We start from the raw sequence: 56,924 nt of genomic DNA on the forward strand, positions 1-56,924 counted from the left end.
CCATTTGCTGCGGCGTGGCATCGTAGAAGCCCAGCAGTTTCAGGCCCATCCACGGTGCGGCGCTGATCGAGCGCGCCAGGCTGGCGCCGACCGGGCCGGTGCCGACGATGGCCACCCGGCGGGTGTTGAAGCCACGCCGCCGCAAGGCATGCAGGGCCAGGCGGATCAGCACCCGGTAGCCGCACAGCAACGCCAGCACCAGGGCGAACCAGCCCATCTGGCACGGTGTCGGCAGATCGCGGCGGCCCAGCAGCAGGTAGTCGGCCGAGAGCAGGAGGACGAAGGTCAGGGCCCACCAGGTGAAGACTTTGACCAGCTCACCGCGAATGCGCTGACCGCGCCAGGAACCATACAGCTGATGAAACTCGCTCAGCCAGTGAAAGACCAGCACCGCGAAGAGAATCTGCAGCCAGATTTCCGTGGTGCTGAGCAGGCCTTGCTGCTGATGCTGCCAGTAGCCGACCAGCACGATGACCAGCAGGTCGAGCAGGCGATGGGCGACCGACAGGGCCGACTGATGGGCCTGGAGGATGCCGCGAACCGGAATGTCCATGGCTGGCCCTCCTAAAGCGACTCGGTGGACACGGCGCGTGGCACAGGCTCATCGCCAGGCAGCGCAGTCTGCCATTGCAGGGCGCTGCGTCGAGCCTGGCGAGCAGCGGCCAGCCGCGCTTCGACGAAGGCGCTGATCTGCTGCTCGAAGCGCTCGGCAGAGAACCGTTCGGCATTCAAGCGACAGGCGCAGGCGCTGATGCGCGAGCGTGCGGCTTCGAAGTCTTGCACGCCGGCGATCAGCGCGGCGACGTCCTGGCGCGGGTAGTGCACACCGGTGGGTGTTGGGTGTTCCAGGCCCAGCACGGTCTCCAGCGCGCCGCCCTTGCCGTAGGCAATCACCGGGGTGCCGCAGGCCTGGGCTTCCACCGGGCTGATGCCGAAGTCTTCCTCGGCGGCGAACACAAAGGCCCTGGCCGCGCGCAGGTGTTCGAGCAGTACCTCGGGCGGTTGGTAGCCGAGCAGGCTCACGTTGGGCGTGGCGAGCGCCTTGACCCTGGGCATCTCCGGGCCGTCGCCGATCACTACCAGGCGTTTGTCGGGCATTTTCGCGAAGGCTTCGACGATCAGCGGCAGACGCTTGTAGGGCACCATGCGCGAGGCGGTGAGGTAATAGTCCTGGCGCAGCCCCAGGGGCGTGAAATGCCGGGTGTCCACCGGTGGATGGATCACCGTGGCGCTGCGGCGATAGGCCTTTTCGATACGCGCGCCGATGAACGCCGAGTTGGCGACGAACTCGTCGACCCCGGCGGCGGTGCGCTGGTCCCACAGGCGCATGTAGTGCAGCAGCAGACGCGCCAGATGGCCCTTGAGGCCCTTTTGCAGCCCCGATTCGCGCAGGTACTGGTGCTGCATGTCCCAGGCATAGCGGATCGGCGAGTGCACGTAGCTTACGTGGAGTTGGCCCGGGCCGGTCAGCACGCCCTTGGCCACCGCGTGGCTGCTACTGATCACCAGGTCGTAGTCGGACAGGTCCAGTTGTTCGATCGCCAGGGGCATCAACGGCAGGTAGCGCTGGTAATGCCGACGCGCGCCGGGCAACTTCTGGATGAAGCTGGTGGTGGCGACCTTGCCGCCGAGGTGAGCGCGGTCGTGGTCGCTGAGAAAGTCGATGACGGCGAATAGATCGGCCTGTGGCCAGACCTTGAGCAGCGAGGCGAGCACGCGTTCGGCGCCGGCATAGGTCACCAGCCAGTCGTGGACGATGGCGATTTTCATGGGGTTTCCTTGATGTAAAAGGTGCGCTACATCAGGCACGGACGGCAGATGGCCAGGCGCGTGGCAGTGGGTTTCAGGGGTTCTGCACGGTGGCCTGCCCGGCGCCAACGGCGGGCAGGTGCTGCAGGTGACGGGCCAGGCGCTGGGCCGAATGGCGCCAGTCGAAGCGCGCCACGTTGGCCAGGCCTTTCTGCCGCAGGTAGTGCCGCAGTTCGGGTTCGGCCAGCATGCGCTGCATGGCGGCAGTCATCTGCGCGACGTCCAAAGGGTCGAAGTACAGCGCGCTGTCTTGCAGCACCTCGGGAATCGATGCGCTGCCCGAGGCGAGTACCGGGCAGCCGCAGGCCTGGGCTTCCAGTGGTGGAATGCCGAAGCCTTCGTACAGCGACGGAAACACGAAGGCCGTGGCGCCCTGGTACTGGGCAATCAGTTCGCTGTCGTCGAGGCGCCCGAGAAAGCGGATGCGCGGGTCGCGGCAGGCCAGGCGCTGCAGGTCGGGGTCGGCGAACAGGCTGCTGGCGGCGCCGACGATGTGCAATTGCAGCTGCGGATGCCCGCGCAGGGCCAGGAAGGCCTGGATCATGCGCTGGAAGTTCTTGTGCAGGTTCGGCGACGACACCGCCAGCAGGTAGGGTGTCGCGCTGTTCACGGCGGCCGGACGAAAGCTCTCGTTGACCGCTGCCGGCAGCACCAGGATGCGCTCGCGGGGCAGGCCGTAGAAGCCGGCGATCTCGGCCCGGGAGAACTCGCTGCTGGTGATCAGCGTCCTGACCCGCGCCAGCAGCACCGGCATGATGCTGCGGTAGGCGGCGCGAAAGCGCCAGGTGTAGCTTTGCGGGTAGTGCACATAGGTGATGTCGTGGTGGGTGGCGATCTGGTTGGCGTAGAACATCGGCCCGGTACTGCCCACCGAGAGCAGCAGCGGGTTGCCCTGGCGGCGCAGGAACAACGGCAGGTCCAGCTGTTCCCACAGATGGCCCTTGCTGCGACCGATGCACTGTACCTGCAGTGCGCGGGCGGCAGCCTGGTTGCGGATGCCGTGAGGGGCGACGAACAGCAGGTCGTCGCGCAACGGGCGCAAGGCCAGGCAGAGCTGTTCGGCATAGCGTTGCACGCCGCTGGTGTCCTGGGTCAGGAAGCGGGCATTGATCACGATCATGACGGTGTCCATAGGTCGGAGTGAGCGTGCCGTCCGAGGCACGCGATGAAGGGGTTCACGCCGGGTTGGGCCGGGGCGCTGCCGAGCGTGTCTGCAGGGTGTGGGTGAATACCCGTTCGTAGCTGTCGAGCATCAGTTCCAGGTCCAGCAGGCCCGCCACGCTGCGCCGCGCCTGGGCGGCGAGGCGCGCCAGCAGGTCGGGTTGCTGGTGCAGCCGTAGCATGGCCAGGCCCAGGGAGTCCGGGTCGTCGGGGCTGCACAGCAGACCGTTGAGCGAGTCCTGAATGATCTCGGTAAGGCCGCCCATGCGGCTGGCGATCACCGGCCGCGAATGCGCACAGGCTTCCACGGCGACCATGCCGAAGGGCTCGTTCCACATCGACGGCACCAGCGCCACATCGATGCCGGCATAAAAGTCCCGTGGCTGCTGGTAGCCCACGAAGCGGATGCGCGGATCGTCGGCGGCCATTGCGCGAAAGCCTCGCTCGTCGTCTTCCTGGCCGCGCCCGGCGATGGCCAGGCTGGCATCGAATGGCAGGCGCTTGAACTGCTCGATCATCCAGCCGACCCCCTTGGGCTCGGACAGCGTGCCCAGGTAGCCGAAGCGCAACGGCGCTGGCGGACTTGCCGGGCCGACCGGCTCCGGCATCGGCGCATAGGGGCTGGCGTTATAGATCACCTGGCTGTGCGCACCTTGGAAGTAGCCTTGGCCGAGCAGGCGTTCGAGCATGAAGCGGCTGACCCCCACCACCGCATCGACCTGCATGGAACGCTCTGCATGGCCCTGGCGAAAGCGGCTGCACAGCCCGCAAGGCTGCCGACAGTCGCGGCCCTTCTTGAACATGGTGCTGCTCGGGCACAGCAGGTAAAGGTCGTGCAGCACCTGGACGATGGGCAAGTCGCAACGGCTGATTTCGTCCCAGGCCGACACCGACCAGCCGGTCAGGTTGTGGCACACCACCAGGTCGGGTTGTTCCAGTTCGATGACCCGACGCAGCGGGCGGCGCATGCCGGGGTTGTCGCGGTCGCGCAGGTGCCAGGCCAGGCGCGCCAGACGGCTGCGTCGCCGTGGGCTGAAATGCCAGTAGAAGTTGTGCAGCCCGGCGCGGTAGACGCGCACCTGATTGACCTCTTCACGGTGCAGGCCGGCCCTGGCGCCGGTGGCCAGCACCACTACCTGATGGCCGCGGGCGCGCAGGCCCTCGACGGTACGCTGCAGGATGATTTCCGCACCGCCACCGATGTCCGGCGCGTACAGGCTGCTCAGGAACAGAAGCTTCATAGCGGGTAGGACCTGTGCAGGCCCAGTTGGCCCGACTCGCCGTCGGCGATGGCCTGCTCAAGCAGTTTCAGGCGCGCGGCGGCCTTGCAGCGCCGGGCGAACACGCGCAGCAGGCGCAGGAACAGCCAGCGGTTGAACTGGTACACCAACGGTGACTCGGCCCAGATGTGCTTGTCGAACCAGGCCTGGTTGCGGGCCCCGTAGTAGGCGCGCAGGTCCGAGTCACCGAGCAGGTAGTTCTCGTAGACGTTGCCGCTGCGTGCCTTGATGTTCCAGGAGTGCTCCAGGTCGTCGAGCAGGGCGTCGGGCACCAGGAACAGGCGCCCGCCCGTGGCGGTGATGCGCCAGGTGTATTCGTTGTCGTCGGCATACAGCTTCAGGGCTTCCAGCGGCAGGCCGATCTTGCGGTACAGGCTGTGATGGGCGAGCAGGCCACCGTAGGTGGCGAAGGGCAGCTGCACCAGTGCCGGCAGGCTGCCGTTCACCTGCGGGCGGCCCCAGGGCAGGCGGCGCCACAACTTGTAGGGCAGGTGCGCGACATGAAAGCCGAGAAAGCTCGAGCGGCGCTGCACGGCATAGCGCTGCGGCACACCGGCGGCAATGTCGGCCTGGTGAGTTGGACGAAAGCCCAGCACGGCGGTCTTGTCCAGGCCATGGACCTGGGCCAGGCGTTGCAGGCGCTCGTGCAGCGTGGCCACGGCATGCACGGTCGGGGCGTTGTCGTCGTCCATCAGCCACAGGAATTGCGCACCGCTTTCCAGCGCGGCCTGGATGCCCACCGCGTAGCCGTTGGCAGAGCCGGTATTGCGATCGAGCCTGATGACCCTGACCTGTTCGGGCCATTGCTCGGTCAGCTTGCCCAACGGGGCGGTCGAGGCGTTGCTGACCACCAGCACCTGGCCGATCAGCGGGCTTTGCAGCGAGCGGCTGATCAGCGTGTGCAGGTAGTCGTAGCGGTTACCGTAGGTGAGGGTCACCAGCGTCGTCTGCTTGGACATGGAAGGTTCCGTCGTTGGTCGAGAATGGCTCAGGCCCGCGCCGACGCCCGGCTCAGGTGGGCGAGGGGCAGGACCACCCGGTGCTGGCGTTGCAGCAGGTTGAGCAGGATCACTGCGCGTTCGGTGCCGTCCAGGGCCAGGAAGATGGCCTCCACCTCCGGCAGCCCGCCGTTGCGTACCAGCACCGGCTCGCCCTGGGCGAATACCTCACGCGCGGCCGGCGTGGCCAGGCGCTGGCGGATCTGTTCGATCAACAGGTCCTGCACGGGCGCGGGTGTACCACCGAAGGTCACGATCCGCGCCACGCCACGGGTCGAGCGGATCGGGTACCAGTTGTCCTGCAACTGGTCCATGCGAATGAACAGGTAGCCGGGAAACAGCGCTTCGCGCACGCCGGCCCGGGTGGTGATCGGCTGGTAGCATTCGAAGTGCTGGCGCTGCAGGTGTTCCAGGGCGCGGGCGTCCTGGCGGGGGCGGGTCTGGATCAGATACCAGCGTGCCGGTGCGTTGCTCGCAGTCATGGCTTCACTCCACCGCCAGGTGGTTCGGAACCGAGGCACGCTCGACGTCCATGCAGGGGTCGTTGGCGGCGCCGCCTTCGCTGACCGTGAAACTGCCGAGCAGCGCCTGGACCTGGGCGACACTGTTGAACATCAGCACATCGATGATCGACAGGCTGGAGACGAACTCCGCGCCGAACTGCTGGTAGCTGACCGGGTTCATGCTGAAGAAGCGCAGCAGCAGGCCATGGCGTGCGAAGCGGTCGCGGTCGTACAGCTCGAAGCCTCCGATGGGGTTGAGGAAGGTGCGGGCCGAGAACAGCTGGGCGATGTTGATGACGCGGTCCTGTTTGTCTGTGCAGGACTCCAGGCGCAGGTCCGAGCCGCGCAGGATCGGCGTGCTGATGCCCAGGTAGGCACACACTTCGCGCAGCGCGTTTTCCGCATACAGCGCCAGGTTGTGCTGCGGGAAACGCACCAGGCGCTCCAGCAATGGCATTACCTGCGCGAAGCAGGGCGCCTTGCGGTAGCTCTGGGTGATGAGGTTGAGCAGCCGGTCGGCTTCGACCTCGAAGAAGGTGTCTGCCAGGCGCCGTTGGCGGATCGGCAGTTCGAAGCGGTCCTTCTTGACCGGGAAGGTCAGCAGGCGGGGCGCGCCATCGCACAGGATGCGATTGCGGTTGACCCAGCCGGCGCGGATGTACTGCAGGTCGTCACCGAGCACGAACACGTCGGCGGCGGCGATGAGCTGGAAGTAGCCCAGGTAGGGGAACAGATACGGCTGCATCATTGCGATGGTCCTGGCCATGGTGAAGCTCCTTTTGCGAGTCGCGGGGTATCTGATTCCGGTTCACTGGCGAACGGGGTGGTAGCTGTAGCCATAGGTGGTGCAGTCGTACTCGGCGGTCGACGCCTTGCGCACCACGGCGTTGAAGATCGCGCCCTTGATGACGATGCCGTTCTGGTTGAGGCGGCGCTTGCAGGCCTCCAGCTCGCGGCTGGTGGTCAGGCCGAAGCGCGCCACCAGCAGACAGGTGGCGGCCTGCCGCCCGACCAGGGTGCCGTCGGTGACAGCGAGGATAGGCGGGGTGTCGATGATGATCAGGTCGTACAGCGCCGACAGCTCGCCAAGCGCCTTGCCGAAGTTGTCATGCATCAGCAGTTCCGACGGGTTGGGCGCAGCGAAGCCGCAGGAGATGAAGTCCAGGTTGCGCACTTCGGTGCGGTTGATCACCTCGGTACAGGGCAGCCGCGCAGCGAGGGTGTCGGACAGCCCGTGGCGCGGTTGCAGGCCCAGCACCTTGTGCAGATAGCCACGGCGCATGTCGGCGTCGATGAGCAGCACGCGTTTGCCGGTCTGGGCGATGATCACCGCCAGGTTGGCCGAGACGAACGACTTGCCGGCGCCGGGCAGCGGGCTGGTGATCATCAGCACGTTGTTGCGCGCTTCGAGCATTGCGAAGTGCAGGCTGGTACGCAGGCTGCGCAGCGATTCCAGGGCCAGTTCCTCCGGCGCCCGGGTGCTGAGCAGCCGTGATTCACGGGGCAGACCCGGCGCGGCGGTGAGTTTGTCCAGGCGTTCCTGCTGGCGCGAGAACGGCAGCGAGGCGTACACCGGCATGCCCAGGTGCTCGATCACCTCGGGGTTCTCGATGCCGCGGTAGAAGGCCTGGCGGATGAAAATGATGATCACCGCCAGCAGCGCGCCAGCCAGGGTGGCGATCAGCACTACCAGTTTCTTCATCGGCTTGACCGGCTTCTCGACGTTGGTGTCGGCGTTGTCGATGATCCGCACGTTGCCGATGCTGCCGGCGCGCAGGATGTCCTGTTCCTGGCTCTTGTTGAGCATCAGCGTGTAGGTCTGGCTGATGACCTGCATGTCTCGGGTCAGGCGCAACAGCTCCTGCTGCGACTGCGGCAGGCTGTCGATCTTCTTCAGTAGCAGCTGCTTCTGGCTGTCCAGCTGGCCGATCTGGCTCATCAGGCTGCGGTAGGTCGGGTGTTCGTGGGTGTACAGGCGTTCGAGCTCGACGCGCTTGAGCTTGAGTTCGGACAGCCGGTTGTCCAGGTCGACCACCTGGTCGAGTACCCCCTTGGTCTCGATGGACAGGTCGACCGAGCGCGCGCTGGTCTGGAATTTCTGCAGGGCCATTTCCGCCTCTTCCAGCTGCTTGCGCACCATGGGCAGTTGCGAGCGCAGGAACTCCAGGCGCTGCGCGGCTTCTGCCGAGCTGCGTTCGACGTTCTGGCGCACGTACAGGCGGCTGACTTCGTTGAGGATGCGGTTGGCCTTTTCCGGCTCGGGGTCTTGCAGCGAGAGGTAGATGATTCCCGAGTCCTTGCCGGCTTCGGTGATTTTCAGGCGGTCCTGCCAGAGCAAAGCGCTGCTCAGTGTGCGCTGGCGTGACAAGGTGAACTCGGTGCCGGGGCGGGCGTTGAGTTCGGCCACCTGGATGGTCACTCCATGCCCCTGGCTGCTACGCCGCACCACGCCGTTGAGCAGCAGGTTGCCGTCAGCGTCCAGCAACTGGTACTGGCCGGTCTTGCCGGCCACCAGCTTCAGCGATTCGCCGAGAAGCGCCTCGGGCACGCTGAGCTGGAACACGTCGAGCTTTTCGCCGCCCCAGGCATAGCCGTCCAGGCCGAACCAGGGCTCGGCCAGTTGCCCGGGGTATTCAGGCTGGAAGCGCCGAAACAGCCAGGCGCCGATGACCGGCAGGCGATCAGGGCTGGCTTCGATGTTCAGGCGCAGGTCATCGACCACCTTGACCAGCAGTGCGCGGGACTTGATCAGCTCGATCTCGGTGGCCGCCGGCGAGGCCGACATCGGCTTGTTGTTGACTTCGGGGATGCCTTCGATGCCGATCTTGCGCGGCTCGATCTGGATCATCGCCGAGGCCTGGTAAATGGGCGTGGCAAGAATGCTGTAGAGCACGCCAATCACGAAACTCAGGCCGGTGAGCCAGAGGATCAGGCGCTTGTGGTCGAGCAACAGGTGCAGCAGGGTGGCCAGGTCGATCCGGCTGTCGTGAGGGGCGTCCAGCGAAGGACGATTCATGGCGTTCATCTATTTCGGATCTCCCGACTCAATGTAAGGAAGCCAGTCGCCGACACTGCGCCACAGCAGCTGGTAGGCCTGCTCGAAAGCCGCTCTGGGCTGGCGGTAGGGGTCGGCAACTTCGCTGGGGTGTTGCCATTGGCTGATCAGAAAGGCTTTGCCGCGTATTTCCGGGGCCAGGTGCAGCAGCCTGTCCAGGTGGGTACGTTCCATCGCCAGGACCAGTTGCGCGCGGCGCAGCATGGGCCGGTCGAGCTGTCGCGACTGGTGACCGGGCGACGGCATGCCGTGGTCGTGCAGCACCGCCTGGGCCAGCTCGTGCATGGGGGCGCCGGCCAAGGCGCGCAGGCCTGCCGAGCGAATACTGATACGGCTGCCCGCCAGGCGCTGGCGCAGGATGGCCTCGGCCATTGGGCTGCGGCAGATATTGCCCACGCAGACCACCAGGACCTCACTGAACATGGGCGCTCCTGCCGGACAGGCGCAAACGCCGCCCCAGATTGATCAGCACGTTGACGGCGGTCTGCAGCAGCGCCTGGAACTTGTGACGAGGTGACAGCGCGGCCAGTGACAGGCAGACGTTCTGCACCAGGAAATGCTCGTAGAGTGCCTGGTTGCCCAGGCGGTGGTAGTAGTTGGCCAGGCTGGAGCAGGTCTGCAGGCTCATGTGCAACTTGCGCTTGTCGCTGCGCATGGAAAAGATCCCGCCGGGGTGCAGGCGGTAGGCCGCCGGCTTGATCTGCTCCATGAACTTGCCCTTGCCGTAGGCACCCAGCAGCGACCACCAGCACAGGTCGTTGAGCGGGGCGACCTGGATCTGCAGTTCCGGCGGCATGCGTGTCAGCACGTTGCGAAAGCAGGTGGTCAGGGTCGAGATGGGGCGGGCCTTCTGCAGTTCCAGGGCGCTGGCATCGCGGCGCAGTTCGCCTTGCAACTGCACGCCGTACTGGCGCTTGTCGTCGAAGGCGATCGCGTCGTGATAGGTGATCACGTAGTCGGGGTTGCGCTCCAGAAAGTCCACCTGCAACTGCAATTTGCGCGGGTCGGTCCAGTAGTCATCGCCTTCGCAGAAGGCGATGTAGCGCCCCCGGGCTTCGAGGAACAGCGCCGGCACACAGGGTTTGCCCTGCCGAAACTGGTTCTGCTCGTGGTAGAAGGGCCGGATGATGTGCGGGTAGCGTTCGGCATAGCGCGCGATGATGCGCGCGGTGCCGTCGGTGGAGGCGTCGTCGTTGACCAGAATCTCGAAGGTGAAATCGGTCTGTTGTGCCAGGAAACCATCCAGCGTCTGGGCGATGAAGGCTTCCTGGTTGTAGGCCGGGCAGACGATGCTCAACAGTGGAGGCTGCGGCGATTCGGGGCGCGCGGGGCGGGCAAAGGCATCCATGGCTCAGGTACTCGGTTTGCTCAGGGTCAGGAGGATCTTGTGCATCAGCGGTCGGTCGCTGAGGGCGACCAGTGCCAGGGTGAGCAGGCCGCTGGCCGCCAGGGCCAGCAGCAGACCGGCGCGTCCGCCGCCGGCGATCAGCTCGAACAGCGGGGCGCTCAACGCCAGGCCCAGTGCAGTCATGGCGGTAATGCGCAGCAGGTCGCGCAGCCAGACGCCATGGATGCCCGGCGCCAGATGGCGGTGCACGATCAACGGCCACAGGGCCAGTGACACCAGGCGCAGTGCGGTCCAGGCCAGGGCAGCGCCGAGCACGCCCAGCGCAGCGACCGCCCAGATCATCACCGGCACGGTGATCAGCGCCGAGACCAGGCTGTAAACCACATGCAGGCGCATCTGCCCATGGGCGTACTGCAGATAGAACTGGAATCCGCTGATGGCCATCACCGCACTGCCGACGGCGTACCAGCCCAGCACGGGCTGGCTCCAGCGTGCTGCAGCGATATCGCCGGTCCAGGCCAGGATCAGCGCTTCGCCGTGCAGGGCAATCACCCCCGCGAGCGGGAACAGCAAGGTGCAGACAAAGCGATGGGCGGCCAGGTAAAGGCCGTGCATGTCAGCCTCCCGACCTTCGGCAAGCAGCCGGGTGAGGCGCGGCAGCAAGGTCTGCACCAGCGGGTTGGTCAGGGTCAGCAGGCCGTTGGCGACCAGGGCAATCAGCGAGAAATAGCCGTATTCCGCGAGGGGCAGGCGCTCGGACAGCAGCACCTTGTCCAGCTGGGTAAGCACCACCCAGAGCACGGCGGTCAGTGACATGCCGGCGGCAAAGGGCAGGACCTGGCGCAACTGGGGCATGTCGAAGCAGGCCAGGCGTGCGGGCAGCTGCTGCCAGGCCCTGGTGGCGAACAGCAGGGTTTCGACCAGGCTGACCGCGACCTGGAACAGAAAGAAGTCGCGCACATCCTGGGAAAAATCGCTGACCAGCAACCAGGCGCCGAAGTAGCGCAGGCTGGCAATGGCCACATTCGCAGCGTTGAGCCAGGCGTGCTGTTCCAGGCCCTGCAGGCCGCTGCGGTAGAGGGTGGCGTACAGGCGCAGAGCGATTACCACACCCATCAGCGCGATGCATTCGCTGACGGTCTGCGCTGAAAGCTGCTGTACATTCAGCCACTGGTTGGCCATCCATGGGCTGGCCAGGTCCACGGCCATGACACAACCTGCGGCCAGGGGCAGAAACAGCCACTCGAACGAGCGTAGCAGCCGACCCGTCGCCCGGTGCGCCATGGGGTCCGTGCTCTGCCGCGCCACGGCACGTACCAGGCTGGGCGACAACCCGGCATCGAGCAGCAGCAACCAGGCTTGCAGCACGGTGAAAAAGCCGATCAGGCCGTAGGCTTCGGCGCCCAGGTGTGCGAGGTAGAACGGCATGATCGCGATGCCGACGAGCATCACGTAGGCCTGCCCGACATAATTGAGCGCCGTATTGCGAATCACCGACATGCGGATTACCCGATTTCGGCCATGGCCGAGCTGGCGGTGTGCGGGCTGCAGCTGTGCAGCAGCGTTTCGATGACCTGATCCTGGTCTTCGGGGTGCAGGCCGGGGTAGATCGGCAGGCACAGCACCCGGTCGCTGAGGGCCCGGGCGAATGGCTGGCCCTGCTGCGGTTGCAGGTATTCCAGGGTGTCGAGGCAGGGATAGAAGTAGCGGCGCGGGTTGATGCCCTGGGCGTTGAGGGCGGCCCGGGCCTTGAGCAGCTGCGGCTCATCGCGCAGGGCGACCGGAAAGTAGCTGTGGTTGAGAAGGCTGTCGGCGGCGGGCTGTTGCAGGTCCAGATACTGGCCAAGGCGCGAGCGGTAGCGCCTGGCGATTTCGGCGCGTGCGTCGAGAATGTGGTCGAGGTCGTCGAGGATGCACAGGCCCATCGCTGCGCAGAACTCATTGAGCTTGGCGTTGATGCCGATGCTTTCGATGCGGTCGACGTCGGCGATGCCGAAGTTGCACAGCAGCTTGACGCGTTGCGCCAGTTCGTCGTCGTTGGTGACGATGGCGCCGCCTTCGATGGTGTGGAACAGCTTGGTGGCATGGAAGCTCAGGGTGCTGATATCGCCCCAGCGATATACGGAGCGCCCGGCATGGCGGACGGCGAAGGCGTGTGCGCCGTCATAGACCACCTTGAGGTTGCGTTGCCGGGCGATCGCCTCGATGGCTTCCACCGCGCAGGGGTTGCCGAACACATGGGTGGCGACAATGGCGCTGGTGTCGCTCTGGATGGCGCTTTCTATTTTCTGTGGCGAGAGGTTCCAGGTGTGCGGATCGATATCGGCGAACACCGGACGGATACCTTCCCATTGCAACGAACTGCTGGTGGCGACGAAGCTGAACGGTGTGGTCACTGCGCTGCCGCTCAGACCCAGGGCTCGGTAGGCGATCTGCAACGCCAGTGTGCCGTTGTTGGTAAGGATCACGTGACGGACACCCAGGAAGTCGCGCAGGCGGGCTTCCAGTTCCATGACCAGCGGGCCGTGGTTGGTCAGCCAGCCGCGGCTGTAGATGCCTTCGACGTAGCGCTTGAATTGGTCGATGTCGCCCAGGTAAGTCTTGGTCACGTTAATCATCTGAACCTCCATGTCGGTCGTGGCAATGCGCAATGACGGCAGGCTCCGCCTAGTCGGGCGGCCGTGTCGGATTGGGCGATTGTTCGGGCACGCTACCGCCAGAAGACCAGGTCTCCGGCAGCAGGCTTGAACGACCAAGGCCATGGCAGGCGCGGCGGTCGGAAAGAACTGGGCAAAGCTACCGCCAGGCCGGAGGCATCCAGCCGGGTCAGAAGACGATGCGAGTCGACAGGCATCCAGCCGTGCGAGGCCGCACGGAGGAAACAACTAACGTCCAGAGGTACTTCGGTAGGGAGTCAAGGCGAGGATTCCGATGCAGTGCTCTGTGGCGCTGGCATACAAGCTGGGAATCTTCAGACAGACCTATATATTGAGGGTGTCTGGCCATCTGTCAAACTATTTCGTCAAATTCCTGTTAAATTTTTGATAAGTATCAGGAAATAACGCTAAGTAATTGAATTAAAAAGCGTCGATATAAAGACGTCATTTATATGTCGCCGCCCCGACAACTTTATGCCTGTCAGGACCTGACGGTTTTTTTCAGGTCCCTGACAACGGCGCGCAACGGCAGGCCGACGACGGTTGCCCCGTCCTGGCGGGTGTTCCATTATCTGCGGGCGATGAAATGAAACCGAATCAGCAGGAGAGGGAATGACTACACACACCAATGCCAACGGCGTGGTCGCGCAGCGGCTGGCGCGGGCCCGCGCGATCATGCAGCGCGAGGCTATCGATGCCTGGCTGGTTCCGTCCGCAGACCCACACCTCTCCGAGTACCTGCCTGGCTACTGGCAGGGACGCCAATGGCTATCGGGCTTCAACGGTTCGGTCGGGACGCTGGTCATTACCCAGGACTTTGCAGGCCTGTGGGCCGACAGCCGTTATTGGGAGCAGGCCCTCAAGGAGCTGGCCGGCAGCGGTATCGAACTGGTCAAGCTGATGCCCGGCCAGCAGGGGCCACTGGAATGGCTGGCCGACCAGGCCGTGGCCGACACCGTGGTCGCCGTCGACGGTGCAGTGCTGGCCGTGGCGTCCTCGCGTACCTTGGCCAGCAAGCTCTACGAGCGGGGCGCCCGGCTGCGTACCGATGTGGACTTGCTTCTGGAGTTGTGGAAGGACCGGCCTGCCTTGCCGGCCAACCCGGTTTACGAGCACCTGCCACCGCAGGCATCGGTCGGGCGTTTGGAGAAGATCCGCCGAGTGCGTGAAACCATGGCCGAGCGCGGTGCGGATTGGCACTTCATCGCCACCCTCGACGACATCGCCTGGCTGTTCAACCTGCGGGGTTCGGATGTCTCCTATAACCCGGTGTTCATCGCCTTCGCGCTGATCGGTCCGCAAAGCGTCACGCTGTTCGTGGGCGGTGACAAGGTCAGCCGCTTCGTCCGCGAGAGCCTGGAGCGCGATGGTGTTTCACTGCTGGAGTACACCCAGATCGGTGCAGCCCTGCGCGAAGTGCCCGGTAGTGCACGCATGCTGGTCGACCCGGCGCGGGTGACCTGTGGCCTGCTCGATTATCTCGACAGCGAAGTCAGCCTGGTGGAAGGGTTGAATCCCAGCACCTTGTTCAAGTCGCGCAAGAGTGAGGAAGACACGCGACATATCCGTCGTGCGATGGAGCAGGATGGTGCGGCACTTTGCGAGTTTTTCGCTTGGCTCGATGGCGCTCTGGGTCGGGAGCCGGTCAGCGAGTTGACCATCGATGAGCAACTGGGCGAGGCGCGCAAGCGTCGGCCTGGCTATGTCTGCCCCAGCTTCGCGACCATCGCCGGGTTCAACGCCAATGGTGCCATGCCGCATTACCGTGCCACGGAGGCCGAGCATGCGCAGATCGAAGGTGATGGACTGTTGCTGATCGACTCGGGTGGTCAATACCTGGGGGGGACCACCGACATCACTCGCATGGTTCCGGTCGGGCAGCCTAGCCTGGAGCAGAAGCAGGATTGCAGCCGGGTGCTCAAAGGCGTGATTGCCTTGTCGCGTGCCCAGTTTCCCAAGGGCATTCTTTCGCCGCTGCTCGATGCCATTGCACGGGCGCCGATCTGGGCCGATTCGGTTAACTATGGCCATGGCACCGGTCATGGAGTCGGCTATTTCCTAAACGTCCATGAAGGACCGCAGGTGATCGCCTATCAGGCGCCGACCACACCGCAGACGGCAATGCAGGCGGGCATGATCACTTCCATCGAGCCCGGAACCTACCGGCCTGGGCGCTGGGGCGTACGGATCGAGAACCTGGTGATCAATCAGGAAGCCGGGCAGAGCGAGTTTGGTGAGTTCCTGCGTTTCGAAACCCTGACCCTGTGCCCGATCGATACTCGCTGCCTGGACCTTGGCATGCTGACGGGAGAAGAGAAGGCCTGGCTCAATGCCTATCATGCGCAGGTCAGCGAACGTCTGAGCCCGCTGTTGCAGGGGGCGGCCCTGGCCTGGTTGCAGGAAAGAACCGCCGCCGTGTGAGGCGGCGCGGGGTCAGAGGCGAGGTTTCTTGCAGATGATGATCATGCTCCGGCTGGTATAGCCTGCCGGGTTGATCCCGAAGGGGTAGTCGCCAGGGTCTTCGACGACGTCGCCAGACTTGGCGATCACCCGGTACTGGCTGGACTCACAGACGCTGACCGCCTGTTCGTAACACTTCTCCCATGAAGAGGAGAGCCCTGAGCAACTGATGTGAATGCCGCGTTTGGTCTGTTTGATCGGCGCGGATGTTGCGGTGCACCCCGCTACAGTCATCAGCGCCAGAAGCATGAAGATGTATTTCATCCCGTTCCTTAACCGGCCACGTCTTTGAATCGGCTCGAATATCTGGGTATGTGCCAGTGACCGGAACCTCGAAATGGTTCGGGTCGGGACGTTTCCCAGACATTGCCCAACCATCGCCCATAAGCATGACAATTACCAGCGCCTTTTGCGCCTGCCAGTGTCAGGTCAGTCGGCGGGCACCCATTTGGGTTGCTCCGGGGTATTGGAAAAGGTCACGCCCATGGAGGCCAGAATGATTGCCCCGATGGCCATCCATTGCAGCAGGCTCAGCTGTTCCTGCAGGAACAGCAGGCCGGAGAGTGCGGCGAAGACGGGCTCCAGGCTTGCCAGTGTGCCGAAGGTACGTGCCGACATGCGGGTCAGCGCCACCATTTCCAGGCTGTAGGGCAGGGCGGTCGACAGCACTGCGACGCCGATCGCAGCGGGTATGAGTGATACATCCAGTAATGAAGAGCCTGCATGCGCAATGCCAAAAGGTGCAGCGAAGCAGGTGGCGACGATGACGCCGAGTGCGGCGGTCTGAACGCCATTGTGCTCGCCGGCTTTCTGCCCGAACACGATATAGGCGGCCCAGCAGGCGCCGGCACCCAGTGCATAGGCTGCGCCCACTGGGTCGAGGGATGTGCCGGTCTGGCTGCTCGGGATCAGCAATAAGAGCCCTGCTGCAGCCAGGCCGATCCAGATGAAGTCGATGGCCCTGCGCGAAGACAGCAGTGCGACGGTCAGTGGTCCGGTGAGTTCGAGCGCTACCGCAATCCCCAGGGGCACGCTGCGTAGCGACATATAGAAGAGCAGGTTCATGCCTCCCAATGCCATGCCGTAGAAAACGATCATGCTCAGTGCGCGCGGGTTGAAGCGTGCTCGCCATGGGCGCAGGACCAGAATCATGATGAGGCTGGCGAATACCAGGCGCAGGGTCGTGGTGCCTTGTGCCCCTACTGCGGGGAAAAGACTCTTGGCCAGCGACGCGCCGGTCTGGATGGAGGCCATGGCGATCAACAGCAACCCCAGGGGAAAGAGAATGGGGGCTAGGCGGCGGGGTGAAGTCATGAGGGGCTCTGGATAGTACATATGAAGAATGACGGCTATGATGCGCAGCAATCACGTCTTTGCGCAATATAGTGCGCAGTAGATTAATTTCAGGTCGATTTGAAATTAACAGTTGACGGCCTTTCAGATGTCCTTATAATGCGCACCACTTCCAACGCGGAATGCACCGAAAACTCCTTGAGAATCAACGAGTTAAGGTGAAGCGAAAGAAGTGGTGCGAATCTTCGGATTCCGGCGGTGAAAAAGGCAGTTGACAGCAACTTAGGATGCTGTAAGATTCGCCTCCCGCTGACGAGATGATCGAATGATCGCTCGGCACGCAAGCGTTTCGAAGTTTGAATCGAGATTGAAACTTCTGAAAATAAACGCTTGACAGATTAAGAGGTTAGCGTAGAATGCGCGCCTCGGTTGAAGCGAAAGGCTCAACCAACCGCTCTTTAACAACTGAATCAAGCAATTCGTGTGGGTGCTTGCGCTGTCAGACTGAGAGTCACCAGATTATCAGCAACGTAAGTGACCATGCGAGAAATCACATAGTCATTTGAGATTGCTGAGCCAAGTTTAGGGTTTCTTAAAAACCCAAGCAGTATTGAACTGAAGAGTTTGATCATGGCTCAGATTGAACGCTGGCGGCAGGCCTAACACATGCAAGTCGAGCGGTAGAGAGAAGCTTGCTTCTCTTGAGAGCGGCGGACGGGTGAGTAATGCCTAGGAATCTGCCTGGTAGTGGGGGATAACGTCCGGAAACGGACGCTAATACCGCATACGTCCTACGGGAGAAAGTGGGGGCTCTTCGGACCTCACGCTATCAGATGAGCCTAGGTCGGATTAGCTAGTTGGTGAGGTAATGGCTCACCAAGGCGACGATCCGTAACTGGTCTGAGAGGATGATCAGTCACACTGGAACTGAGACACGGTCCAGACTCCTACGGGAGGCAGCAGTGGGGAATATTGGACAATGGGCGAAAGCCTGATCCAGCCATGCCGCGTGTGTGAAGAAGGTCTTCGGATTGTAAAGCACTTTAAGTTGGGAGGAAGGGTCGTTACCTAATACGTGGCGATTTTGACGTTACCGACAGAATAAGCACCGGCTAACTCTGTGCCAGCAGCCGCGGTAATACAGAGGGTGCAAGCGTTAATCGGAATTACTGGGCGTAAAGCGCGCGTAGGTGGTTTGTTAAGTTGGATGTGAAATCCCCGGGCTCAACCTGGGAACTGCATCCAAAACTGGCAAGCTAGAGTAGGGCAGAGGGTGGTGGAATTTCCTGTGTAGCGGTGAAATGCGTAGATATAGGAAGGAACACCAGTGGCGAAGGCGACCACCTGGGCTCATACTGACACTGAGGTGCGAAAGCGTGGGGAGCAAACAGGATTAGATACCCTGGTAGTCCACGCCGTAAACGATGTCAACTAGCCGTTGGAATCCTTGAGATTTTAGTGGCGCAGCTAACGCATTAAGTTGACCGCCTGGGGAGTACGGCCGCAAGGTTAAAACTCAAATGAATTGACGGGGGCCCGCACAAGCGGTGGAGCATGTGGTTTAATTCGAAGCAACGCGAAGAACCTTACCAGGCCTTGACATCCAGTGAACTTTCTAGAGATAGATTGGTGCCTTCGGGAACACTGAGACAGGTGCTGCATGGCTGTCGTCAGCTCGTGTCGTGAGATGTTGGGTTAAGTCCCGTAACGAGCGCAACCCTTGTCCTTAGTTACCAGCACGTTATGGTGGGCACTCTAAGGAGACTGCCGGTGACAAACCGGAGGAAGGTGGGGATGACGTCAAGTCATCATGGCCCTTACGGCCTGGGCTACACACGTGCTACAATGGTCGGTACAGAGGGTTGCCAAGCCGCGAGGTGGAGCTAATCTCACAAAACCGATCGTAGTCCGGATCGCAGTCTGCAACTCGACTGCGTGAAGTCGGAATCGCTAGTAATCGCGAATCAGAATGTCGCGGTGAATACGTTCCCGGGCCTTGTACACACCGCCCGTCACACCATGGGAGTGGGTTGCACCAGAAGTAGCTAGTCTAACCTTCGGGAGGACGGTTACCACGGTGTGATTCATGACTGGGGTGAAGTCGTAACAAGGTAGCCGTAGGGGAACCTGCGGCTGGATCACCTCCTTAATCGACGACCCAGCTGCGTCGTAAGTTCCCACACGAATTGCTTGATTCCTTGTCGAAGACGATAGCAGCCTGCATATAGGTCTGTAGCTCAGTTGGTTAGAGCGCACCCCTGATAAGGGTGAGGTCGGCAGTTCAAATCTGCCCAGACCTACCAGTTCCCTGGGGCCATAGCTCAGCTGGGAGAGCGCCTGCCTTGCACGCAGGAGGTCAGCGGTTCGATCCCGCTTGGCTCCACCATATTCTGGTCTGCTTGTTGTTGTCAGAGCTTAGAAATGAGCATTTGCCTGAAGTGCCAGGTGGAAATGCTGATTTCTGACCTTTGTCAGATCGTTCTTTAAAAATTCGGATGTGAAACAAGATTTAGACTGTGGACCACTTTCACTGGTGGGCCGCAGGCTAAGGCAAAGAAAGTTTGTTTTTTCAAGCTTTCGGCGAATGTCGTCTTCACAGTATAACCAGATAGCTTGGGGTTATATGGTCAAGTGAAGAAGCGCATACGGTGGATGCCTTGGCAGTCAGAGGCGATGAAAGACGTGGTAGCCTGCGATAAGCTTCGGGGAGTCGGCAAACAGACTGTGATCCGGAGATCTCTGAATGGGGGAACCCACTCAGCACAAGCTGAGTATCCTGCACTGAATACATAGGTGCAGGAGGCGAACCAGGGGAACTGAAACATCTAAGTACCCTGAGGAATAGAAATCAACCGAGATTCCCTTAGTAGTGGCGAGCGAACGGGGACCAGCCCTTAAGTGGCTTTGAGATTAGCGGAACGCTCTGGAAAGTGCGGCCATAGTGGGTGATAGCCCCGTACGCGAAAATCTCTTGGCCATGAAATCGAGTAGGACGGGGCACGAGAAACCTTGTCTGAACATGGGGGGACCATCCTCCAAGGCTAAATACTACTGACTGACCGATAGTGAACCAGTACCGTGAGGGAAAGGCGAAAAGAACCGCGGAGAGCGGAGTGAAATAGAACCTGAAACCGTATGCGTACAAGCAGTGGGAGCCTACTTTGTTAGGTGACTGCGTACCTTTTGTATAATGGGTCAGCGACTTATATTCAGTGGCAAGCTTAACCGTATAGGGGAGGCGTAGCGAAAGCGAGTCTTAATAGGGCGATCAGTCGCTGGGTATAGACCCGAAACCGGGCGATCTATCCATGGGCAGGTTGAAGGTTAGGTAACACTGACTGGAGGACCGAACCGACTACCGTTGAAAAGTTAGCGGATGACCTGTGGATCGGAGTGAAAGGCTAATCAAGCTCGGAGATAGCTGGTTCTCCTCGAAAGCTATTTAGGTAGCGCCTCACGTATCACTCCAGGGGGTAGAGCACTGTTTCGGCTAGGGGGTCATCCCGACTTACCAAACCGATGCAAACTCCGAATACCTGGAAGTGCCGAGCGTGGGAGACACACGGCGGGTGCTAACGTCCGTCGTGAAAAGGGAAACAACCCAGACCGTCAGCTAAGGTCCCAAAGTCATGGTTAAGTGGGAAACGATGTGGGAAGGCTTAGACAGCTAGGAGGTTGGCTTAGAAGCAGCCACCCTTTAAAGAAAGCGTAATAGCTCACTAGTCGAGTCGGCCTGCGCGGAAGATGTAACGGGGCTCAAACCATGCACCGAAGCTACGGGTGTCATCTTTGATGACGCGGTAGAGGAGCGTTCTGTAAGCCTGTGAAGGTGAGTTGAGAAGCTTGCTGGAGGTATCAGAAGTGCGAATGCTGACATGAGTAACGACAATGGGAGTGAAAAACTCCCACGCCGAAAGACCAAGGTTTCCTGCGCAACGTTAATCGACGCAGGGTTAGTCGGTCCCTAAGGCGAGGCTGAAAAGCGTAGTCGATGGAAAACAGGTTAATATTCCTGTACTTCCGGTTATTGCGATGGAGGGACGGAGAAGGCTAGGCCAGCCTGGCGTTGGTTGTCCAGGTTTAAGGTGGTAGGCTGGGATCTTAGGCAAATCCGGGATCCCAAGGCCGAGAGCTGATGACGAGCGTTCTTAGAACGCGAAGTGGTTGATGCCATGCTTCCAGGAAAAGCTCCTAAGCTTCAGATAATCGGGAACCGTACCCCAAACCGACACAGGTGGTTAGGTAGAGAATACCAAGGCGCTTGAGAGAACTCGGGTGAAGGAACTAGGCAAAATGGCACCGTAACTTCGGGAGAAGGTGCGCCGGTGAGGGTGAAGGACTTGCTCCGTAAGCCCATGCCGGTCGAAGATACCAGGCCGCTGCGACTGTTTATTAAAAACACAGCACTCTGCAAACACGAAAGTGGACGTATAGGGTGTGACGCCTGCCCGGTGCCGGAAGGTTAATTGATGGGGTTAGCGCAAGCGAAGCTCTTGATCGAAGCCCCGGTAAACGGCGGCCGTAACTATAACGGTCCTAAGGTAGCGAAATTCCTTGTCGGGTAAGTTCCGACCTGCACGAATGGCGTAACGATGGCGGCGCTGTCTCCACCCGAGACTCAGTGAAATTGAAATCGCTGTGAAGATGCAGTGTATCCGCGGCTAGACGGAAAGACCCCGTGAACCTTTACTATAGCTTTGCACTGGACTTTGAACTTGCTTGTGTAGGATAGGTGGGAGGCTGTGAAGCGTGGACGCCAGTCTGCGTGGAGCCATCCTTGAAATACCACCCTGGCAACTTTGAGGTTCTAACTCAGGTCCGTTATCCGGATCGAGGACAGTGTATGGTGGGTAGTTTGACTGGGGCGGTCTCCTCCCAAAGAGTAACGGAGGAGTACGAAGGTGCGCTCAGACCGGTCGGAAATCGGTCGCAGAGTATAAAGGCAAAAGCGCGCTTGACTGCGAGACCCACACGTCGAGCAGGTACGAAAGTAGGTCTTAGTGATCCGGTGGTTCTGTATGGAAGGGCCATCGCTCAACGGATAAAAGGTACTCCGGGGATAACAGGCTGATACCGCCCAAGAGTTCATATCGACGGCGGTGTTTGGCACCTCGATGTCGGCTCATCACATCCTGGGGCTGAAGCCGGTCCCAAGGGTATGGCTGTTCGCCATTTAAAGTGGTACGCGAGCTGGGTTTAGAACGTCGTGAGACAGTTCGGTCCCTATCTGCCGTGGACGTTTGAGATTTGAGAGGGGCTGCTCCTAGTACGAGAGGACCGGAGTGGACGAACCTCTGGTGTTCCGGTTGTCACGCCAGTGGCACTGCCGGGTAGCTATGTTCGGAAGAGATAACCGCTGAAAGCATCTAAGCGGGAAACTCGCCTCAAGATGAGATCTCACTGGGATCTTGAATCCCCTAAAGGGCCGTCGAAGACTACGACGTTGATAGGTGGGGTGTGTAAGCGCTGTGAGGCGTTGAGCTAACCCATACTAATTGCCCGTGAGGCTTGACCATATAACACCCAAGCCATCTGCACCGCAGTGGCGGTGTGTGAAGACGCAACAGCCGAAAGCTGGAAAACAAACTGCCGCTTGTTTCACAACCGAATTTGCTGGAACGCCGCAAGGCGCGCCGGCCACCGAATTTCTTGACGACCATAGAGTGTTGGAACCACCTGATCCCATCCCGAACTCAGCAGTGAAACGACACATCGCCGATGGTAGTGTGGGGCTTCCCCATGTGAGAGTAGGTCATCGTCAAGATTAAACACCAAAACCCCTGATCGCACTGCGGTCAGGGGTTTTGCTTTTGCGCCGGGAAAACATCAGACCCGCATTGGCTCCATCTGGGCGCCTCATCAGCCAGCGCCTGACATAAACCGCGTGCAAAAAAAGACCGCCACTTGGGCGGTCTTGGCTCAGCCATGCCTGATCAGTCGCCGCGATACTCGCAGCCGCTGGTGCATGTTTCGTGAATACGGATGGCCGACAGCTCGGGCAACAGCGGTTTGAGCTCATTCCAGATCCATTTCGCCAGGTTTTCGCTGGTCGGGTTTTCCAGGCCGGGAATGTCGTTGAGGTAGTTGTGGTCCAGTCGCTCATAGAGCGGCTTGAAGATCGCCTTGATCTCCGAAAAGTCCCTGATCCAGCCGGTATGTGGATCGACAGGGCCGGACAGGTGAATGCCGACGCGAAACGAGTGTCCATGCAGGCGGCCGCACTTGTGGCCTTCCGGCACGTGGGGCAGGCGATGGGCAGACTCGAAGGTGAATTCCTTGAAAATTTCCAAAATAGCGACTCTGTAGCGAGATTCAGCAGGGGAGTTTACCAGTTGATGGCATAAACGACATGGCTGCCGTGGCTGAAAGGGTAATGGCATCTAGCCAGAGGAATTCAGCTTGAGTTAAGTTCCTGCCGGTATCGTGATCCTATGCAGACTCATGGAGGTCATGATGAACACCCAGGTAACCTGGCTGGCCGCCGTCGTGCTCAACCTGGCGGCTCCCATCGCACTGGCGCGAGATATCGCGGCGGATGAGATGTTGCGCCTGAAAGAGGCCGGCGTCATTCTGCCGTTCGAGAAGCTCGATACCCTGGCCTTGGGCGCGCACCCAGGGGCACGGATTACCAGTACCGAGCTTGAGCGCGAATACGGAAAATACATGTATCAAGTGGAATTGCGCGATAGCCAGGGCATCGAATGGGATCTGGAACTTGATGCCGTGACAGGGCAGATCTACAAGAACCATCAGGATAACTAATGACTGCCGAACGATGCCGCGTCGTGTTGCTGGGGCTCATCATGGTGTGCACCCTTGCGCAGGCACGCGACCTGAACCAGGACGAGGCCCTTGAGCTGCGTCAACGTGGGGTGATTCTGCCGCTGGAGCAATTCATCGACCTGGCGTTGTCACGCTACCCTGGGTCGAGGCTGCTCGAGGCCGAGCTGGAAGAGAAGCACGGTGTCTACGTGTACGAGGTTGAGCTGGTGACCACCGAAGGCGTGGTGCGCGAGATCAAGTTCGATGCCCGTGACCGTCGCTTGCTGAAAGATGAGGAGGACTGATGCGTTTGTTGCTCGTGGAAGACCATGTGCCCTTGGCCGATGAGCTGATGTCGGCTCTTTCGAGACAGGGGTATGCCGTGGACTGGCTGGCAGACGGACGTGATGCGCAATATCAGGGCTTGAGCGAACCCTACGACCTCATCGTGCTGGACCTCGGCCTGCCAGGGTTGCCAGGTCTCGAAGTGCTGGCCTACTGGCGCAGCCAGGGCATGAGCACACCGGTTCTGATTCTGACTGCCCGTGGCTCGTGGTCGGAACGTATCGAAGGACTCAAGGCCGGCGCGGATGACTACCTGACCAAGCCCTTCCATCCTGAAGAACTGCAACTGCGGATCCAGGCGCTGCTGCGCCGTGCCCGCGGCCTGGCCAACCAGCCCAAGCTGGAAGCCGCAGGCCTGCATCTGGACGAGAACCGCCAGTCGGTATCCCGCGATGGGACGGAGATCCAGCTGACCTCAGCAGAATTTCGTCTGCTGCGCTACTTCATGCTTCATCCGCAGCAGATCCTCTCCAAGAGCCATCTCTCTGAACACCTCTATGATGGCGAGAATGAGCGCGACTCCAATGTCATCGAGGTGCACGTCAACCATCTGCGACGCAAGCTGGGCCGCTCGGTGATCGAGACGCGCCGTGGTCAGGGCTACCTGTACGGTGGGGCCGGCGCTTGAGGTCGATCCAGCGACGCCTCAGCCTGGGGCTGGTAGCGATCATGCTGGTGATCGGCCTGGTCATGGCTCAGACCAGTCTGTGGTTGTTCGAGCTGGGCTTGCAGCGTTACCTGGAGTCAGGCCTGCGCAACGAAAACGAGAACCTGCTGGCGGCGATCGTGCGTGGGCCTACCGGCCTGCAGCTCGATGAGCATCGTCTGTCCGGGGCCTACCACCGGCCGTTTTCCGGGCACTATTTCCGGGTGGATTTCGCGCAGGCGCACTGGCGCTCCCGGTCGCTATGGGACTTCGAATTGCCTGAGTCCAGCGCCACCGGGCTACACGCCAACCTTGAACTGGGCAAGACCGGCCAGTCGCTGCTGTTGCTGACTGCTGAATACCGCAAGTTCGGCCAGCAGATCTTCATCACCGTGGCACAGGACTACACCCCCGTGCGCCAGACCTTCCAGCGTGTCCAGCAGATCGGTTTGGCGTTTGGCCTGGCGGCCTTGCTGCTGGTCCTGGCGCTGCAACGAGTCACGGTTCGCCGTGCATTGCAGCCGCTCGACAAGGTGCGCAAGCAGATCCGCCAGCTGCAGCAGGGGCAGCGTTCGCAGCTCGACGATCAGGTGCCTCTGGAGCTGCAGCCCCTGGTGGATCAGATCAACCACCTGCTGGCGCACACCGAAGACAGCCTCAAGCGCTCGCGCAACGCACTGGGCAACCTTGGGCATGCCCTGAAGACACCGCTGGCGGTGCTGATGAGCCTGGCCTCCAGTGCCCAGCTCGACGAGCGTCCTGAATTGCGCAGAACCCTGCAGGAGCAGCTGCAACAGATCCAGCATCGCCTGGAGCGTGAACTCAATCGTGCACGGTTGTCGGGCGATGCACTGCCCGGGGCACGCTTCGATTGTGATGCAGAGTTACCGGGGCTGTTCTCCACCCTGCGCATGATCCACGGTGAGCACCTGCACCTGCATAACGATGTTCCGGCAGGGCTTTACCTGCCGTGGGATCGCGAAGACCTGCTGGAGCTGCTGGGCAATCTGCTGGACAACGCCTGCAAATGGGCAGACAGCGAGGTTCGGCTGAGCATCAGCCATGGGCCGCAGGGCACTTGTATTCTGGTCGATGATGATGGTCCCGGAATCCCTGAAGAGCGTCGCGAAGCGGTTCTGTCGCGTGGTACACGGCTTGACGAACAAACTGACGGCCACGGGCTTGGCTTGGGCATCGTTCGTGATATCGTGGAAACATGGGGTGGCACATTGACATTGCTTGACGGGCCTCGCGAAGGCCTGCGTGTCCGTATCGACCTGCCCGAGCGGACCGCCAGTTGATGTGAGAAAGAGCCCAAGTATTCTGCCATTGTGCCGATAGCCTCTGTAGAACGCTGCTTTCCATAACGACAACCATAAGGCACAGCCCATGCGTCCTAATCTGAAAGGCAAGGTCATGTCACTGGCCGTCGCGCCGGTTGTTCTCTTCGCACTGATCATCAGTGTTTCGACCATCTATATCCTCCACCAGCAAGCCGACCAGGAGGTCAACGAAACACGTGAGCGGCTGCTCGAGGAAGCCAAGGTCAACCTCAAGGATCATGTCACCATCGCCCTCAGTGCGATCAAGCCCCTATACGATGCCGCGGCCCCTGGCGACGAGGCCCCCAAGGCGGCCGCCATCAAGCAGTTCTCTGCCGTGAGCTACGGCAAGGACGGTTACCTGTTCGGCTACGACTCGAACGTCATCCGCATCTTCCGCAGCAACAGCTCCGACGGTATCGGCAAGAGCTTCAACGATGCGCGCGACCCCAACGGTGTGTACACCAACCGCGAGCTGGTCGCGGTCGGCAAGAACGGCACCCACTACGTACGCTACGCGTCGGCCCTGCCTGGCCAGACCGAGCCGGTGCCCAAGATTGGTTACACCGAATACCTGCCCAAGTGGGACCTGGTGGTGGGCAGCGCAGTTAACCTCGACGGTATCGAAGCCCAAGTGGCCCAAGTGCGTAAAAACATCGAGGCCCGCCTGCAGGAGATGCTCTACAGCATCCTCGGAATCGCCGTCGCGCTGGTGCTGATCATCAGTATCGTCGGCGTGCTGGTCACCGGCACCCTGTTACGCCCACTGCGCCTGATGAAGGCCAGCCTGGACGATATCGCTGCCGGTGAAGGCGACCTGACCCGCCGCCTGCCCGTGACTAGCCAGGATGAGCTGGGTGAATTGGCCGGTTCCTTCAACCGCTTCGTCGACAAGATCCATTCGCTGGTAAGGCAGATGACCGAGGTGACGACCCAGTTGACCGGGCTGGTGGCCGAGGTATCTGCCCAGGCCCAGCGGTCCGAGCAGGCCATGGACAGCCAGCGCTACGAGACCGACCAGGTCGCCACCGCCATCAACCAGATGTCTGCTGCTGCCCATGAGGTAGCGCACAGTGCGCAGAATGCCTCCTCGGCGGCCCAGCAGACTGACGAGCAGGGACGCGTCGCCAAAAGTGTGGTGGATGGCAGCGTGAAGCAGATCCACTTGCTGGTCGAGGATATCCGCAAGAGCGGTGCTTCACTGGACAGCCTGCAGCAAGATGTCAGTGCCATCGTCGGCGTACTGGGGGTGATTCGTTCGATTGCCGAGCAGACCAACTTGCTGGCGCTCAACGCGGCCATCGAAGCGGCGCGCGCGGGCGAGGCCGGTCGTGGCTTTGCGGTGGTGGCCGATGAGGTACGGGCACTGGCGAGCCGTACCCAGCAGAGTACTCAGGAGATCCAGGGCATGATTGATCGCCTGCAGTCCGGCACCCAAGAGGCGGTCAATGCCATGCGTCGCTCCAGCGAGGCGGGGGAGGGCACCTCGAACAAGGCAACCGAAGCCGGTCAGTCACTGGTGACCATCAGCGAGTTGATCGCCACCATCAATGCCATGAATGCGCAGATCGCCAGTGCTGCCGAAGAGCAGACCGCCGTGGCCGAAGAGATCAACCGCAGCGTGCATCAGATCGCCGTGGCCGTGGACAGCGTCGCCGAGCAGACCCGTCAAGGCGCGAGCACTTCGCGCAGCCTGGCCGACCTGGGGCAGCGGCTGGACAGCCTGGCGGGCCAGTTCCGCGTCTGATCCGCTGCGCAGGCTGGGCATAAAGTACGGCACTCGCCGGTCGCCAGGCTGACTAACGCTCTGAACGGGCATCAGTCAGCCTGACGACACGGACGAGACATGAACGAAACCTCCCTGCACTACAAGACCTTTATCCTGCTGCTGGTATTGGTCAGCATCGCCTTCATCTGGATCCTGTTGCCGTTCTACGGCGCGGTGTTCTGGGCCGTGACCCTGGCGGTGATCTTTTCGCCCATGCAGCGCCGCCTGCAGAACCGCCTGCACTGGGAGCGCAACCGCACGGCGCTGGCCACACTGGGTATCTGCCTGGTCATCGCGATCCTGCCGGTCATCGTCATCAGCGCCATGCTGGTTCAGGAAGGGGCATTGCTCTACAAGAACGTCGAGAGCGGCAAGCTGGACATCGCAGCCTACCTGGACGAGTTCAAGATGCTGCTGCCGGCCTCTGCCCAGCACCTGCTCGATCGCCTGGGCATGGGCGACTTCAACGGCCTGCGGGACAAGATCACCAAGGGTGCCATGCAGGGCAGCCAGTATCTGGCGACCCAGGCGTTCAGCTTCGGTCAGGGCACCTTCGATTTCGTGGTGGGCTTCTTCATCATGCTCTACCTGTTGTTCTTCTTTCTGCGCGACGGCCATGAGCTGGTGCGCAAGATCCGCAATGCCGTGCCATTGGCCGACCAGCATAAGCGCCGCCTGCAACTGAAGTTCACCCGTGTGGTGCGTGCGACGGTGAAAGGCAACATCGTGGTCGCGGTCACTCAAGGCGCGCTGGGTGGCCTGATCTTCTGGCTGCTGGACATCCCCAGCGCGTTGCTGTGGGCGGTGATCATGGCCTTCCTGTCGTTGCTGCCGGCGGTAGGGGCGGGGATCGTCTGGGCACCGGTGGCAGTGTACTTCCTGCTCAGCGGCATGCTCTGGCAAGGCGTGGTGCTGGGCCTGTTCGGGATCTTCGTCATCGGCCTGGTCGACAACCTGCTGCGCCCCCTGCTGGTGGGCAAGGACACCCGTATGCCGGACTATCTGATCCTGATTACCACCTTGGGCGGCATGTCGGTGTTCGGCCTCAACGGCTTCGTCATCGGCCCGCTGATCGCTGCGCTGTTCATGTCGAGCTGGGGGCTGTTCAGCACCAATCGCCGTCCCGTGCGTCTGCCAGGCTAGATCACAGAGGTTGTAGCGGTATAAAAAAACCCTGCCGAGGCAGGGTTTTTTGTGAACGACCGATTTATCAGCCTGGCAGGTGGATACCTGCGTTGACCACCAGGTCCAGCAACGGCTGCGGGTAGACACCCAGGGCGAAGGTCAGGATCGCCACGGCCAGCAGCATCACGCCGCCGGTACGTTGTGCCCAGTTGATGGCAGCGTCGTGACGCGGCAGCTTGTTGTCCACCAGGTACATGGTGACCATCACGCGCAGGTAGTAGAACACCCCGATGGCACTGCCCAGCACCAGCGCGCCGACCAGCCACCACAGTTGCGATTCCACACCGCTGGCAATGATGTAGAACTTGCCGATGAAGCCGGCGGTCAGTGGGATGCCGGCCAGCGACAGCATCATCAGGGTCATGACTGCGGTCAGGTAAGGGCGGCGCCAGAACAGGCCGCGATACTCGAACATGGCGTCGGCATCGCGACCGGCGTATGGCGACGACATCATGGTGATCACCCCGAAGCTGCCCAGCGAGGTCAGCACGTAGGTGGTCAGGTACACACCGATGGCTTCCACGGCCATGCCCTTGCTCGCCACCAGGGCGATCATCAGGTAACCGAAGTGCGCGATGGACGAGTAACCGAGCAGACGCTTGAGGTTGTTCTGCACCAGGGCCAGCAGGTTACCGACCACGATGGAAGCGACGGCGATAACCGCCAGCACGTCGTGCAGCACACCGCTGCTGGCGGCCGGGGAGATCTGGAACAGGCGCACCAGTACCGCGAACACCGCCACCTTGCTGGCAGTGGCCAGGAACGCCGCTACCGGCGCCGGAGCGCCTTCGTAGACGTCCGGGGTCCACAGGTGGAAGGGTACCAGCGACAGCTTGAACGCCAGGCCCACGACCATCATGCCCAGACCCAGACTGGCGATCGGGCTCGGCATGCCGGTGGCCGCCAGGGCCTTGCCGATGCCGTCGAAGCTCAGGCTGCCGGACTCGGCATACAGCAGTGCCATACCGAACAGCAGGAACGCGGAACCCGCAGCCGACAGCACCATGTACTTGATGCCGCCTTCCAGCGAGCGCTTGTTGAAGAAGGCGTAGGCCACCAGGCCGTAGACCGGCACCGAGAGCAGTTCCAGGCCGATGAACAGCCCGGCGAGGTTCTGTGCGCAGACCAGAACCATGCCACCGGCCGCGGCCAGCAGCACCAGCAGGTACAGCTCTTCGCGGTTGCCAGGGTAGCCGACCTTGCCGTCGCCCAGGTAGGCATGCGCCATGGTGACGCAGGCCAGGGTCGAAGCCAGGATCAGCGCCATGTAGAAGCACGCGAAGGGGTCTACGTGCAGCAGAGGGGTGACCACCAGTGGCGCGACCTTCAGGGCCGGATAGACCGACAGCAGCGCCAGGTTCAGGCCTGCCACACTGAGCAGGAAGGTTTGCGAGTGATTGCGGCGCCATGCGATGGCCAGCATCACCACCACGACGGTGATGCTGGTGATCAGCAGAGGGCCTAGCGCAATAAAGTGTTGAATCGTCAGGTCCATAGCGCTCTTACCGGGCCGAAGCGAGTTGAGTGAAGGCAGTGCCTAGCCATTGCTGCACGCCATGCATGGTCGACGCCGAAGTGTCCAGAAACGGCTGCGGATACACGCCCAGCACGATCAGCAGGACGGCCAGGCCGAGCACCATGATCATTTCCCGTGCGTCCAGGCCCTTGTACACCGCATCGGACTGCGATGGGCCGAAGTAGGCACGGTGGATCATGATCAGCGAGTACACCGAACCGAATACCAGGCCGGAGGTGGCGATCGCCGTGACCCATGGCGAGCTGACGAAGCTGCCCAGCAGGATCAGGAATTCGCCGACGAAGTTGCCGGTGCCCGGCAGGCCCAGCGATGCGGCGGCGAAGAACAGGCTGATGGCTGGCAGGTAAGGAATGCGCGACCACAGGCCGCCCATCTGGCGCATGTCACGGGTGTGCAGGCGCTCGTACAGCTGGCCACTGAGGATGAACAGGGCGGCTGCCGAGAGACCGTGGGCGATCATCTGCACCACCACGCCCTGCAGGGCCTGTTGGCTGCCGGAATAGATACCGATCAGCACGAAGCCCATGTGCGAGACGCTGGAGAAGGCGATCAGGCGCTTGATGTCGGTCTGTGCGAAGGCCAGGAAGGCGCCGTAGAAGATACCGACCAGACCCAGGGCCATAGCGATGGGCGCGAACTCTGCCGAGGCATTGGGGAACAGCGGCAGCGCGAAGCGCAGCAGGCCGTAGGCGGCGGTCTTCAGCAGGATACCTGCCAGGTCCACGGAACCGGCGGTCGGCGCCTGGGCGTGGGCGTCTGGCAGCCAGGAGTGCAGCGGCACCACCGGCAGCTTCACCGCGAAGGCGATGAAGAAGCCCAGCATCAGGATGTACTCGGTGCCAGGAGCCAGTTGGGTCTTCAGCAGCTCGGCGTAGGCGAAGGTCAGGTTGCCGGTCTGGTTGTAGTGCACCAGCACCAGGCCGAGGATCGCCACCAGCATGATCAGGCCGCTGGCCTGGGTGAAGATGAAGAACTTGGTGGCGGCGTAGATCCGGGTCTTCTTGCCGTCTGCCGAACTATGACCCCAGAGCGCGATGAGGAAGTACATCGGCACCAGCATCATTTCCCAGAAGAAGAAGAACAGGAACAGGTCGACGGCCAGGAACACGCCGACCACGCCACCGAGGATCCACATCAGGTTCAGGTGGAAGAAGCCGACCTTGCGGTCGATCTCTTTCCACGAACACAGGACCGACAGCACACCGAGCAGGCCGGTGAGCATGATCATCAGCAGCGACAGGCCGTCCAGGGCCAGGTGCAGGCTGATGCCGAAGCGGGTGATCCACTGGGCCTGGTATTCCAGGGTCCAGGTGGGAGCGGCGCCAGGAGCAGGCGCCAGGGTGTAGTTGCCGACAGCCCACAGCCACAGGCCGAGGCCCAGCAGCAGGGACATGGTCGCCAGCGCGATCCAGCGTGGCATCGTGGCGCTGACGCGCTCGAACTGCCAGCAGAGCAGGCCGCCGATAAAGGGGATCAGGATTAGCCAAGGCAGAATCATGACGGGCTCAATTCCTTTCGCAAATTCGCAAGGTTCATGTCAGACCGCAACCAGGATGCCGCCCAGGACCAGAATGGCTCCGAAGGCGATCGAGGCTGCATACCAACGAAGCTGGCCGGTCTCGGTGCGGCTCATGGAGACATGACCCCCTTTGACCAGACGTGGGATCACACCAATGATGCGGTCGAACGGATCGCTGCGCAGCAGACGGCTGATCGCCAGGTAAGGCTTGACGAACAGCATGTCGTAGATCCAGTCGAAGCCCCACGCGGCGAACCACCAGGCCGAGAGCAGGCGGCCGATGCCGCTGTTGGCGATGGCAGTGGCCAGGGTGCGTTTGCCCAGGAACAGCAGCGCTGCCAGGACGATACCAGCGATGGCGATGGCGCCCGAGGCGATTTCCAGGCTGTGCTTGGCTTCGCCACCGGCATGGCCGACGCTCTGTGGCAGGACACCGGCCAGTGGCGGAGTGATCCAGGCGCCGACGAAGGTCGACAGCACGATCAGCACCGACAGCGGCAGCCAGTGGGAAATGCCATGGCCCGCATGCGCTTCGGTCTTGGCCTCGCCATGGAAGGCGATGAAGATCAGGCGGAAGGTGTAGATCGAAGTCATGAACGCACCCACCAGACCCGCGTACAGCAGGCCGGTGTGGCCGCTGGCGAAGGCTTCCCAGAGGATCTCGTCCTTGGAGTAGAAGCCGGCGGTCAACAGCGGCAGGGCGGCCAGGGCGGCACCACCGACGATGAAGCTGGCGTAGGCCAGTGGCAGTTTCTTCCACAGGCCGCCCATCTTGAAGATGTTCTGCTCGTGGTGGCAGGCGACGATCACCGCACCCGAGGCAAGGAACAGCAGGGCCTTGAAGAACGCGTGGGTCATCAGGTGGAAGATCGCGCCTTCCCAGGCGCCGACGCCCAGAGCCAGGAACATGTAGCCGATCTGGCTCATGGTCGAGTAGGCGAGGATGCGCTTGATGTCGGTCTGCACCAGCGCGGCGAAGCCAGCCAGTACCAGGGTCACGCCGCCGACGATGCCGACCAGGTGCAGAATGTCCGGCGCCAGGGCGAACAGGCCGTGGGTACGGGCGATCAGGTAAACGCCTGCGGTCACCATGGTAGCCGCGTGGATCAGCGCCGACACCGGGGTCGGGCCGGCCATCGCGTCCGCCAGCCAGGTCTGCAGCGGCAGCTGCGCCGACTTGCCCACCGCACCGCCGAGCAGCATCAGGGTGGCCAGGACGATCCAGAAGTCGCCGGCCTTGAAGTGCTCTGGGGCACGCACCAGCAGTTCCTGGATATTCAGGGTGCCGAGCTGCTGGAACAGGATGAACAGGCCGATGGCCATGAACACGTCACCGATACGGGTGACGATGAACGCCTTGAGGGCGGCATCGCCGTTCTTGCGGTGGCTGTAGTAGAAGCCGATCAGCAGATAGCTGCACAGGCCCACGCCTTCCCAACCGAAGTAGATGAACAGCAGGTTGTCCCCGAGAATCAGGAACAGCATGCTGGCGATGAACAGGTTGGTGTAGGAGAAGAAGCGCGAATAGCCCTCTTCACCGCGCATGTACCACGAGGCGAACAGGTGGATCAGGAAGCCAACGCCGACCACCACGCCCAGCATGGTGACCGACAGGCCATCCAGGTACAGGGCGAAGTTGGGGCTGAAGCCGTCCACGTCCATCCAGCGCCACAGCACCTGGGTGTAGTGGCCGCCTTCTGGGATGGTGGTGTTGAACTGCCAGATGATCCAGGCGGTCACGAGGGCCGACAGGCCCACCGAGCCGACGCCGATCAGCGCAGAAAGGTTTTCCGAGAGGCGTCCACGAGAGAACGACAGCAGCAGGAAACCGATCAGGGGGAATACGAAAGTCAGAAAGAGAAGGTTCATCCGCGCATCTCGCTGGCTGCATCGATATCGAGAGTGTGGAAGCGGCGATACAGCTGCATCAGGATCGCCAGGCCGATACTGGCCTCGGCGGCTGCCAGGCTGATCACCAGGATGAACATCACCTGTCCATCAGGCTGGCCCCAGCGGCTGCCGGCTACCACGAACGCCAGTGCGGCGGCGTTCATCATCACTTCCAGGCTCATCAGCACGAAGAGGATGTTGCGGCGCACCATCAGGCCGACCAGGCCCAGGCAGAACAGGACACCGGCGACTGCCAGGCCATGTTCGAGAGGAATAGCATTCATGGCTTGGCTCCTTCTTCCTTGTTGTCGCTACGACCCAGGTGGAATGCGGTCACGGCAGCGGCCAGCAGGAGCATCGAGGCCAGCTCGACCACCAGCAGGTAAGGACCGAACAGGCTGACACCGACGGCCTTGGCGTCCACGGTGGTGTGGCCCAGGCTGGCGCCGGTAGGGTTGGCGAACAGCACGTAGAGCAGTTCGAACAGCAGCATGCCGCCGAGGAACACCGGGCCCGCCCAGATACCAGGCTTGAACCAGGTGCGTTCCTGCTGCACCGAGGCCGGGCCGAGGTTGAGCATCATGACCACGAAGACGAACAGGACCATGATCGCGCCAGCGTAGGCGATGATCTCCAGTACACCGGCGAACGGCGCGCCGAGGCTGAAGAAGGTCATGGCCACGGCGATCAGCGAGATGATCAGGTAGAGCAGGGCATGCACGGGATTGGTGTTCGTGATGACCCGCAGGGTCGACACGACAGCAATGCCGGATGCGAAGTAGAAAGCGAATTCCATCTGTACTTCCTTATGGCAGCAAGCTCTTCACGTTGATCGGCTCGGCTTCGTTCTGCGCGGTGCCTTTCGGCTTGCCGGAGATCGCCATGCCGGCAACGCGATAGAAGTTATAGTCGGGGTTCTTGCCGGGGCCGGAAATCAGCAGGTCTTCTTTCTCGTACACCAGGTCCTGACGTTTGAAGTCGGCCATTTCGAAATCCGGCGTGAGCTGGATCGCGGTGGTCGGGCAGGCTTCCTCGCACAGGCCGCAGAAGATGCAGCGCGAGAAGTTGATGCGGAAGAACTCGGGATACCAGCGGCCGTCCTCGGCTTCGGTCTTCTGCAGCGAGATGCAGCCGACCGGGCAGGCCACGGCGCACAGGTTGCAGGCCACGCAGCGCTCTTCGCCGTCGGGGTCGCGGGTCAGAACGATGCGGCCACGGTAGCGCGGCGCCAGGTAAACCGGCTCTTCCGGATATTGCAGGGTGTCGCGCTTGCGGAAGCCATGGCCGAAGATCATCACCAGGCTGCGCAGCTGGGTACCCGTACCCTTAACGATGTCGCCAATATATTTGAACATGGGTCAGTACCTCACTGAACCGAGCCTGCCGGCGTGTTGAGCAACACGATCGCGGCAGTCACCAGCAGATTGATCAGGGTCAGCGGCAGGCAGAATTTCCAGCTGAAATCCATCACCTGGTCATAGCGCGGACGCGGGATGGACGCGCGCAGCAGGATGAACAGCATGATGAAGAAGGCGGTTTTCAGCGCAAACCACAGGAAAGGCACCTGCGGCAGCAGGTCGAATGGACCGTGCCAGCCACCGAAGAACAGGGTCACCAGCAGCGCCGACACCAGCACGATGCCGATGTATTCGCCGACGAAGAACATGCCCCATTTCATGCCGGCATACTCGATGTGGTAACCGTCGGCCAGTTCCTGCTCGGCCTCGGGCTGGTCGAACGGGTGACGGTGAGTCACGGCGACGCCCGCGATGAAGAAGGTGCAGAAGCCGAAGAACTGCGGAATGATGAACCACAGGTTCTGAGCCTGATATTCGACGATGTCGCGCATGTTGAACGAACCGGCCTGGACCACCACGCCCATCAGCGCCAGGCCCATGAACACTTCGTACGACACGGTTTGCGCCGAGGCCCGCAGGCTGCCCAGCAGGGCGTACTTGTTGTTGCTCGACCAACCGGCGAACAGCACCGCGTAGACCGACAGGCCAGCCATGGCGAAGAAGAACAGCAGGCCGATGTTCAGGTCCGCCACGCCCCAGGTCGGGGTGATCGGGATGACCACGAAGGAGATCAGCAGGGCGCTCATGGCCACCACCGGCGCCAGGGTGAAGATCACCTTGTCGGCGAACGGCGGCATCCAGTCTTCCTTGAAGAACATCTTCAGCATGTCCGCAGCGATCTGGAACATGCCGAACGGGCCGACCCGGTTCGGACCATAGCGGTCCTGCCACCAGCCCAGCAGGCGTCGTTCGACGAAGCTGAGCAGGGCGCCGCAGACCACTACGGCGAGCAGGATGACGATGGCCTTGAGGACCGCGATGATCACATCGATCACTTCAGGGGTGAACCAGCTCATTGCGCTGCCTCCTGCAGACCGTCAACGGGTTTGCCGGAGAACGCCGGCGGAATGCCTGCCAGGCCGACCGGCAGGGCGACCAGGCCAGCGCCCAGTTCTTCATCGATGCGCAGCGGCAGGCGCAGGGCCTTGCCCGCCACGTTCAGCGACAGCAACGCGCCTTCGTTGACGCCCAGGCGGTCAGCTTCGGCTTTGGCGAGGGCGACGTAGGCTTGTGGGATGCGTTCCTGCACCGGTGCGGCCTTGGCGCTGTTCTCTTCACTGCCGAACAGGTGGTGAACCGGAACGGCCTGCCAAGTGCCCTGGGCTGGAGCGAAGGCGCGTGGCACAGTGGCGAACCAGTTCAGGCGATCACCGCTGCTTTCGATCAGGCGTACGCCCGGGTCGCCGGCACGCAGGTGGCCACCGACTTCGTCCTGGAACTTGTTCCAGGCCTGTGGCGAGTTCCAGCCCGGCGACCAGGCGAACGGCACCTGCTGGCGAGGCTCGGCAGAGCCCGAATAGCCTTCCATCGAGAACGAGAACGCGGTGTCCTGGTCTTGCGGGGTGCGCGGTTCGTGCACGCTGATGTTGGCGCGCATGGCGGTCCGGCCGCTGTAACGCAGTGGCTCACGGGCCAGCTTCAGGCCCTTGATGCGGAACGACGCGGAAGGCGCGGCATCGACGATGCTGGCCAGGCGTGGGCTGGCGGCGGCGCAGGCTGCGGTGGCCTGGTCCAGCTGGGTCCAGTCGACGGCCTGGCCGAGCAGGGTGGAACGCAGGGCGTGCAGCCAGCGCCAGCCTTCGTGGATCAGGATGCTGGCGTCCAGGTAGGTTGGGTCGAAGACCTGGAAGAAGCGCTGGGCGCGGCCTTCCTGGCTGACCAGGGTACCGTCGCCTTCGGCGAAGCTGGCCGCCGGCAGCACCAGGTGGGCGCGGTCGGTGGTGGCAGTCTTCTGGTGGTCGGCGACGATCACCACCTTGGCGGCGTTCAGTGCGGCATCGACCAGGGCGGCATCGGTACGGGTGTAGAGGTCGTTCTCCAGCACCACGATGGCATCGGCTTCGCCGGAGACTACGCGCTGCAGGGCGGCGTCTACCGAGTCGCCACCGAGCAGGGCCAGGCCCATGCTGTTGGCTTCCGGCACCACCAGGCTCAGCGAGCCTGCTTTTTCGCGCAGCTTGAGCGCCTTGGCGATGTTGGCAGCGGCCTCGATCATGGCCTTGGAGCCCAGCGAACCACCGGAGATGACCAGCGGACGCTTGGCGGCCAACAGGGCGTCGGCGATGCGCTGCACCAGTTCGCGCGCTTCGCTGTCCAGACCTTCGACGGCCGGGGCGCTGGCATCGATGGCATGCGCCACGGCGAAGCCCAGGCGGGCCAGGTCATCCGGCGCGGCATGCACGCATTCTTCGGCCACGTCGTCCAGGCGGGTTTCAGCCAGGCTGGCGATGAACAGCGGGTTCAGCTCATGCTGGGCGATGTTGCGCACTGCAGCGTCGAGCCATGGCTGGACCTTCATCGCGGCAGCCATGTCGCGGGCCTTGCCCTTGACCGCCTGACGTACGGCCAGCGCCATACGGGCAGCGGTCTGGGTGAGGTCTTCACCGAGGACGAAGACCGCGTCGTGATCTTCGATGTCGCGCATGTTCGGAATCGGCAGCGGGCTGTCAGACAGCACCTGGGCGGCCAGGCGTACGCGCTCCAGTTCACCGGCTTCGATACCGCTGTAGAAGTAGTCGTTGCCGACCAGCTCGCGCAGCGCATGGTTGCCTTCGAGGCTGGCGCGTGGAGAGCCGATACCGACGATGGTCCGGCCACGCAGCAGGTCGGCGGCGGTGTCCAGCGCCTCGTCCAGGCTCAGCTTGACCTGGCTGCCCGCCTTGTTCAGCAGCGGCTGGCGTGGGCGGTCGGTGCGGTTGACGTAGCCATAGCCGAAGCGGCCACGGTCGCACAGGAAGTACTGGTTCACCGAACCGTTGAAGCGGTTCTCGATGCGGCGCAGCTCGCCGTAGCGCTCGCCGGGGCTGATGTTGCAGCCACTGGAGCAGCCGTGGCAGATGCTCGGGGCGAACTGCATGTCCCACTTGCGGTTGTAGCGCTCGGAGTGGGTCTTGTCGGTGAACACACCGGTCGGGCAGACCTCGGTCAGGTTGCCGGAGAACTCGCTCTCCAGCACGCCGTCCTCGACGCGGCCGAAGTACACGTTGTCGTGTGCACCGTAGACGCCCAGGTCGGTACCACCGGCGTAGTCCTTGTAGTAGCGCACGCAGCGGTAGCAGGCGATGCAGCGGTTCATCTCGTGTGCGATGAACGGCCCCAGGTCCTGGTTCTGGTGTGTACGCTTGGTGAAGCGATAACGGCGCTCGTTGTGGCCGGTCATCACCGTCATGTCCTGCAGGTGGCAGTGACCGCCTTCCTCGCACACCGGGCAGTCGTGCGGGTGGTTGGTCATCAGCCATTCCACGACACTGGCGCGGAAGGCCTTGGACTCTTCATCGTCGATGGAGATCCAGGTGTTGTCGGTGGCAGGGGTCATGCAGGACATGACGATACGACCACGGGTGTCGTTCTCGTCGTTGTACTGCTTGACCGCGCACTGGCGACAGGCACCGACGCTGCCAAGCGCGGGGTGCCAGCAGAAGTAAGGGATGTCGAGGCCCAGTGACAGACAAGCCTGCAGCAGGTTGTCCGCACCGTTGACTTCGAGCGCTTTGCCGTCTACGTGGATAGTGGCCATGGTTCAAAGTTCTTCGTTGGCCCGTTGTCAGCGGGCGTGGCTAATGGAATCCGGTGGTACCCGCTTCGCACGGCCCCTGTCGTGACAGGGGCGGCGTCAGCCGGTACGGGTCGGTAATGCGGGGCATTACCGACCGGTCAGTCTTTTTATGCCCCGACGCTGGTCGGGATCTTGCCGGGGATGGGCAGGCCCGCGCTGGATGGCGCGACGCCGGCCTCGAATTCCGACCTGAAGTATTTGATCGCGCTGCCCAGTGGCTCGACGGCGCCCGGTGCGTGGGCGCAGAAGGTGCGGCCAGGGCCGAGGAAGTTGACCAGACCCAGCAGGGTCTCGATGTCCTCGGCACGCCCCTGGCCTTTCTCCAGGGCGCGGAGCATCTTCACGCTCCACGGCAGGCCGTCGCGGCATGGAGTGCAGAAGCCACAGGATTCCTGGGCGAAGAACTCTTCCATGTTGCGCAGCAGCGAAACCATGTTGACCTTGTCATCGACCGCCATGGCAAGGCCGGTACCCATACGCGTGCCGACCTTGGCGATGCCGCCGGCGTACATCTGCGCATCCAGGTGCTCCGGGAGCAGGAAGCCGGTACCGGCGCCGCCAGGCTGCCAGCACTTGAGCTTGAAGCCGTCGCGCATGCCACCGGCGTAGTCTTCGAACAGCTCGCGGGCGGTCACGCCGAACGGCAGTTCCCACAGGCCGGGGTTCTTGACCTTGCCGGAGAAGCCCATCAGCTTGGTGCCGTGGTCTTCGCTGCCTTCACGGGCCAGCGACTTGTACCAGTCGTTGCCGTTGTTGACGATGGCCGGCACGTTGCACAGCGTCTCGACGTTGTTCACGCAGGTCGGCTTGCCCCACACGCCGACGGCGGCAGGGAAGGGCGGCTTGGAGCGCGGGTTGGCGCGGCGACCTTCCAGGGAGTTGATCAGTGCGGTTTCTTCACCGCAGATGTAGCGCCCCGCACCGGTGTGGACGAACAGCTCGAAGTCGAAGCCGCTGCCCAGGATGTTCTTGCCCAGCAGGCCGGCGGCCTTGGCTTCCTCGACCGCACGGTTGAGGTGGCGGGCCGCGGTGACGTATTCGCCGCGCAGGAAGATGTAGCCGCGGTAGGCTTTCAGCGCACGGGCGCTGATCAGCATGCCTTCGATCAGCAGATGGGGCAGTTGCTCCATCAGCATGCGGTCTTTCCAAGTGTTGGGTTCCATCTCGTCCGCGTTGCACAGCAGGTAGCGGATGTTCAGGGACTCGTCCTTGGGCATCAGGCCCCACTTCACCCCGGTGGGGAAGCCGGCGCCGCCACGGCCCTTGAGGCCGGAGTCCTTGACGGACTGCACGATGTCGTCGGGCGACTGCTGGGTCAGGGCCTTGCGTGCGGCCGCGTAGCCGTCCTTTTGCTGGTATTCGTCGAGCCATACCGGCTCGCCGTCGTCACGCAGGCGCCAGGTCAGCGGATGAGTTTCGGCCGTGCGCGTGATGCGGTTGGCCGGGCCGAAGGAAGTCAGGGTCATGAGTAAGCCTCCAGCATCTTGGCAACGCCACCGGGTTCGACGTTGCCGAAGGTGTCGTCGTCGACCATCACGGCCGGCGCCTTGTCGCAGTTGCCCAGGCAGCACACCGGCAGCAGGGTGAAGCGGCCGTCGGCGGTGGTCTGGCCCAGGCCGATGCCCAGGGAGCTCTTGATCTCTTCGACGATCGATTCGTGGCCGCCGATGAAGCACACCATGCTGTTGCATACGCGGATGATGTGGCGACCGACCGGCTGGCGGAAGATCTGGCTGTAGAAGGTGGCTACGCCTTCGACATCGCTGGCCGGGATACCCAGGACCTCGCTGATGGCGTAGATGGCGCCGTCCGGCACCCAGCCACGCTCTTTCTGGACGATCTTCAGGGCTTCGATGGACGCCGCGCGCGGGTCCTCGTAGTGATGCATCTCGTGCTCGATGGCCGAGCGCTCGGTTTCGCTGAGAACGAAACGGTCTGTCTGGATAAGTGGGCTGTTCATGCTTAGCGGTCCACGTCGGCCATAACGAAGTCGATACTACCCAGGTACGCAATGAGGTCCGCGACCATGCTGCCGCGGATCACCGAAGGGATCTGCTGCAGGTGCGGATAGCTCGGAGTGCGGATCCGGGTACGGTAGCTCATGGTGCCGCCGTCGCTCGTCAGGTAATAGCTGTTGATACCCTTGGTCGCTTCGATCATCTGCAGGGATTCGTTGGCCGGCATGACCGGGCCCCAGGAAACCTGCAGGAAGTGGGTGATCAAGGTTTCGATGTGCTGCAGGGTGCGCTCCTTCGGTGGCGGCGTGGTCAGCGGGTGATCCGCCTTGTACGGCCCCTCGGGCATGTTGCGCAGGCACTGGTCGATGATGCGGATACTCTGGCGCATCTCCTCGACGCGGACCATGCAGCGGTCGTAGGCGTCGCCGTTATGACCCAGCGGAACCTCGAATTCGAAGTTCTCGTAGCCGGAGTACGGACGCGCCTTGCGCAGGTCGAAATCGCAGCCGGTGGAACGCAGGCCGGCACCCGTGACGCCCCATTCCAGGGCTTCCTTGGTGTTGTAGGCGGCAACGCCGATGGTACGGCCCTTGAGGATGCTGTTCTTCAGTGCCGCCGTGGTGTACTCGTCGAGGCGCTTTGGCAGCCATTCGACGAAGTCCTTGACCAGCTTCTCCCAGCCGCGTGGCAGGTCGTGAGCCACGCCACCGATGCGGTACCAGGCCGGGTGCAGGCGGAAACCGGTGATCGCCTCGATCACGGTGTAGGCACGCTGACGGTCGGTGAAGGTAAAGAACACCGGGGTCATGGCGCCGACGTCCTGGATGTAGGTACCCAGGAACAGCAGGTGGCTGGTGATGCGGAAGAACTCGGCCATCATCACGCGGATGGTGTTGACGCGGTCCGGCACCTTGATGCCAGCCAGCTTCTCGACCGCCAGCACGTAGGGCAGGTTGTTCATCACCCCGCCCAGGTAGTCGATGCGATCGGTGTAGGGGATGTAGCTGTGCCAGGACTGACGCTCGCCCATCTTCTCGGCGCCGCGGTGGTGATAGCCGATGTCCGGTACGCAGTCGACGATCTCTTCACCGTCGAGCTGCAGGACGATACGGAAGGCACCGTGCGCAGAAGGGTGGTTGGGGCCGAGGTTGAGGAACATGTAGTCCTCGTTCGCGCCCGAGCGCTTCATGCCCCAGTCTTCTGGGTTGAAGCGTGCGGCTTCTTCCTCGAGCTGCTGTTTGGCGAGGTTGAGGCTGAACGGGTCGAATTCGGTGGCGCGGGCCGGGAAGTCCTTGCGCAGCGGGTGACCTTCCCAGGTCGGCGGCATCATGATGCGCGACAGGTGCGGGTGGCCCGGGAAGTCGATGCCGAACATGTCCCAGACTTCGCGTTCGTACCAGTTGGCGTTCGGCCAGATGCCGGTCACGGTAGGTACGCTGAGGTCGCTTTCGGACAGCGCGACCTTGATCATTACGTCACTATTACGCTCGATCGACATCAGGTGGTAGAACACCGTGAAATCGGCACCGGGCAGGCCGCGACGATGGGTGCGCAGGCGTTCGTCCACACCATGCAGGTCGTAGAGCATGGAGTAGGGCTTGGCGACGTTGCGCAGGAAAGTCAGTACTTCGATCAGCCGGGCGCGCTCGACCCACAGCACCGGCATGCCGGTGCGGGTCGACTGAGCCGTGAAGGCCTCGGCGCCGAAGCGGGAATTCAGTTCGTTGACGACATCTTGGTCGTCAGCCTTGTACGGCGGGATGTACAGAGCGGTGTCTGCAGTCATAGGTCTCGATCACTTCGGTCAACGTACAGAGTCGACCCCGTTCTTGCCTTGTTGCGGCCGAACGGGGCGTATCAGACTTCGTCGGGGCTGCGCAGGTTGGTGACCTGAATGCGCTGTTCGCGGCGCTCCACCTTGGTCGACGGCATTTCGGCACGGTAGATGCCTTGATCGCCGACGACCCAGGAAAGCGGGCGCCGCTCCTTGCCGATGGATTCCTGCAGCAGCATCAGGCCTTGCAGGAACGCTTCGGGGCGGGGCGGGCAGCCGGGCACGTAGACGTCCACAGGGAGGAACTTGTCCACGCCCTGCACCACGGAGTAGATGTCGTACATGCCGCCGGAGTTAGCGCACGAGCCCATGGAAATGACCCACTTGGGTTCGAGCATTTGCTCGTAGAGACGCTGGATGATCGGAGCCATCTTGATGAAGCAGGTGCCGGCGATGACCATGAAGTCCGCCTGACGCGGCGATGCCCGGATAACCTCGGCGCCAAAGCGCGCGATGTCGTGGGGCGCCGTGAAGGCGGTGGTCATTTCCACATAGCAGCACGACAGGCCGAAGTTATACGGCCACAGGGAGTTCTTGCGACCCCAGTTGACGGCGTTGCTGAGAACATCTTCGAGCTTGCCCATGAAGATGTTCTTGTGGACCTGGTCCTCGAGAGGGTCGGCTACGGTTTTACGTTCGCCGATTGGATACTGCTCGTTAGGAGCATCCGGGTCGATCCTGGTGAGATTGTATTGCATTGCCAAAGCCTCATTGTTTTAGCTTCGCCTGCCGGTTACGGCGACCTTCGGGTGCCCAATCGAGCGCCCCCACCCGCCACAGGTAGACAAGACCAGCCAACAGAATTGCTATGAAAACGAGAGCTTCGACAAAGCCGGCCCAGCCGCTTTCGCGGACGGACACAGACCAGGCAAAGAGAAAGAGGGCTTCGATATCGAAGATCACGAACAGCATCGCGACCAGATAGAATTTTGCGGAGAGTCGCAGGCGTGCGCTGCCGGTAGGCAGCATGCCGGACTCGAAAGGTTCGTTCTTGCTGCGGCCCCAGGCACGGCTGCCGAGGAGGCTGGACAGACCCAGCATGAAGGCACAGAGGCCGACGACGCCCAAAAGGAAGATGGCGAAGCCCCAGTTGTGGGCAATCAGACCGGTCGATTCGGACATGCTGGCAATCCTTAGTCAGAGTACGGAGACTCTGAGTTTGAAATTTTTGGAGAAATGTAGGCAGTGACGAAATGTCGCAGCGAAATCAATAAAAGCGATTTTATGTGCAAACAGATGGCAAGTAAATTTTCTACATAAAAATTATTCGACCGGTTGGTCGTACAAAACCCTCTCAGCCCGCCGCAGCCCACGTAAACCGTGCATCTCCAGCGTTTTGGTCAAGTATTCTTCTTTCTTGGAAAAACAAAAACAGAAAACGATAATGATAATTGATTTCATTCGTTAGTCTGTTTCATTCGTGCGCGTGAGGATGTTGATACGCTTACTGTGACACAAGTAGCATCTTTCGTGTGACGTTACTTGTCTGGAGTCAATAGAGAGGTAACTAAACAAGCCGCCCCCAAGGGGCGGCCTGTCGTGGCGTTGTCAGTGGAACTGTTCCTGCTCGGTCGAGCCGGTCAGCGCGGTCACCGACGAACTGCCGCCCTGAATCACCGTGGTCATGTCGTCGAAGTAGCCGGTACCGACTTCTTGCTGGTGCGCCACGAAGGTATAGCCCTTGGCGGCATCGGCGAACTCCTGTTCCTGCAGCTTTACATAGGCCGTCATGTCGTTGCGGGCGTAGTCGTGCGCCAGGCTGAACATGCCGTGCCACATGTTATGGATGCCGGCCAGGGTGATGAACTGGTGCTTGTAGCCCATGGCGGACAACTCGCGCTGGAACTTGGCGATCGTGGCATCGTCGAGGTTCTTCTTCCAGTTGAACGATGGCGAGCAGTTGTACGACAGCAGCTGGTCCGGGTATTCCTTCTTGATCGCCTCGGCGAAGCGACGCGCCTCGTCGAGGTCGGGCTTGGCGGTCTCGCACCAGATCAGGTCGGCGTAGGGCGCGTAGGCCAGGCCGCGGGCAATGGCCTGGTCGAGGCCGGCACGCACTTTGTAGAAGCCCTCCTGGGTGCGTGCGCCGGTGACGAACGGCTGGTCATAGGGGTCGCAGTCGGAGGTCAGCAGGTCGGCCGCGTTGGCATCGGTACGCGCCAGGATGATGGTCGGCACACCAGCGACGTCGGCGGCCAGCCGAGCAGCGACCAGTTTCTGCACCGCCTCCTGAGTGGGCACCAGCACCTTGCCGCCCATGTGCCCGCATTTCTTCACCGAGGCGAGCTGGTCTTCGAAGTGGACACCCGCAGCGCCGGCCTCGATCATGCTTTTCATCAGTTCATAGGCATTGAGCACGCCGCCGAAGCCGGCTTCGGCGTCAGCCACGATGGGCGCGAAATAGTCGATATAGCCCTCATCACCCGGGTTCTTGCCGGCTTTCCACTGAATCTGGTCGGCACGGCTGAAGGCGTTGTTGATCCGGCGCACCACGGTGGGTACGGAGTCGACCGGATACAGCGACTGGTCGGGATACATGGACTCGGCCGAGTTGTTGTCGGCGGCCACTTGCCAGCCGGACAGATAGATGGCCTGAATGCCGGCTTTCACCTGCTGCACGGCCTGGCCACCGGTCAGGGCGCCCATGCAGTTGACGAAGTCCTTGTCGGGGCGGAAAGACGGGCGGGCACCCTGGGTGACCAGCTTCCACAACTTTTCTGCACCCATCTTCGCGAAGGTGTGTTCCGGTTGAACCGAGCCACGCAGGCGGACGACATCAGCAGCAGAGTAGGTTCGGGTCACGTTTTTCCAGCGCGGATTTTCAGCCCAGTCTTTTTCGAGAGCCGCTATTTGTTGTTCGCGTGTCAGTGCCATGTTGATAAACCTCATTTCCTGGGTTTTACAGGGGGTGAAACGCTGCGCCCATGGCGCCCGGCGTTTCCGCGACCTGATGCGGTTGGAGTGTCCTGCTCCGCCAAAACGCCTCGTTTATCGAAGGCACTCTCAATGGCTGCTCACTGATCGGTGAAACGTGCGGCGAACCGCGTGTGCGTCGGATTGCGACGGATGAACGAATGGCTCGTGGTGACGAGCGGGCTTGGGCGTGTTCGCGGTTGCATGCACCTGTGTTGCGCGGCGCTTGGTCCACTACATTTTCGCCTGACTGCCGAACAGGGCTACCGTCCCTCGGGACAACTTCGTTCCAGTCGCAATCTCGTCAGGCCGCCTTTTGGGCGATCAGGACACGCAACGTCCCTGGCGGTGGTGCAGGGCACGCTGCGGAGGCATTGCACAGGCCTCTGATCAGCGGGAGCGAGGCCATCATGCCGTGGGCTTTTAGGGGCGTCAAACGTTTTGTAGTGAATATTTCAGTCCACTACATCTTTGGTCTAATACGACCGGCGAGTCACGAAAAGGCCCGTGGGTTCGGAGTTTGCGGGTGGTCCCCGTCAGTCCAGGGTTTCCACCTTGACGCGCAGCAGCATGTCGTCACGACCCTGGGTGGAGTAGTACTGGGCGTTGCCCTGATGGTCGGCGATGGACTGGCTGCTGTTGCTCGCCACGGTGATCCATTCGCCCAGTCGACCGCTGACCTTGCTGTCGGTGCTCTGCACCTTAATGGTATCCGGACGTTCCTGGCTCAGTCGGTCGCGATTGGTGCTGATGCTCAGGTGTACGATGTCGCCGGTCACGCTGGCGGTGACATAGAAGCCCTGGGTGACGTTGCGGTACTGGGTTTCGCTTTGTGAATAGCCGTAGCTGTCAGTGCGCGAGGTGGTCAGCGGCACGCTTTGGCCGACCTGGATCAGGGCGGGGCTGCCTTCGCTGGTCTGCACCTGCTGAACGCCGCCTTCGCGGCTCGCGGTGCCGTAGTTGATGACCCGCCCGCGATTGACACCGTTGCCGCTCTGGGCGGCGTTATCGCTGGTGTCGACGCTGATCAGCAAGCGTCGGGCGGCGACATCGAGCTGGCTCAGCAGGGCGCGCAACTCCTCGATGCGGCGTGACTCGGCGGTAACGATCAACTGGTTGCCGTAGGCCTTGACCGAGCCATCCTGGCCGATGAAGTCGCGGGCCACAGGCAGCATTTCGTCGCTGGTGCGGTAGTTCAGCGGTACCACTTCGGTGGCTGCCAGGGCATTGGCACTCAAGGCCAGCAGCAGCGAGGTCAGCAGGGGGCGTACTAACATGTCCTTTCTCCGCAAGGTCCGTGCGCAAGCCCTGAGTGTGCCACTTTGCCTGCCAATAGCAAAACGCCCTGGTGATCGGCATCACCAGGGCGTTCATGGGCTGATGGAGCAGCATCAGCTGCGAAAAGTATCCCGGCTCAAGTGGTGGCTAGCCCACTTCGCGCAGCATGTCGACATGGGGTAGGCCGGCCTCGAGGAACTCGTCGCTGACCACGCGAAAACCGAACCGCTCATAGAACGGCGCGGCATGCACCTGGGCGCTCAGCTTCTGTTGCTTGAGGCCGCGTTTCTCGGCTTCCGCCAGGACACTGCCAAGCAGCGCCTCGCCGACCTTCATGCCGCGCCAGTCCTTGAGCACCGACAGGCGTCCGATCTCGCCATCGGGCAGTAGGCGTGCCGTTCCGATCGGGTAGTCACCCTCGCAGGCCAGGAAGTGCACCGCCTCCGAATCCTCGGCATCCCATTCCAGCTCCGGCGGCACCGACTGTTCAGCGACGAAGACACTGTCGCGGATACGCCGGATCGCGGCGTTTTCCTTTTGCCAGTCAGCAACCGATACGCTGATGTTATTCATCGGCAAATCCCAGGCTTCCCTGTTTGATCAGTTCGCAAACCAGCGTGCGGCCGTCTTCATCGGCCAGCCATGGGCCGAGGTTCTCGATGTGCAGGGCATCGGCCGCGCAAATCAGCTTCAGCAGTTCACGCAGCTTGCCCGGCAGCAGGCGGCTCTGGCCACTGGCAAAAAGTAGCAGGTCGTCATCGACGTTCGACCAGGCCAGGCGCGCGCTGGGGTTACGGATAATGATGGCACCTTGCTCCAGGCTGTCCAGCAAATCGGCTTCTTCCAGTTCTTCGCCGCTGACCAGTTCCGGGTAGCGTGGCTCGGTCATGAACTGGCCGAACCAGGTCAGCAGCAGGCGCTCGTCGCCCATATGCTCGGCGAGCAGGCCCTTGAGACGGTCCAGCGCGTCATGCTGGATCTGGTGCGGGTCGGCGGCTGGCTCCAGGCCGGCGTCCGTGTAGCGCTCTTCGTCAGGAATGAACTGGCTGAGGAAGTCGGTGAAGTGAGTCAGCACTTCGGCTGCGCTCGGCGCGCGGAAGCCCACCGAGTAGGTCAGGCAGTCATCTTCGGCCACGCCCCAGTGGGCCAGGCGCGGTGGCAGGTAGAGCATGTCGCCCGGCTCCAGCACCCACTCTTCGCTGCCTTCGAACTCGGCCAGGATGCGCAGGTCGGCGTGCTTGATCAGCGCGCTGTCGGAGTCGCACATCTGGCCGATCTTCCAGCGGCGCTTGCCGTGGCCTTGCAGCAGGAACACATCGTAGTTGTCGAAGTGCGGGCCGACGCTGCCGCCAGGCGCGGCGTAGCTGATCATCACGTCATCGATGCGCCAGCTGGGCAGGAAGCGGAAGTGCTCCAGCAGTTCGGCGACTTCCGGCACGAACTGGTCGACCGACTGCACCAGCAGGGTCCAGTCGCGCTCTGGCAGCTTGGTGAACTCGTCCTCGGCGAACGGGCCGCGGCGCAGTTCCCAGGGGCGCTCGCCATTTTCGATGACCAGGCGCGACTCGACTTCTTCTTCCAACGCCAGGCCGGCCAGTTCGTCGGGCTCGATGGGACTCTGGAAATCAGCGATGGCCTGGCGGATCAGCAGGGGTTTCTTCTGCCAGTAGTCGCGAAGGAAGGTACGTGCGCTTATGCCGCCGAGAAGTTGCAGAGGTGTATCAGGATTCATGTTCAACCCATTGAAATATGGTGATTTTGGTTCGCGAATAAAAACGCCCGGCTGGGCCGGGCGTTGTTCGCTGGGCGCAGGTCAGATGCGTTTGGCCTGAGCCACGGCATTACCGATGTAGTTGGCTGGAGTAAGCTGCTTGAGCTCGGCCTTGGCTTGTGCCGGCATGTCCAGGCCATCGATGAAGGTCAGCAGTGCTTCAGGGCTGATGCCCTTGCCACGGGTCAGCTCCTTGAGCTTCTCGTAGGGGTTCTCGATGTTGTAGCGACGCATGACGGTCTGGATCGGCTCGGCGAGGACTTCCCAGCAGGCGTCCAGGTCGGCGGCGATGCGCTGTTCGTTCAGCTCCAGCTTGCCGATACCCTTGAGGCTGGCTTCGTAGGCGATGACGCTGTGGGCAAAGCCCACGCCCAGGTTGCGCAGCACGGTGGAGTCGGTCAGGTCGCGCTGCCAGCGGGAGATCGGCAGCTTGCTGGCCAGATGCTGGAACAGGGCGTTGGCGATACCCAGGTTGCCTTCGGAGTTCTCGAAGTCGATCGGGTTGACCTTGTGCGGCATGGTCGAAGAGCCGATCTCGCCCGCGATGGTCTTCTGCTTGAAGTAACCTAGGGAGATGTAGCCCCAGATATCGCGGTCGAAGTCGATGAGGATGGTGTTGAAGCGCGCAATGGCGTCGAACAGCTCGGCGATGTAGTCGTGCGGCTCGATCTGCGTGGTGTAGGGGTTGAACACCAGGCCCAGCTCGTCTTCGATGAAGGTGCGTGCGTTGGCTTCCCAGTCGATGTCCGGATAGGCCGACAGGTGGGCGTTGTAGTTGCCTACGGCGCCGTTGATCTTGCCCAGCAGTGGCACGGCTGCGACCTGGGCGATCTGCCGCTCCAGGCGGTAGACGACGTTGGCCAGTTCCTTGCCCAGGGTGGTCGGCGAAGCGGGCTGGCCGTGGGTGCGCGACAGCATTGGCACGCCGGCGAAGCGCTGTGCCAGTTCACGGATGGCGTCAGCGATCTGGCGCATCAGCGGCAGCACGACCTGGTCGCGGCCTTCGCGCAGCATCAGGGCGTGGGACAGGTTGTTGATGTCTTCGCTGGTGCAGGCGAAGTGGATGAACTCACTGACCTTGTTCAGTTCAGGCAGCTTGGTGGCCTGCTCCTTGAGCAGGTATTCCACGGCTTTTACGTCGTGGTTGGTGGTGCGCTCGATTTCCTTGACGCGTTCGGCGTGCTCGATCGAGAAGTCGCTGGCCAGGGTGTCGAGAATCGCGTTGGCTTCGGCGGAGAAGGCCGGGACTTCGGCGATCTGCGGGTGAGCGGCCAGGCGTTGCAGCCAGCGTACTTCCACCATGACGCGGAAACGGATCAGGCCGTACTCGCTGAAGATGGGGCGCAGGGCCTGGGTTTTGCCGGCATAGCGGCCGTCTACAGGGGAAACCGCGGTGAGCGAAGAAAGCTGCATGGGGTGCTCTCGGACAGTCTGGCTGTGAAAAGGGCGCACATCATACACGAAAACGCCGCTCGTCTGGAGCGGACTGACCAGCGTAGAGTGCGTCGCGGGGGAGTGGATGCGCGGCGCTTCAGCCGTGCATCAGGGTATAGAGTTCATTCAGCAGCTTGCGGCGGCTGAACACCAGCTGCCAGCGGTGACCGCCAACTTGTCGCCATAGGCGTGCCGAGCGGATACCGGCGAGCAGCAGGCCGCGAATGCGCGACGCGTTGCTGGGTTGCTGCAGGTTGCGCATGTCGCCGTGCACCTGGATGCGCTGGCGCAGGGTGCTCAGGGTGTCCTGATAGAGGGCGCCGGTAGCGGCGATGACGTTCTCGTGGGTGATGCCGAAATGCTCCACCTGCGACTGGATCTGCGGCAGGCGCCGGCCGATCACTTCGAGCATGTCGTCACGTTTGGCCAGCTGGCGCTCCAGGCCGAGCATCGCCAGGGCATAGCGCAGCGGCTCGCGCTGCAGCGTGCCGGGGTCACGCTCCAGGGCGCTGGCCAGGGCGCGGTAGCCTTCGCGCAGGTGCTGGTCGTTGCCGCCATACACATCCAGGGTGTCCTTGGGGTTGAGCACCAGCAGGCTGCCCAGCATGCAGCCCAGGTCCGCTTCGGCCACCTGGCCGGTCTTGGCGATACGGTCGACCAGCACGGCGGTCTGAAAGACACCGCCCAGAGCGGTCAGTTGTTCCTGCATGCGGTTCATCGCGCCATATCCTTGCTGCTCCAGGGTTCGGCCACTTCGATCACGCCGCCACCCAGGCAGATTTCGCCGTCGTAGAACACCACCGACTGGCCCGGGGTCACGGCGCGCTGCGGCTCGTCGAACACGGCGCGGTAGCCGTCCGCCGTCTGTTCCAGGGTGCAGGCCTGGTCAGCCTGGCGGTAGCGGACCTTGGCGGTCAGGCGGCGCGGGGTGGAAAGGTCGACGGGGTTGACCCAGAAGATCTGCGAGGCCAGCAACGCACGGGAGAACAGCCAAGGATGGTCGTTGCCTTGGCCGACGATCAGTTCATTGTGTTCCAGGTCCTTTTCCAGGACGTACCACGGCTCGTCACCGGCGTCCTTGAGGCCGCCGATGCCCAGGCCCTGACGCTGGCCGATGGTGTGGTACATCAGTCCGGCGTGACGGCCGATGACTTCGCCCTCGGTGGTCTTGATCTCGCCGGGTTGGGCGGGCAGGTACTGTCGCAGGAAATCGGTGAAGCGACGCTCGCCGATGAAGCAGATACCCGTGGAGTCTTTCTTGCGGGCAGTGGCCAGGCCGTGCTTCTCGGCAATGGCGCGCACTTGCGGCTTTTCCAGTTCGCCAACGGGGAACAGCGTGCGGGCGATCTGTTCGCCGCCGACGGCATGCAGGAAGTAGCTCTGGTCCTTGTTGGGGTCCAGGCCCTTGAGCAGTTCGCTGCGCCCGTCGACGTCACGGCGGCGCACGTAATGGCCGGTGGCGATCAGGTCAGCGCCCAGGCTCAGGGCGTAGTCGAGGAACGCCTTGAACTTGATTTCCCGGTTGCAGAGGATGTCCGGGTTGGGCGTGCGGCCAGCCTTGTATTCTTCCAGGAAGTGTTCGAAGACGTTGTCCCAGTATTCGGCGGCGAAGTTGGCGGTGTGCAGCTTGATGCCGATACGGTCGCACACGGCCTGGGCGTCGGCCAGGTCTTCCTTGGCGGTGCAGTATTCGGTGCCGTCGTCTTCTTCCCAGTTCTTCATGAACAGGCCTTCCACCTGATAACCCTGCTCCAGCAGCAGGACGGCGGAAACGGAAGAGTCCACGCCGCCGGACATGCCGACGATGACGCGTGGTTTATCTGTGTTCGCAAGGGTGGAATCGGGCATGGGGTATTCGACAGCTATGGTGAAAAGGACGCGATTCTATCAGGCCAGCGCTTTGTCGTCTCACGCCTTGTCGCGCAGCAGCTCGAGACTGAAGCGTTCGCCGTGCAGGTAGTCATCCACACAGCGCAGTACCAGTTCGCTGCGCCAGCGTGGGCGTTGCTCCAGCAGTTCATCGCGGGTCAGCCAGCGTGGGCCGATGATCCCATCGTCAAGTCGGGCCTCCGGGTGATGGCGCAAGGCCTTGGCGGCAAAGCAGATGCGCTGGTAAGTCACGCCGTTGCTCGGGGCGGTGTACAGGTAAATGCCGACCACGCCGGTGAGTTCGACGTCCCAGCCGGTCTCTTCGAGGGTTTCGCGCACCGCGGCACGCTGCAGGCTTTCGTTCGGGTCCAGGTGGCCAGCGGGCTGGTTGAGGACCGGTTGGCCGTTCTGCAGTTCCTCGACGAACAGGAAGCGTCCCTGGTCTTCGACAAGGGTGGCGACAGTTACATGGGCATGCCAGGTCATGGAGGAAGCCTTATGGAAATGATGAGCACTATATGGCGCCGCCAGTGGCCAGTTGCAAGAGCGGGGCGCACTGGCGCGTCAAAGCCAATGCCGGGCCGTTCGGAATATGGGTCCTGAAACGAAAAACCCCAGCCAGAGGGCCGGGGTCTTCGTGTTGCAGTGTTTCGCCTTACAGCGCAGCGATGGCCGCGTTGAGGGTGGCGCTAGGGCGCATGGCCTTGCTGGCCAGTTCCGGCTTGGCGAAGTAGTAGCCGCCGATTTCCACCGGCTTGCCTTGCACCGCGCCCAGCTCGGCAACGATCTTCTCTTCGTTGTCGGTCAGGGTCTTGGCCAGCGGGGCGAACTGCGCCTTGAGGGCCGCATCTTCGTCCTGGGCAGCCAGGGCCTGGGCCCAGAACAGGGTCAGGTAGAAGTGGCTGCCACGGTTGTCGATACCACCAACCTTGCGCGATGGCGACTTGTTACGGTCGAGGAACTCGCCGGTGGCCTGGTCCAGGGTCTTGGACAGTACCAGGGCCTTCGGATTGTTGTAGGCGTGACCCAGGTGCTCCAGGGAGGCGGCCAGGGCCAGGAATTCGCCCAGCGAGTCCCAGCGCAGGAAGTTCTCTTCGACGAACTGCTGCACGTGCTTGGGTGCCGAACCGCCAGCGCCGGTTTCGAACAGGCCACCGCCGTTCATCAGCGGCACGATGGACAGCATCTTGGCGCTGGTGCCCAGTTCCATGATCGGGAACAGGTCGGTCAGGTAGTCGCGCAGCACGTTACCGGTGGCCGAGATGGTGTCCTTGCCGGCGCGGGTGCGCTCCAGGGTGGCCTTCATGGCGTCGACAGGCTTGAGGATCTGGATGTCCAGGCCCGAGGTATCGTGGTCGCCCAGGTATTTCTTGACCTTGTCGATCACCAGTGCGTCGTGGCCGCGAGCGGAGTCCAGCCAGAAGATGACCGGGGTGTTGCTGGCGCGGGAACGGTTGACGGCCAGCTTGACCCAGTCCTGGATCGGGGCGTCTTTGGTCTGGCACATGCGGAAGATATCGCCTGTCTCGACGTTCTGCTCCAGCAGGACTTCACCCTTGCTGTTGGTGACGCGGACCACGCCGTCGGCCTTGGCCTGGAAGGTCTTGTCGTGAGAGCCGTATTCTTCGGCCTTCTGCGCCATCAGGCCGACGTTCGGTACGCTGCCCATTGTGGTTGGGTCAAAGGCGCCGTGCTTCTTGCAGTCTTCGATCACGGCCTGGTAGATGGTCGCGTAGCAGCGATCCGGGATCACGGCCTTGGCATCGTGCAGCTGGCCATCGGTGCCCCACATCTTGCCCGAGTCACGGATCATGGCTGGCATCGAGGCGTCGACGATCACGTCGCTCGGCACGTGCAGGTTGGTGATGCCCTTGTCGGAGTTGACCATCGCCAGTTGTGGGCGAGCGGCGTAGACGGCCTGGATGTCAGCCTTGATTTCTTCCTGCTTGGCAGCTGGCAGGTTGCCCAGGCGGTTGTACAGGTCGCCGATGCCGTTGTTCAGGTCGAAGCCGATTTCCTTGAGCACGTCGGCGTGCTTGGTCAGGGCGTCCTGATAGAACTCCTCGACGATCTGGCCGAAGATGATCGGGTCGGAGATTTTCATCATGGTGGCTTTCAGGTGCACCGAGAACAGCACGCCTTGCTGCTTGGCATCGGCGATTTCGGCGGCGATGAAGCTGCGCAGGGCTTTCTTGCTCAGCACCGAGCTGTCGATGATCTCACCCGCCTTGACGGCAGTTTTCTCTTTCAGGACGGTGGTGGTGCCGTCCTTGGCGATCATTTCGATCTTCAGGGTGTCGTCGGCGGCGATCAGCGCGCCTTTCTCGCTACCGTAGAAATCGCCACCGCTCATGTGGGCGACATGGGCCTTGGAGTCGGCAGTCCAGACACCCATCTTGTGCGGGTGCTTGCGCGCGTAGTTCTTGACCGACAGCGGGGCGCGGCGGTCGGAGTTGCCTTCACGCAGAACCGGGTTCACAGCGCTGCCTTTGACCTTGTCGTAGCGCGCGCGGGCGTCTTTCTCGGCGTCGGTGGCAGGGTTTTCCGGGTAGTCTGGAATGGCGTAGCCCTGGTCCTGCAGCTCTTTGATGGTTGCCTTCAGCTGAGGAACCGAGGCGCTGATGTTAGGCAGCTTGATGATGTTGGCTTCTGGCGTGGTGGCCAGTTTGCCCAGCTCGGCAAGATGATCCGGGATGCGCTGGTCGGCGTTCAGCGACTCAGGGAAGCTGGCCAGCACGCGACCTGCCAGGGAAATGTCACGGGTCTCGACGTCGATGTCGGAAGAGGCCGTGAACGCTTCGATGATAGGCAGGAGGGAGTAGGTGGCGAGGGCCGGAGCTTCGTCGGTGAAGGTGTAGATGATCTTCGAGCGGTTGGACATTCGTATTAACTCTCTGTTTTGCTGAGCATGCACAAGATCCCGAGGTGCGCCGGGCGGGCGCTTTACCCGCGTCAGTGTCGCGGGCCGGGGCGGGATTGATTCGCGGTGATGGTGGGTGCATCAGTCGAGCGTCAAGCAATTGGGCACCATGCGGCCCAACGCAATTGGGGCGGGCGTCGCGTATTCGCATGCCTCGGCCCCTCTGACCGGAGTCTCATGACTCTGCAGTCACGCCGGAGTATACCAAACCCTGAAACGCAAGCATTAATGCTATGCGGCGATTTGGCGCATGCCAATACCTTCGTGGTTGAAAGCAAGCGCGCTGGATCAACGCTTGCGGCGATTTTTGCAAAAGTTCCCCGATGCCGTCCAACGCCTGGGTTTGTGAGGCCGCGCCGACCTGACTAGGCTCAATGGCGGTCAGGCTGTCCAGGCATACACGCATTGGAGCTCAGCATGAAATACACGAAGATAACCCCGCCCGGGTTCGGCGAGCGGATCACCGCCAACCCGGATCACAGCCTCAAGGTTCCCGATCAACCCATCATTCCTTATATAGAAGGCGACGGCATCGGCGTGGATATCACGCCGGTCATGTGCAAGGTCGTGGATGCCGCCGTGGCCAAGGCCTACGGCGGACAGCGACGGATCGCCTGGATGGAGGTCTACGCCGGCGAGAAGGCCACCCGCATCTACGATCCCGACAGCTGGCTGCCGAGCGAGACGCTGGAGGCGCTGAGGCATCACCTGGTATCCATCAAGGGCCCGTTGACCACCCCGGTCGGCGGCGGCATCCGCTCGTTGAACGTCGCCCTGCGCCAGCAGCTCGACCTTTATGTGTGTCTGCGTCCGGTGCGCTGGTTCACCGGGGTGCCGAGCCCGGTGAAGGCGCCGGAAGCGGTGGATATGGTGATCTTTCGCGAAAACGCCGAGGACATCTACGCGGGCATCGAATGGCCGGCGGGGTCGGCGCAGGCCGGGCGGGTGATCCGTTTTCTGAAGCAAGACATGGGCGTCACCTCGTTGCGCTTCGAGGAGGATTGCGGCATCGGTATCAAGCCTGTCTCGCGCGAGGGTACCCGCCGCCTGGTACGCAAGGCGCTGCGCTACGTGGTGGAGGAGGATCGTCGCTCGCTGACCATCGTCCACAAGGGCAACATCATGAAGTTCACCGAAGGAGCCTTCAAGGAATGGGCTTATGAGCTGGCGGTCGAGGAGTTCGGCGCAACCCTACTGGATGGCGGGCCGTGGATGCGCTTCGTCAACCCGAAGACGGGTAGGGAGGTGGTGGTCAAGGATGTAATCGCCGATGCCATGTTGCAGCAGGTGCTTTTGCGTCCGGCGGATTACGACGTGATTGCCACCCTCAACCTCAATGGTGATTACCTCTCTGATGCGCTGGCGGCGCAGGTGGGGGGTATTGGCATTGCCCCGGGCGCCAATCTGTCGGATCAGGTGGCGATGTTCGAAGCGACCCATGGCACGGCGCCGCGTTATGCGGGCAAGGATCAGGTCAATCCAGGGTCATTGATTCTCTCGGCGGAAATGCTGCTGCGTCACCTCGGATGGGGGAAGCGGCCCGGCGGGTATTGCAGGGGGTGGAGGGGGCGATTGCCGCGAAAGCCGTTACCTATGATTTCGCGCGCTTGATGCCTGACGCACGGCAGGTGTCCTGCTCTGGCTTCGGTGAAGAGGTGATCGCGAGGATGTAGCGAGGAGGGTCTTCCGAACGGCCGGTTCGAACTGCTGAACCGGCTTGCCATCTATATCATGGCTGGCGTTTGTGGTGGTTCGCCTCAGGCTGGCACATTGGAGGTCTTGGGGGACACTGCGCCTGACGTCTCAGCTGCCTTGGCGGCAGTCACCGCAGCAGGCGAAATGTTGACGGCGTGCAGACCCTTGGGCCCTTGGATAATCTCGAAGTTGACCGGCTGGCCTGCTTTGAGCGTCTTGTAACCATCCATTTGAATAGCTGAATAATGTGCGAACAGATCTTCATCCCGGCCGTCGGCAAGGATAAATCCATAGCCTTTTGCATTATTGAACCACTTGACTTTACCACTGAACATAGCCATATCCCTCTGCAAAGGACTCCGTCTGGAGTATCATCCACCTCAATCCGCCATACCTGAAAAAAATTTTGGTTGACTGCGCGGACCCTTTTTACCCAATGTGGGCTCTATTGTTTGTAACACCGTTTAGCTGATAGTCAAGGTCATGCGGCAGTACGTTTTACAACGCCGACCTGACACCGGCCATTGGCTATTAGTTCAACCAGCCCCCTTTTCGAAACGAACGTTTTCCCATGCATGCAA

General features: G+C 62.0%; 45 protein-coding genes, 2 tRNA genes, 3 rRNA genes and 3 pseudogenes (2 of these 53 cut by a window edge). 15 read left to right on the top strand and 38 right to left on the bottom strand.

Annotated features, from left to right (window positions below):
• From RRX38_RS00260 to RRX38_RS00315, 12 genes are all read right to left on the bottom strand, one after another.
• Nucleotides 1-553 carry the beginning of an undecaprenyl-phosphate glucose phosphotransferase gene (locus tag RRX38_RS00260; RefSeq protein WP_315961043.1) on the bottom strand. 851 nt of this gene lie to the left of the window's left edge, so the window shows 553 of its 1,404 coding nt (coding positions 1-553); its start codon is at nt 551-553; its stop codon lies off the left edge, out of view.
• An 11-nt stretch (nt 554-564) separates the two neighbouring features.
• Nucleotides 565-1,770 (bottom strand): glycosyltransferase family 4 protein, encoded by a 1,206-nt coding sequence (locus RRX38_RS00265; protein ID WP_315961044.1) that lies wholly within the window; start codon nt 1,768-1,770, stop codon nt 565-567.
• Between the two features lie 73 nt (nt 1,771-1,843).
• Complete coding sequence (locus tag RRX38_RS00270; protein ID WP_315961045.1) at nt 1,844-2,929, bottom strand: glycosyltransferase family 1 protein; 1,086 nt, start codon at nt 2,927-2,929, stop codon at nt 1,844-1,846.
• Nucleotides 2,930-2,984: 55 nt separating this feature from the next.
• On the bottom strand, nt 2,985-4,211 hold the full coding sequence (locus RRX38_RS00275) for a glycosyltransferase family 4 protein (protein WP_315961046.1): 1,227 nt from the start codon (nt 4,209-4,211) through the stop codon (nt 2,985-2,987).
• The gene (locus RRX38_RS00280) at nt 4,208-5,209 is read right to left on the bottom strand and encodes a glycosyltransferase (protein ID WP_315961047.1); all 1,002 of its coding nucleotides are present in this window, start codon (nt 5,207-5,209) and stop codon (nt 4,208-4,210) included. Before RRX38_RS00280 ends, RRX38_RS00275 begins: the two co-directional genes overlap by 4 nt.
• A gap of 29 nt (nt 5,210-5,238) precedes the next feature.
• Nucleotides 5,239-5,730: a transcription/translation regulatory transformer protein RfaH gene (gene rfaH, locus RRX38_RS00285; RefSeq protein ID WP_295477327.1), complete on the bottom strand. Its 492-nt coding sequence runs from the start codon at nt 5,728-5,730 to the stop codon at nt 5,239-5,241.
• 4 nt (nt 5,731-5,734) lie between these two features.
• Nucleotides 5,735-6,517 (bottom strand): WbqC family protein, encoded by a 783-nt coding sequence (locus RRX38_RS00290; protein ID WP_315961048.1) that lies wholly within the window; start codon nt 6,515-6,517, stop codon nt 5,735-5,737.
• Nucleotides 6,518-6,559: 42 nt separating this feature from the next.
• A complete protein-coding gene (locus RRX38_RS00295; protein WP_315961049.1) occupies nt 6,560-8,776 on the bottom strand; it encodes a polysaccharide biosynthesis tyrosine autokinase in 2,217 nt (738 codons plus the stop codon).
• Nucleotides 8,777-9,229 carry a low molecular weight protein-tyrosine-phosphatase gene (locus tag RRX38_RS00300; RefSeq protein WP_315961050.1) on the bottom strand — a complete coding sequence of 151 codons (453 nt, stop codon included), beginning with the start codon at nt 9,227-9,229 and terminating at the stop codon, nt 8,777-8,779. It lies immediately after the preceding gene.
• Entirely contained in the window at nt 9,219-10,154 is a 936-nt protein-coding gene (locus RRX38_RS00305) for a glycosyltransferase family 2 protein (protein WP_315961051.1), read from the bottom strand. Before RRX38_RS00305 ends, RRX38_RS00300 begins: the two co-directional genes overlap by 11 nt.
• 3 nt (nt 10,155-10,157) lie before the next feature.
• Nucleotides 10,158-11,654, bottom strand: a complete 1,497-nt coding sequence (locus RRX38_RS00310) for a lipopolysaccharide biosynthesis protein (RefSeq protein ID WP_315961052.1) — start codon at nt 11,652-11,654, stop codon at nt 10,158-10,160.
• A gap of 5 nt (nt 11,655-11,659) precedes the next feature.
• Nucleotides 11,660-12,772: a DegT/DnrJ/EryC1/StrS family aminotransferase gene (locus tag RRX38_RS00315; protein ID WP_295477315.1), complete on the bottom strand. Its 1,113-nt coding sequence runs from the start codon at nt 12,770-12,772 to the stop codon at nt 11,660-11,662.
• A 651-nt stretch (nt 12,773-13,423) separates the two neighbouring features.
• Between RRX38_RS00315 and RRX38_RS00320 the strand changes: the two genes are divergently transcribed.
• Nucleotides 13,424-15,232, top strand: a complete 1,809-nt coding sequence (locus RRX38_RS00320) for an aminopeptidase P family protein (protein WP_315961053.1) — start codon at nt 13,424-13,426, stop codon at nt 15,230-15,232.
• 12 nt (nt 15,233-15,244) lie between these two features.
• Here the strand turns inward: RRX38_RS00320 and RRX38_RS00325 are convergent, their stop codons facing one another.
• Both RRX38_RS00325 and rhtA read right to left on the bottom strand, forming a co-directional pair.
• Nucleotides 15,245-15,535 (bottom strand): hypothetical protein, encoded by a 291-nt coding sequence (locus RRX38_RS00325; RefSeq protein ID WP_295477311.1) that lies wholly within the window; start codon nt 15,533-15,535, stop codon nt 15,245-15,247.
• 165 nt (nt 15,536-15,700) lie between these two features.
• On the bottom strand, nt 15,701-16,585 hold the full coding sequence (gene rhtA, locus RRX38_RS00330) for a threonine/homoserine exporter RhtA (RefSeq protein WP_315961054.1): 885 nt from the start codon (nt 16,583-16,585) through the stop codon (nt 15,701-15,703).
• Between the two features lie 591 nt (nt 16,586-17,176).
• On the opposite strand from rhtA, the gene RRX38_RS00335 reads away from it, so the two are divergent.
• From RRX38_RS00335 to rrf, 5 genes are all read left to right on the top strand, one after another.
• A 16S ribosomal RNA gene (locus RRX38_RS00335) occupies nt 17,177-18,713 on the top strand.
• 77 nt (nt 18,714-18,790) lie between these two features.
• Nucleotides 18,791-18,867, top strand: a tRNA-Ile gene (locus tag RRX38_RS00340).
• Between the two features lie 7 nt (nt 18,868-18,874).
• Nucleotides 18,875-18,950 (top strand) — tRNA-Ala (locus RRX38_RS00345).
• A gap of 239 nt (nt 18,951-19,189) precedes the next feature.
• Nucleotides 19,190-22,080 (top strand): 23S ribosomal RNA (locus RRX38_RS00350).
• A 132-nt stretch (nt 22,081-22,212) separates the two neighbouring features.
• Nucleotides 22,213-22,328, top strand: a 5S ribosomal RNA gene (gene rrf, locus RRX38_RS00355).
• The 16S, 23S and 5S rRNA genes sit together here with 2 tRNA genes alongside, the layout of an rRNA operon.
• Before the next feature lie 169 nt (nt 22,329-22,497).
• Here the strand turns inward: rrf and queD are convergent.
• Nucleotides 22,498-22,854 (bottom strand): 6-carboxytetrahydropterin synthase QueD, encoded by a 357-nt coding sequence (gene queD / locus RRX38_RS00360; protein WP_144403353.1) that lies wholly within the window; start codon nt 22,852-22,854, stop codon nt 22,498-22,500.
• Nucleotides 22,855-23,017: 163 nt separating this feature from the next.
• On the opposite strand from queD, the gene RRX38_RS00365 reads away from it, so the two are divergent.
• The 7 genes and pseudogenes from RRX38_RS00365 (at nt 23,018) to RRX38_RS00390 (ending at nt 28,550) form a co-directional block, all read left to right on the top strand.
• Nucleotides 23,018-23,326: a PepSY domain-containing protein gene (locus RRX38_RS00365; RefSeq protein ID WP_315961055.1), complete on the top strand. Its 309-nt coding sequence runs from the start codon at nt 23,018-23,020 to the stop codon at nt 23,324-23,326.
• Nucleotides 23,326-23,631: a PepSY domain-containing protein gene (locus tag RRX38_RS00370; protein ID WP_315961056.1), complete on the top strand. Its 306-nt coding sequence runs from the start codon at nt 23,326-23,328 to the stop codon at nt 23,629-23,631. The genes RRX38_RS00365 and RRX38_RS00370 overlap by 1 nt, the downstream gene beginning before the upstream one ends.
• Nucleotides 23,631-24,299: a response regulator transcription factor gene (locus RRX38_RS00375; RefSeq protein ID WP_315961057.1), complete on the top strand. Its 669-nt coding sequence runs from the start codon at nt 23,631-23,633 to the stop codon at nt 24,297-24,299. Before RRX38_RS00370 ends, RRX38_RS00375 begins: the two co-directional genes overlap by 1 nt.
• Complete coding sequence (locus RRX38_RS00380) at nt 24,296-25,618, top strand: sensor histidine kinase (protein ID WP_315961058.1); 1,323 nt, start codon at nt 24,296-24,298, stop codon at nt 25,616-25,618. The genes RRX38_RS00375 and RRX38_RS00380 overlap by 4 nt, the downstream gene beginning before the upstream one ends.
• 115 nt (nt 25,619-25,733) lie before the next feature.
• Nucleotides 25,734-26,528, top strand: a pseudogene (locus RRX38_RS24880) (cache domain-containing protein); the annotation flags it as partial.
• A 264-nt stretch (nt 26,529-26,792) separates the two neighbouring features.
• Nucleotides 26,793-27,386 (top strand): annotated as a pseudogene (locus tag RRX38_RS24885) (methyl-accepting chemotaxis protein); the annotation flags it as partial.
• Nucleotides 27,387-27,485: 99 nt separating this feature from the next.
• A complete protein-coding gene (locus RRX38_RS00390; protein WP_315961060.1) occupies nt 27,486-28,550 on the top strand; it encodes an AI-2E family transporter in 1,065 nt (354 codons plus the stop codon).
• A gap of 67 nt (nt 28,551-28,617) precedes the next feature.
• On the opposite strand, the gene nuoN is transcribed toward RRX38_RS00390, so the two are convergent.
• The 22 genes from nuoN to RRX38_RS00500 form a co-directional block, all read right to left on the bottom strand.
• Nucleotides 28,618-30,087, bottom strand: coding sequence for an NADH-quinone oxidoreductase subunit NuoN (gene nuoN, locus RRX38_RS00395; RefSeq protein WP_315961061.1), 1,470 nt, complete (start codon nt 30,085-30,087; stop codon nt 28,618-28,620).
• A gap of 7 nt (nt 30,088-30,094) precedes the next feature.
• Nucleotides 30,095-31,627: an NADH-quinone oxidoreductase subunit M gene (gene nuoM, locus RRX38_RS00400; protein WP_315961062.1), complete on the bottom strand. Its 1,533-nt coding sequence runs from the start codon at nt 31,625-31,627 to the stop codon at nt 30,095-30,097.
• Between the two features lie 39 nt (nt 31,628-31,666).
• Entirely contained in the window at nt 31,667-33,517 is a 1,851-nt protein-coding gene (nuoL, locus tag RRX38_RS00405) for an NADH-quinone oxidoreductase subunit L (protein ID WP_315961063.1), read from the bottom strand.
• The gene (nuoK, locus tag RRX38_RS00410) at nt 33,514-33,822 is read right to left on the bottom strand and encodes an NADH-quinone oxidoreductase subunit NuoK (RefSeq protein ID WP_056836985.1); all 309 of its coding nucleotides are present in this window, start codon (nt 33,820-33,822) and stop codon (nt 33,514-33,516) included. Before nuoK ends, nuoL begins: the two co-directional genes overlap by 4 nt.
• Entirely contained in the window at nt 33,819-34,334 is a 516-nt protein-coding gene (gene nuoJ, locus RRX38_RS00415; protein WP_315961064.1) for an NADH-quinone oxidoreductase subunit J, read from the bottom strand. The genes nuoK and nuoJ overlap by 4 nt, the downstream gene beginning before the upstream one ends.
• Nucleotides 34,335-34,344: 10 nt before the next feature.
• The gene (nuoI, locus tag RRX38_RS00420) at nt 34,345-34,893 is read right to left on the bottom strand and encodes an NADH-quinone oxidoreductase subunit NuoI (protein ID WP_315961065.1); all 549 of its coding nucleotides are present in this window, start codon (nt 34,891-34,893) and stop codon (nt 34,345-34,347) included.
• Between the two features lie 11 nt (nt 34,894-34,904).
• The gene (nuoH, locus tag RRX38_RS00425) at nt 34,905-35,912 is read right to left on the bottom strand and encodes an NADH-quinone oxidoreductase subunit NuoH (RefSeq protein ID WP_315961066.1); all 1,008 of its coding nucleotides are present in this window, start codon (nt 35,910-35,912) and stop codon (nt 34,905-34,907) included.
• Entirely contained in the window at nt 35,909-38,632 is a 2,724-nt protein-coding gene (gene nuoG / locus RRX38_RS00430; protein ID WP_315961067.1) for an NADH-quinone oxidoreductase subunit NuoG, read from the bottom strand. The genes nuoH and nuoG overlap by 4 nt, the downstream gene beginning before the upstream one ends.
• A gap of 146 nt (nt 38,633-38,778) precedes the next feature.
• Nucleotides 38,779-40,137, bottom strand: coding sequence for an NADH-quinone oxidoreductase subunit NuoF (nuoF, locus tag RRX38_RS00435; protein WP_295477760.1), 1,359 nt, complete (start codon nt 40,135-40,137; stop codon nt 38,779-38,781).
• Nucleotides 40,134-40,631 (bottom strand): NADH-quinone oxidoreductase subunit NuoE, encoded by a 498-nt coding sequence (gene nuoE / locus RRX38_RS00440; RefSeq protein ID WP_295477757.1) that lies wholly within the window; start codon nt 40,629-40,631, stop codon nt 40,134-40,136. The genes nuoF and nuoE overlap by 4 nt, the downstream gene beginning before the upstream one ends.
• 2 nt (nt 40,632-40,633) lie before the next feature.
• Nucleotides 40,634-42,415: an NADH-quinone oxidoreductase subunit C/D gene (gene nuoC, locus RRX38_RS00445; RefSeq protein ID WP_295477755.1), complete on the bottom strand. Its 1,782-nt coding sequence runs from the start codon at nt 42,413-42,415 to the stop codon at nt 40,634-40,636.
• A gap of 71 nt (nt 42,416-42,486) precedes the next feature.
• Nucleotides 42,487-43,161 carry a NuoB/complex I 20 kDa subunit family protein gene (locus RRX38_RS00450; protein ID WP_295477752.1) on the bottom strand — a complete coding sequence of 225 codons (675 nt, stop codon included), beginning with the start codon at nt 43,159-43,161 and terminating at the stop codon, nt 42,487-42,489.
• A 10-nt stretch (nt 43,162-43,171) separates the two neighbouring features.
• On the bottom strand, nt 43,172-43,585 hold the full coding sequence (locus tag RRX38_RS00455) for an NADH-quinone oxidoreductase subunit A (RefSeq protein ID WP_295477749.1): 414 nt from the start codon (nt 43,583-43,585) through the stop codon (nt 43,172-43,174).
• A 426-nt stretch (nt 43,586-44,011) separates the two neighbouring features.
• Nucleotides 44,012-45,337, bottom strand: a complete 1,326-nt coding sequence (gene aceA, locus RRX38_RS00460) for an isocitrate lyase (protein WP_295477746.1) — start codon at nt 45,335-45,337, stop codon at nt 44,012-44,014.
• Between the two features lie 575 nt (nt 45,338-45,912).
• Complete coding sequence (locus RRX38_RS00465; protein WP_315961068.1) at nt 45,913-46,653, bottom strand: secretin N-terminal domain-containing protein; 741 nt, start codon at nt 46,651-46,653, stop codon at nt 45,913-45,915.
• A gap of 148 nt (nt 46,654-46,801) precedes the next feature.
• Nucleotides 46,802-47,227 carry a GNAT family N-acetyltransferase gene (locus tag RRX38_RS00470; RefSeq protein ID WP_315961069.1) on the bottom strand — a complete coding sequence of 142 codons (426 nt, stop codon included), beginning with the start codon at nt 47,225-47,227 and terminating at the stop codon, nt 46,802-46,804.
• Nucleotides 47,220-48,386, bottom strand: a complete 1,167-nt coding sequence (locus tag RRX38_RS00475; protein ID WP_315961070.1) for a cupin domain-containing protein — start codon at nt 48,384-48,386, stop codon at nt 47,220-47,222. The genes RRX38_RS00470 and RRX38_RS00475 overlap by 8 nt, the downstream gene beginning before the upstream one ends.
• A gap of 81 nt (nt 48,387-48,467) precedes the next feature.
• A complete protein-coding gene (gene purB, locus RRX38_RS00480; RefSeq protein WP_315961071.1) occupies nt 48,468-49,838 on the bottom strand; it encodes an adenylosuccinate lyase in 1,371 nt (456 codons plus the stop codon).
• Nucleotides 49,839-49,956: 118 nt separating this feature from the next.
• Entirely contained in the window at nt 49,957-50,577 is a 621-nt protein-coding gene (hflD, locus tag RRX38_RS00485; RefSeq protein WP_295477731.1) for a high frequency lysogenization protein HflD, read from the bottom strand.
• A complete protein-coding gene (gene mnmA, locus RRX38_RS00490) occupies nt 50,574-51,707 on the bottom strand; it encodes a tRNA 2-thiouridine(34) synthase MnmA (RefSeq protein WP_315961072.1) in 1,134 nt (377 codons plus the stop codon). Before mnmA ends, hflD begins: the two co-directional genes overlap by 4 nt.
• 60 nt (nt 51,708-51,767) lie before the next feature.
• Nucleotides 51,768-52,214: an NUDIX hydrolase gene (locus tag RRX38_RS00495; protein WP_315961073.1), complete on the bottom strand. Its 447-nt coding sequence runs from the start codon at nt 52,212-52,214 to the stop codon at nt 51,768-51,770.
• A gap of 169 nt (nt 52,215-52,383) precedes the next feature.
• Nucleotides 52,384-54,609 carry an NADP-dependent isocitrate dehydrogenase gene (locus RRX38_RS00500; RefSeq protein ID WP_315961074.1) on the bottom strand — a complete coding sequence of 742 codons (2,226 nt, stop codon included), beginning with the start codon at nt 54,607-54,609 and terminating at the stop codon, nt 52,384-52,386.
• Between the two features lie 456 nt (nt 54,610-55,065).
• Between RRX38_RS00500 and icd the strand changes: the two are divergent.
• A pseudogene (gene icd / locus RRX38_RS00505) lies at nt 55,066-56,321 on the top strand (NADP-dependent isocitrate dehydrogenase).
• A gap of 84 nt (nt 56,322-56,405) precedes the next feature.
• On the opposite strand, the gene cspD reads toward icd, so the two are convergent.
• A complete protein-coding gene (gene cspD / locus RRX38_RS00510) occupies nt 56,406-56,678 on the bottom strand; it encodes a cold shock domain-containing protein CspD (protein WP_295477717.1) in 273 nt (90 codons plus the stop codon).
• Between the two features lie 236 nt (nt 56,679-56,914).
• Between cspD and clpS the strand changes: the two genes are divergently transcribed.
• Nucleotides 56,915-56,924 carry the start of an ATP-dependent Clp protease adapter ClpS gene (gene clpS, locus RRX38_RS00515; RefSeq protein WP_295477715.1) on the top strand. 353 nt of this gene lie beyond the right edge of the window, so 10 of the gene's 363 nt are visible here — the first part of the coding sequence; the start codon lies at nt 56,915-56,917; its stop codon lies off the right edge, out of view.

It is taken from the genome of Pseudomonas sp. DTU_2021_1001937_2_SI_NGA_ILE_001 (genome assembly GCF_032463525.1).
GTDB lineage: Bacteria > Pseudomonadota > Gammaproteobacteria > Pseudomonadales > Pseudomonadaceae > Aquipseudomonas.

What these genes read in the sequence shown, in the direction of transcription:
- hflD (WP_295477731.1), bottom strand. Translation starts at nt 50,577, where the DNA reads ATGAACCGCATGCAGGAACAACTGACCGCTCTGGGCGGTGTCTTTCAG.
- RRX38_RS00370 (WP_315961056.1), top strand. Translation starts at nt 23,326, where the DNA reads ATGACTGCCGAACGATGCCGCGTCGTGTTGCTGGGGCTCATCATGGTG.
- nuoE (WP_295477757.1), bottom strand. Translation starts at nt 40,631, where the DNA reads ATGAACAGCCCACTTATCCAGACAGACCGTTTCGTTCTCAGCGAAACC.
- RRX38_RS00295 (WP_315961049.1), bottom strand. Translation starts at nt 8,776, where the DNA reads ATGAACGCCATGAATCGTCCTTCGCTGGACGCCCCTCACGACAGCCGG.
- RRX38_RS00450 (WP_295477752.1), bottom strand. Translation starts at nt 43,161, where the DNA reads ATGCAATACAATCTCACCAGGATCGACCCGGATGCTCCTAACGAGCAG.
- RRX38_RS00315 (WP_295477315.1), bottom strand. Translation starts at nt 12,772, where the DNA reads ATGATTAACGTGACCAAGACTTACCTGGGCGACATCGACCAATTCAAG.
- nuoM (WP_315961062.1), bottom strand. Translation starts at nt 31,627, where the DNA reads ATGATTCTGCCTTGGCTAATCCTGATCCCCTTTATCGGCGGCCTGCTC.
- RRX38_RS00265 (WP_315961044.1), bottom strand. Translation starts at nt 1,770, where the DNA reads ATGAAAATCGCCATCGTCCACGACTGGCTGGTGACCTATGCCGGCGCC.
- mnmA (WP_315961072.1), bottom strand. Translation starts at nt 51,707, where the DNA reads ATGCCCGATTCCACCCTTGCGAACACAGATAAACCACGCGTCATCGTC.
- aceA (WP_295477746.1), bottom strand. Translation starts at nt 45,337, where the DNA reads ATGGCACTGACACGCGAACAACAAATAGCGGCTCTCGAAAAAGACTGG.
- RRX38_RS00495 (WP_315961073.1), bottom strand. Translation starts at nt 52,214, where the DNA reads ATGACCTGGCATGCCCATGTAACTGTCGCCACCCTTGTCGAAGACCAG.
- RRX38_RS00305 (WP_315961051.1), bottom strand. Translation starts at nt 10,154, where the DNA reads ATGGATGCCTTTGCCCGCCCCGCGCGCCCCGAATCGCCGCAGCCTCCA.
- nuoJ (WP_315961064.1), bottom strand. Translation starts at nt 34,334, where the DNA reads ATGGAATTCGCTTTCTACTTCGCATCCGGCATTGCTGTCGTGTCGACC.
- nuoN (WP_315961061.1), bottom strand. Translation starts at nt 30,087, where the DNA reads ATGGACCTGACGATTCAACACTTTATTGCGCTAGGCCCTCTGCTGATC.
- RRX38_RS00310 (WP_315961052.1), bottom strand. Translation starts at nt 11,654, where the DNA reads ATGTCGGTGATTCGCAATACGGCGCTCAATTATGTCGGGCAGGCCTAC.
- rfaH (WP_295477327.1), bottom strand. Translation starts at nt 5,730, where the DNA reads ATGACTGCGAGCAACGCACCGGCACGCTGGTATCTGATCCAGACCCGC.
- RRX38_RS00500 (WP_315961074.1), bottom strand. Translation starts at nt 54,609, where the DNA reads ATGTCCAACCGCTCGAAGATCATCTACACCTTCACCGACGAAGCTCCG.
- nuoG (WP_315961067.1), bottom strand. Translation starts at nt 38,632, where the DNA reads ATGGCCACTATCCACGTAGACGGCAAAGCGCTCGAAGTCAACGGTGCG.
- nuoL (WP_315961063.1), bottom strand. Translation starts at nt 33,517, where the DNA reads ATGAACCTTCTCTTTCTGACTTTCGTATTCCCCCTGATCGGTTTCCTG.
- cspD (WP_295477717.1), bottom strand. Translation starts at nt 56,678, where the DNA reads ATGTTCAGTGGTAAAGTCAAGTGGTTCAATAATGCAAAAGGCTATGGA.
- nuoK (WP_056836985.1), bottom strand. Translation starts at nt 33,822, where the DNA reads ATGAATGCTATTCCTCTCGAACATGGCCTGGCAGTCGCCGGTGTCCTG.
- RRX38_RS00270 (WP_315961045.1), bottom strand. Translation starts at nt 2,929, where the DNA reads ATGATCGTGATCAATGCCCGCTTCCTGACCCAGGACACCAGCGGCGTG.
- RRX38_RS00390 (WP_315961060.1), top strand. Translation starts at nt 27,486, where the DNA reads ATGAACGAAACCTCCCTGCACTACAAGACCTTTATCCTGCTGCTGGTA.
- nuoC (WP_295477755.1), bottom strand. Translation starts at nt 42,415, where the DNA reads ATGACTGCAGACACCGCTCTGTACATCCCGCCGTACAAGGCTGACGAC.
- RRX38_RS00470 (WP_315961069.1), bottom strand. Translation starts at nt 47,227, where the DNA reads ATGAATAACATCAGCGTATCGGTTGCTGACTGGCAAAAGGAAAACGCC.
- RRX38_RS00280 (WP_315961047.1), bottom strand. Translation starts at nt 5,209, where the DNA reads ATGTCCAAGCAGACGACGCTGGTGACCCTCACCTACGGTAACCGCTAC.
- RRX38_RS00455 (WP_295477749.1), bottom strand. Translation starts at nt 43,585, where the DNA reads ATGTCCGAATCGACCGGTCTGATTGCCCACAACTGGGGCTTCGCCATC.
- purB (WP_315961071.1), bottom strand. Translation starts at nt 49,838, where the DNA reads ATGCAGCTTTCTTCGCTCACCGCGGTTTCCCCTGTAGACGGCCGCTAT.
- nuoI (WP_315961065.1), bottom strand. Translation starts at nt 34,893, where the DNA reads ATGTTCAAATATATTGGCGACATCGTTAAGGGTACGGGTACCCAGCTG.
- nuoH (WP_315961066.1), bottom strand. Translation starts at nt 35,912, where the DNA reads ATGAGCTGGTTCACCCCTGAAGTGATCGATGTGATCATCGCGGTCCTC.
- rhtA (WP_315961054.1), bottom strand. Translation starts at nt 16,585, where the DNA reads ATGACTTCACCCCGCCGCCTAGCCCCCATTCTCTTTCCCCTGGGGTTG.
- nuoF (WP_295477760.1), bottom strand. Translation starts at nt 40,137, where the DNA reads ATGACCCTGACTTCCTTCGGCCCGGCCAACCGCATCACGCGCACGGCC.
- RRX38_RS00300 (WP_315961050.1), bottom strand. Translation starts at nt 9,229, where the DNA reads ATGTTCAGTGAGGTCCTGGTGGTCTGCGTGGGCAATATCTGCCGCAGC.
- RRX38_RS00320 (WP_315961053.1), top strand. Translation starts at nt 13,424, where the DNA reads ATGACTACACACACCAATGCCAACGGCGTGGTCGCGCAGCGGCTGGCG.
- RRX38_RS00275 (WP_315961046.1), bottom strand. Translation starts at nt 4,211, where the DNA reads ATGAAGCTTCTGTTCCTGAGCAGCCTGTACGCGCCGGACATCGGTGGC.
- RRX38_RS00375 (WP_315961057.1), top strand. Translation starts at nt 23,631, where the DNA reads ATGCGTTTGTTGCTCGTGGAAGACCATGTGCCCTTGGCCGATGAGCTG.
- RRX38_RS00325 (WP_295477311.1), bottom strand. Translation starts at nt 15,535, where the DNA reads ATGAAATACATCTTCATGCTTCTGGCGCTGATGACTGTAGCGGGGTGC.
- RRX38_RS00290 (WP_315961048.1), bottom strand. Translation starts at nt 6,517, where the DNA reads ATGGCCAGGACCATCGCAATGATGCAGCCGTATCTGTTCCCCTACCTG.
- RRX38_RS00365 (WP_315961055.1), top strand. Translation starts at nt 23,018, where the DNA reads ATGAACACCCAGGTAACCTGGCTGGCCGCCGTCGTGCTCAACCTGGCG.
- RRX38_RS00475 (WP_315961070.1), bottom strand. Translation starts at nt 48,386, where the DNA reads ATGAATCCTGATACACCTCTGCAACTTCTCGGCGGCATAAGCGCACGT.
- RRX38_RS00465 (WP_315961068.1), bottom strand. Translation starts at nt 46,653, where the DNA reads ATGTTAGTACGCCCCCTGCTGACCTCGCTGCTGCTGGCCTTGAGTGCC.